54 protein-coding genes and 2 pseudogenes (1 of these 56 cut by a window edge) are annotated in these 57,325 nt (G+C 69.5%); 36 read left to right on the forward strand and 20 right to left on the reverse strand.

The features are described from left to right. The first annotated feature begins 34 nt into the window (after positions 1-34). Positions 35-1,063 (forward strand): zinc-binding dehydrogenase, encoded by a 1,029-nt coding sequence (locus ACNFOC_RS05745; protein WP_416957250.1) that lies wholly within the window; start codon positions 35-37, stop codon positions 1,061-1,063. A gap of 34 nt (positions 1,064-1,097) precedes the next feature. Then, a complete protein-coding gene (locus ACNFOC_RS05750) occupies positions 1,098-1,949 on the forward strand; it encodes an aldo/keto reductase (protein ID WP_416957253.1) in 852 nt (283 codons plus the stop codon). Positions 1,950-2,071: 122 nt separating this feature from the next. On the opposite strand, the gene ACNFOC_RS05755 is transcribed toward ACNFOC_RS05750, so the two are convergent. The 4 genes from ACNFOC_RS05755 to ACNFOC_RS05770 form a co-directional block, all read right to left on the reverse strand. Beyond that, positions 2,072-2,206 (reverse strand): hypothetical protein, encoded by a 135-nt coding sequence (locus ACNFOC_RS05755; protein WP_416957255.1) that lies wholly within the window; start codon positions 2,204-2,206, stop codon positions 2,072-2,074. 142 nt (positions 2,207-2,348) lie between these two features. Beyond that, positions 2,349-3,227, reverse strand: a complete 879-nt coding sequence (locus ACNFOC_RS05760; protein WP_416957257.1) for a menaquinone biosynthetic enzyme MqnA/MqnD family protein — start codon at positions 3,225-3,227, stop codon at positions 2,349-2,351. Between the two features lie 183 nt (positions 3,228-3,410). Next, positions 3,411-3,662, reverse strand: a complete 252-nt coding sequence (locus ACNFOC_RS05765; RefSeq protein ID WP_416957362.1) for a hypothetical protein — start codon at positions 3,660-3,662, stop codon at positions 3,411-3,413. Positions 3,663-3,777: 115 nt separating this feature from the next. After that, positions 3,778-4,578 carry a FadR/GntR family transcriptional regulator gene (locus ACNFOC_RS05770; RefSeq protein ID WP_416957259.1) on the reverse strand — a complete coding sequence of 267 codons (801 nt, stop codon included), beginning with the start codon at positions 4,576-4,578 and terminating at the stop codon, positions 3,778-3,780. Positions 4,579-5,032: 454 nt separating this feature from the next. Between ACNFOC_RS05770 and ACNFOC_RS05775 the strand changes: the two are divergent. From ACNFOC_RS05775 to ACNFOC_RS05840, 14 genes and pseudogenes are all read left to right on the forward strand, one after another. Then, a pseudogene (locus ACNFOC_RS05775) lies at positions 5,033-5,251 on the forward strand (efflux RND transporter permease subunit); the annotation flags it as partial. Positions 5,252-5,459: 208 nt separating this feature from the next. Beyond that, positions 5,460-6,416, forward strand: a complete 957-nt coding sequence (locus ACNFOC_RS05780) for an ABC transporter permease (protein ID WP_416957261.1) — start codon at positions 5,460-5,462, stop codon at positions 6,414-6,416. A gap of 362 nt (positions 6,417-6,778) precedes the next feature. Continuing rightward, a pseudogene (locus ACNFOC_RS56060) lies at positions 6,779-7,324 on the forward strand (ABC transporter permease); the annotation flags it as partial. A gap of 67 nt (positions 7,325-7,391) precedes the next feature. Beyond that, complete coding sequence (locus tag ACNFOC_RS05790) at positions 7,392-8,960, forward strand: ABC transporter substrate-binding protein (RefSeq protein WP_416957262.1); 1,569 nt, start codon at positions 7,392-7,394, stop codon at positions 8,958-8,960. Continuing rightward, positions 8,945-9,985 (forward strand): ABC transporter ATP-binding protein, encoded by a 1,041-nt coding sequence (locus tag ACNFOC_RS05795; protein ID WP_416957264.1) that lies wholly within the window; start codon positions 8,945-8,947, stop codon positions 9,983-9,985. Before ACNFOC_RS05790 ends, ACNFOC_RS05795 begins: the two co-directional genes overlap by 16 nt. Continuing rightward, complete coding sequence (locus ACNFOC_RS05800; protein WP_416957266.1) at positions 9,975-11,009, forward strand: ABC transporter ATP-binding protein; 1,035 nt, start codon at positions 9,975-9,977, stop codon at positions 11,007-11,009. The genes ACNFOC_RS05795 and ACNFOC_RS05800 overlap by 11 nt, the downstream gene beginning before the upstream one ends. Before the next feature lie 30 nt (positions 11,010-11,039). Then, positions 11,040-11,876: an SDR family oxidoreductase gene (locus ACNFOC_RS05805; protein ID WP_416957360.1), complete on the forward strand. Its 837-nt coding sequence runs from the start codon at positions 11,040-11,042 to the stop codon at positions 11,874-11,876. Positions 11,877-12,057: 181 nt separating this feature from the next. Further along, positions 12,058-13,065, forward strand: a complete 1,008-nt coding sequence (locus ACNFOC_RS05810) for a zinc-dependent alcohol dehydrogenase (RefSeq protein WP_416957268.1) — start codon at positions 12,058-12,060, stop codon at positions 13,063-13,065. A gap of 15 nt (positions 13,066-13,080) precedes the next feature. Further along, positions 13,081-13,830, forward strand: a complete 750-nt coding sequence (locus ACNFOC_RS05815) for an NADPH-dependent F420 reductase (protein ID WP_416957270.1) — start codon at positions 13,081-13,083, stop codon at positions 13,828-13,830. A gap of 46 nt (positions 13,831-13,876) precedes the next feature. Then, complete coding sequence (locus ACNFOC_RS05820; RefSeq protein ID WP_416957272.1) at positions 13,877-14,812, forward strand: MBL fold metallo-hydrolase; 936 nt, start codon at positions 13,877-13,879, stop codon at positions 14,810-14,812. Further along, positions 14,809-16,170: a sialidase family protein gene (locus ACNFOC_RS05825; RefSeq protein WP_416957275.1), complete on the forward strand. Its 1,362-nt coding sequence runs from the start codon at positions 14,809-14,811 to the stop codon at positions 16,168-16,170. Before ACNFOC_RS05820 ends, ACNFOC_RS05825 begins: the two co-directional genes overlap by 4 nt. An 85-nt stretch (positions 16,171-16,255) precedes the next feature. Further along, a complete protein-coding gene (locus ACNFOC_RS05830; RefSeq protein WP_416957277.1) occupies positions 16,256-16,450 on the forward strand; it encodes a ferredoxin in 195 nt (64 codons plus the stop codon). 5 nt (positions 16,451-16,455) lie between these two features. Further along, positions 16,456-18,090 (forward strand): AMP-binding protein, encoded by a 1,635-nt coding sequence (locus tag ACNFOC_RS05835; protein WP_416957279.1) that lies wholly within the window; start codon positions 16,456-16,458, stop codon positions 18,088-18,090. 108 nt (positions 18,091-18,198) lie between these two features. Continuing rightward, on the forward strand, positions 18,199-18,891 hold the full coding sequence (locus ACNFOC_RS05840; RefSeq protein ID WP_416957281.1) for a DUF6518 family protein: 693 nt from the start codon (positions 18,199-18,201) through the stop codon (positions 18,889-18,891). Here the strand turns inward: ACNFOC_RS05840 and ACNFOC_RS05845 are convergent. Genes ACNFOC_RS05845 through ACNFOC_RS05855 form a run of 3 tightly spaced genes read right to left on the reverse strand, consistent with a single transcriptional unit; the run spans position 18,883 to position 21,743 of the window. Next, a complete protein-coding gene (locus ACNFOC_RS05845; RefSeq protein WP_416957283.1) occupies positions 18,883-19,797 on the reverse strand; it encodes an HpcH/HpaI aldolase/citrate lyase family protein in 915 nt (304 codons plus the stop codon). The two genes, ACNFOC_RS05840 and ACNFOC_RS05845, sit on opposite strands and share 9 nt — an antisense overlap. Then, a complete protein-coding gene (locus ACNFOC_RS05850; protein WP_416957285.1) occupies positions 19,794-21,170 on the reverse strand; it encodes an LLM class flavin-dependent oxidoreductase in 1,377 nt (458 codons plus the stop codon). Before ACNFOC_RS05850 ends, ACNFOC_RS05845 begins: the two co-directional genes overlap by 4 nt. Before the next feature lie 60 nt (positions 21,171-21,230). Beyond that, positions 21,231-21,743, reverse strand: coding sequence for a nuclear transport factor 2 family protein (locus ACNFOC_RS05855; protein WP_416957287.1), 513 nt, complete (start codon positions 21,741-21,743; stop codon positions 21,231-21,233). A 380-nt stretch (positions 21,744-22,123) separates the two neighbouring features. On the opposite strand from ACNFOC_RS05855, the gene ACNFOC_RS05860 reads away from it, so the two are divergent. After that, positions 22,124-23,320 (forward strand): CaiB/BaiF CoA transferase family protein, encoded by a 1,197-nt coding sequence (locus tag ACNFOC_RS05860; RefSeq protein ID WP_416957289.1) that lies wholly within the window; start codon positions 22,124-22,126, stop codon positions 23,318-23,320. Positions 23,321-23,377: 57 nt separating this feature from the next. Beyond that, complete coding sequence (locus ACNFOC_RS05865; protein WP_416957291.1) at positions 23,378-24,835, forward strand: aldehyde dehydrogenase family protein; 1,458 nt, start codon at positions 23,378-23,380, stop codon at positions 24,833-24,835. 96 nt (positions 24,836-24,931) lie between these two features. On the opposite strand, the gene ACNFOC_RS05870 is transcribed toward ACNFOC_RS05865, so the two are convergent. From ACNFOC_RS05870 to ACNFOC_RS05910, 9 genes are all read right to left on the reverse strand, one after another. Continuing rightward, positions 24,932-25,345 carry a nuclear transport factor 2 family protein gene (locus ACNFOC_RS05870; protein WP_416957293.1) on the reverse strand — a complete coding sequence of 138 codons (414 nt, stop codon included), beginning with the start codon at positions 25,343-25,345 and terminating at the stop codon, positions 24,932-24,934. Positions 25,346-25,353: 8 nt separating this feature from the next. Next, positions 25,354-26,289, reverse strand: coding sequence for a cyclase family protein (locus ACNFOC_RS05875; protein ID WP_416957295.1), 936 nt, complete (start codon positions 26,287-26,289; stop codon positions 25,354-25,356). After that, positions 26,286-27,233, reverse strand: a complete 948-nt coding sequence (locus ACNFOC_RS05880) for an SDR family NAD(P)-dependent oxidoreductase (RefSeq protein WP_416957297.1) — start codon at positions 27,231-27,233, stop codon at positions 26,286-26,288. Before ACNFOC_RS05880 ends, ACNFOC_RS05875 begins: the two co-directional genes overlap by 4 nt. A 37-nt stretch (positions 27,234-27,270) precedes the next feature. After that, complete coding sequence (locus ACNFOC_RS05885; protein ID WP_416957299.1) at positions 27,271-28,857, reverse strand: flavin-containing monooxygenase; 1,587 nt, start codon at positions 28,855-28,857, stop codon at positions 27,271-27,273. Positions 28,858-28,883: 26 nt separating this feature from the next. Then, entirely contained in the window at positions 28,884-29,828 is a 945-nt protein-coding gene (locus ACNFOC_RS05890) for a hypothetical protein (protein WP_416957301.1), read from the reverse strand. A 72-nt stretch (positions 29,829-29,900) separates the two neighbouring features. Next, positions 29,901-31,142: a cytochrome P450 gene (locus ACNFOC_RS05895; RefSeq protein ID WP_416957303.1), complete on the reverse strand. Its 1,242-nt coding sequence runs from the start codon at positions 31,140-31,142 to the stop codon at positions 29,901-29,903. Positions 31,143-31,189: 47 nt separating this feature from the next. After that, complete coding sequence (locus tag ACNFOC_RS05900) at positions 31,190-31,930, reverse strand: SDR family NAD(P)-dependent oxidoreductase (protein ID WP_416957305.1); 741 nt, start codon at positions 31,928-31,930, stop codon at positions 31,190-31,192. 43 nt (positions 31,931-31,973) lie between these two features. Beyond that, positions 31,974-32,429 carry a carboxymuconolactone decarboxylase family protein gene (locus tag ACNFOC_RS05905; protein WP_416957307.1) on the reverse strand — a complete coding sequence of 152 codons (456 nt, stop codon included), beginning with the start codon at positions 32,427-32,429 and terminating at the stop codon, positions 31,974-31,976. A gap of 71 nt (positions 32,430-32,500) precedes the next feature. Beyond that, the gene (locus ACNFOC_RS05910; RefSeq protein WP_416957309.1) at positions 32,501-33,430 is read right to left on the reverse strand and encodes a cyclase family protein; all 930 of its coding nucleotides are present in this window, start codon (positions 33,428-33,430) and stop codon (positions 32,501-32,503) included. Positions 33,431-33,597: 167 nt separating this feature from the next. Between ACNFOC_RS05910 and ACNFOC_RS05915 the strand changes: the two genes are divergently transcribed. From ACNFOC_RS05915 to trxA, 7 genes are all read left to right on the forward strand, one after another. After that, the gene (locus ACNFOC_RS05915; protein ID WP_416957311.1) at positions 33,598-34,392 is read left to right on the forward strand and encodes a FadR/GntR family transcriptional regulator; all 795 of its coding nucleotides are present in this window, start codon (positions 33,598-33,600) and stop codon (positions 34,390-34,392) included. 397 nt (positions 34,393-34,789) lie between these two features. Next, complete coding sequence (locus ACNFOC_RS05920) at positions 34,790-35,524, forward strand: hypothetical protein (protein WP_416957312.1); 735 nt, start codon at positions 34,790-34,792, stop codon at positions 35,522-35,524. A gap of 138 nt (positions 35,525-35,662) precedes the next feature. Beyond that, positions 35,663-37,600, forward strand: a complete 1,938-nt coding sequence (locus ACNFOC_RS05925) for a flavin-containing monooxygenase (protein ID WP_416957314.1) — start codon at positions 35,663-35,665, stop codon at positions 37,598-37,600. 13 nt (positions 37,601-37,613) lie between these two features. Next, entirely contained in the window at positions 37,614-38,549 is a 936-nt protein-coding gene (locus tag ACNFOC_RS05930) for a zinc-dependent alcohol dehydrogenase (RefSeq protein WP_416957317.1), read from the forward strand. 50 nt (positions 38,550-38,599) lie between these two features. After that, positions 38,600-39,943 carry an MFS transporter gene (locus tag ACNFOC_RS05935; protein ID WP_416957319.1) on the forward strand — a complete coding sequence of 448 codons (1,344 nt, stop codon included), beginning with the start codon at positions 38,600-38,602 and terminating at the stop codon, positions 39,941-39,943. Positions 39,944-39,986: 43 nt separating this feature from the next. Then, positions 39,987-41,690 (forward strand): UGSC family (seleno)protein, encoded by a 1,704-nt coding sequence (locus ACNFOC_RS05940; protein ID WP_416957321.1) that lies wholly within the window; start codon positions 39,987-39,989, stop codon positions 41,688-41,690. 33 nt (positions 41,691-41,723) lie between these two features. Then, the gene (gene trxA / locus ACNFOC_RS05945) at positions 41,724-42,047 is read left to right on the forward strand and encodes a thioredoxin (RefSeq protein ID WP_416957323.1); all 324 of its coding nucleotides are present in this window, start codon (positions 41,724-41,726) and stop codon (positions 42,045-42,047) included. 80 nt (positions 42,048-42,127) lie between these two features. Here the strand turns inward: trxA and ACNFOC_RS05950 are convergent, their stop codons facing one another. Beyond that, positions 42,128-42,910: an SDR family NAD(P)-dependent oxidoreductase gene (locus ACNFOC_RS05950; protein WP_416957325.1), complete on the reverse strand. Its 783-nt coding sequence runs from the start codon at positions 42,908-42,910 to the stop codon at positions 42,128-42,130. 241 nt (positions 42,911-43,151) lie between these two features. On the opposite strand from ACNFOC_RS05950, the gene ACNFOC_RS05955 reads away from it, so the two are divergent. The 5 genes from ACNFOC_RS05955 (at position 43,152) to ACNFOC_RS05975 (ending at position 47,875) form a co-directional block, all read left to right on the forward strand. Further along, positions 43,152-44,171: a GDSL-type esterase/lipase family protein gene (locus tag ACNFOC_RS05955; RefSeq protein ID WP_416957327.1), complete on the forward strand. Its 1,020-nt coding sequence runs from the start codon at positions 43,152-43,154 to the stop codon at positions 44,169-44,171. 74 nt (positions 44,172-44,245) lie between these two features. Further along, a complete protein-coding gene (locus tag ACNFOC_RS05960) occupies positions 44,246-45,037 on the forward strand; it encodes an SDR family NAD(P)-dependent oxidoreductase (RefSeq protein ID WP_416957329.1) in 792 nt (263 codons plus the stop codon). 120 nt (positions 45,038-45,157) lie between these two features. After that, positions 45,158-45,991: an IclR family transcriptional regulator gene (locus ACNFOC_RS05965; protein WP_416957331.1), complete on the forward strand. Its 834-nt coding sequence runs from the start codon at positions 45,158-45,160 to the stop codon at positions 45,989-45,991. 104 nt (positions 45,992-46,095) lie between these two features. Further along, complete coding sequence (locus ACNFOC_RS05970) at positions 46,096-47,277, forward strand: acyl-CoA dehydrogenase family protein (protein WP_416957333.1); 1,182 nt, start codon at positions 46,096-46,098, stop codon at positions 47,275-47,277. 34 nt (positions 47,278-47,311) lie between these two features. Next, entirely contained in the window at positions 47,312-47,875 is a 564-nt protein-coding gene (locus tag ACNFOC_RS05975) for a flavin reductase family protein (RefSeq protein WP_416957334.1), read from the forward strand. Between the two features lie 44 nt (positions 47,876-47,919). Here ACNFOC_RS05975 and ACNFOC_RS05980 read toward each other — a convergent pair whose 3' ends face one another. After that, on the reverse strand, positions 47,920-48,183 hold the full coding sequence (locus ACNFOC_RS05980) for a hypothetical protein (protein WP_416957336.1): 264 nt from the start codon (positions 48,181-48,183) through the stop codon (positions 47,920-47,922). Between the two features lie 204 nt (positions 48,184-48,387). Between ACNFOC_RS05980 and ACNFOC_RS05985 the strand changes: the two genes are divergently transcribed. The 6 genes from ACNFOC_RS05985 (at position 48,388) to ACNFOC_RS06010 (ending at position 56,260) form a co-directional block, all read left to right on the forward strand. Next, positions 48,388-50,238, forward strand: coding sequence for a flavin-containing monooxygenase (locus ACNFOC_RS05985; protein WP_416957337.1), 1,851 nt, complete (start codon positions 48,388-48,390; stop codon positions 50,236-50,238). Continuing rightward, complete coding sequence (locus ACNFOC_RS05990) at positions 50,235-51,080, forward strand: mycofactocin-coupled SDR family oxidoreductase (protein ID WP_416957339.1); 846 nt, start codon at positions 50,235-50,237, stop codon at positions 51,078-51,080. The genes ACNFOC_RS05985 and ACNFOC_RS05990 overlap by 4 nt, the downstream gene beginning before the upstream one ends. A gap of 80 nt (positions 51,081-51,160) precedes the next feature. Continuing rightward, the gene (locus tag ACNFOC_RS05995; protein ID WP_416957341.1) at positions 51,161-52,792 is read left to right on the forward strand and encodes an FAD-dependent oxidoreductase; all 1,632 of its coding nucleotides are present in this window, start codon (positions 51,161-51,163) and stop codon (positions 52,790-52,792) included. Between the two features lie 131 nt (positions 52,793-52,923). Continuing rightward, the gene (locus ACNFOC_RS06000; protein ID WP_416957342.1) at positions 52,924-53,931 is read left to right on the forward strand and encodes a zinc-dependent alcohol dehydrogenase; all 1,008 of its coding nucleotides are present in this window, start codon (positions 52,924-52,926) and stop codon (positions 53,929-53,931) included. Between the two features lie 87 nt (positions 53,932-54,018). Further along, a complete protein-coding gene (locus ACNFOC_RS06005) occupies positions 54,019-54,717 on the forward strand; it encodes a TetR/AcrR family transcriptional regulator (protein WP_416957343.1) in 699 nt (232 codons plus the stop codon). A gap of 367 nt (positions 54,718-55,084) precedes the next feature. Next, positions 55,085-56,260, forward strand: coding sequence for an NAD(P)-binding protein (locus ACNFOC_RS06010; RefSeq protein ID WP_416957345.1), 1,176 nt, complete (start codon positions 55,085-55,087; stop codon positions 56,258-56,260). Positions 56,261-56,432: 172 nt separating this feature from the next. Here ACNFOC_RS06010 and ACNFOC_RS06015 read toward each other — a convergent pair whose 3' ends face one another. Beyond that, the gene (locus tag ACNFOC_RS06015; RefSeq protein ID WP_416957347.1) at positions 56,433-57,263 is read right to left on the reverse strand and encodes an HpcH/HpaI aldolase/citrate lyase family protein; all 831 of its coding nucleotides are present in this window, start codon (positions 57,261-57,263) and stop codon (positions 56,433-56,435) included. Continuing rightward, a protein-coding gene (locus ACNFOC_RS06020; RefSeq protein ID WP_416957349.1) for an alpha/beta hydrolase crosses the window boundary here: on the reverse strand, positions 57,260-57,325 show its final stretch. It continues 897 nt past the right edge of the window; the window shows 66 of its 963 coding nt (coding positions 898-963); its start codon lies beyond the right edge, outside the window; its stop codon occupies positions 57,260-57,262. The genes ACNFOC_RS06015 and ACNFOC_RS06020 overlap by 4 nt, the downstream gene beginning before the upstream one ends.

A 57,325-nucleotide genomic window follows, 5' to 3' on the forward strand; every position in this document is an offset into this window, starting at 1 on the left:
TTAAGAGACAGCCCCTGTTTGGAGCAACCCCCTCATGCGTGCAGCAGTGATGTACGGAGCCGGAGACGTCCGCGTCGAGGACCGGCCCGACCCGAAGATCGTCCAGCCGGCCGACGCGGTGGTCCGCGTGGTCGCCTCCTGCGTGTGCGGGAGCGACCTGTGGCCCTACGCCTCCATGCCCGCCACCGACACCGGCCGCCCCATGGGACACGAGTTCCTCGGCATCGTGGAAGAGACCGGCACGGACGTGACCCGCCTCAGGACGGGGGACCTCGTCGTCGCGCCGTTCACCTACTGCGACAACACCTGCGACTACTGCGCCAAGGGCCTGCACATCTCGTGCCGCAACGGCGGCCGGTACGGATTCGACGGTGTCGACGGCGGGCAGGGCGAGGCCGTCCGCGTGCCGCAGGCCGACGGCACCCTGGTGAAATTGCCGGTGGCCGCCGATTCCGCGCTGCTGCCCTCCCTGCTGGCGCTGTCCGATGTGATGACCACCGGCCACCACGGCGCCGTCACCGCCGGTGTCACCCGCGGCGACGCGGTGCTCGTGGTGGGCGACGGAGCGGTCGGCCTGTGCGCGGTCATCGCCGCCAAGCGGCTCGGCGCCGAACGGATCGTGCTCGCCGGCCGCCACGAAGCCCGCACAACCCTGGGTCGCCACTTCGGCGCCACCGACGTGGTCGCGGAGCGCGGCGAGGAGGGCGTCGCCCGCATCCGTGAACTCACCGGCGGCGTGGACAAGGTCATCGAGGCCGTGGGCACCCGCCCGGCCCTCGACACCGCGCTCGGCGCGGTCCTGGACGGCGGCACCATCAGCCGCCTGGGCGTGCCGCAGTACGAGCAGGGACCGATCGGACCGGCCGGGTTCATGCGCAACATCACCCTGACCGGCGGCGCCAGCCCCGCCCGCGCCTACATCGAGCAACTGCTGCCCGACGTCCTGGACGGCACCATCGCCCCCGGCCGCGTCTTCGACCGGACCTTCACCCTCGACCACACGCCGGACGCCTACCGGGCCATGGCCGACCGTCAGGTCCTCAAGGCACTCGTCCGCCCCTGACCGCGTAATTCCCCCCCACAGCGAAGGAGTCCCCGTGCGAACCGTCACCCTCAACAACGGCGTCGAGATGCCTCTCCTCGGCTTCGGCGTCTACCAGATCCCCGCCGAGGACACCGAACGCGCCGTGTCCGACGCCCTTGCCGCCGGCTACCGGCTGCTGGACACCGCAGCGGCCTACGGCAACGAGGCAGCCGTAGGCCGCGCCATCAAGTCCAGTGGAATCCCCCGCGAGGACCTGTTCGTCACCACCAAGCTGTGGGTCCAGGACGCCCCGGCCCAGGACAACACCCGCCGCGCGTTCGAGACGTCCTTGAGCCATCTGGGCCTGGACCACCTCGACCTGTACCTGATGCACCAGCCCTTCGGCGACGTCTACGGCCAGTGGCGCGCCATGGAGGCGCTCAACCGCGAGGGCCTCGCCAGAGCGATCGGCGTCGCCAACTTCTACCCCGACCGGCTGGTCGACCTGATCGTCAACAACGAGATCACTCCCGCGGTCAACCAGATCGAGACCCACCCGTTCTTCCAGCGCGCCGACTACCAGGAGCTGATGTCCGAGCAGGGCGTCCGGATCCAGTCCTGGGGCGGCTTCGCCGAAGGCAGGAACGACCTGTTCACCAACCCGCTCCTGGCCGGGATCGGCAAGGAACATGACAAGTCGGTCGCCCAGGTCGTGCTGCGCTGGCTCACCCAGCGCGGTGTCATCGCCATCCCCAAGTCCGTGCGCGCCGAGCGCATGGCGGAGAACTTCGACGTCTTCGACTTCGAGCTCACCGAGCGGCAGATGGCCCAGATCGCCGCACTCGACACCGGTGCCTCGCTGTTCTTCGACCACCACGACCCCGAAATCGTCACCCGGCTCGCCAAGCACCGCCTGGACGCCTGACCCGCGTACCTCCGAGGGGCGGGCGACAGGCCGGACAGCCGGCCGTTGCCCGCCCCTTCTCCGATCCCGGAACCCTCGCGAAGGGCCCTGGACAGGACATCGCCGCGTATCGCCCATCACGGTCACCCCGCTGCCTTCACCAGCGGCGAACTGCCGCTGGCCATCGGCGAGTACGACGTCGGCGGGACGTGGACGCAGGTGTCGTCGACGTGATGTGTGTGGCCCGGGAAGGTCATCGGGCCGTCTGCCGCGCACATGGCTCCGCGGCGACGCCCCGGAAGACAGCGGGAGCTCGGCACCGAAAGCCACGACGGCAGCCCGGACGAGCGCGGCGGTCTCGGCCGTCGGCACAGAACGCACCGGCAACGCGGCCGATGGCGTACGAAGGCAGCCGCTCCGCTACGGCTGGAGGACCGAGATCTCCAGCTCAGGATCGAATCCGGAGTCCGCGGCAACCCTGCGGGCGAACTCGCGGACACCCGCCAACTGGCGTTCGCCGAAGGAGAAGTCCAGAGCTTCGGTGTAGTAGCGGCGCAACGCCTGCTCGTCGAACGCCTCCCACCGGGCGGCCTGCTCGCACACCTTGTCGACTTCGGCCATCGAGAGGTCCCGGGACTCCAGGAAGGCCCGGTGCACCTCGCGCACGATACGAGGGTTCTGCTCCAGGTAGTCCTTGCGGACGGCCCAGGCCGCGAAGACGAACGGCAGACCAGTCCACGCCTTCCACATCTCGCCCAGGTCGTACACCAGCAGTCCCAGATCCTCGGCCTGGTGGAGGTAGGCGCGCAGCGCGGCGTCACCGATGACGACCGCGGCGTCCGCGTCCTGCATCATCACCGGCAGGTCCGGCGGGCAGGTGAAGTACTCGGGGCGGACCCCTTCCCGTTCCTCCAGCAGCAATCGAGCCAGGCGTACCGACGAGCGCGAGGTGGAACCCAGGGCGACCCGGCGCCCGTCCAACTCGCGCAGTGGGACCTGGCTGACGATCAGGCAGGAGGTCACCGCGCCGTCGCTGCCCACCGCGATGTCCGGGAGCAGCACCAAGTCGTCGGCATGCTTGAGGTACTCCATGCAGGCGATCGGACCGATGTCTAAGGTTCCGTCGACCAGCAGACTGCTCAGCCGGTCCGGGGTGTCCTTGGTCAACTCCATGTCGAGCAAGGTGCCGGTGCGGGCCAGTCCCCAGTAGATCGGCAGGCAGTTGAGGAACTGGATGTGCCCGACCCGGGGACGCTTCCCCGGTTCATGCGGGACGCGAGCTACGTGTGAAATGTCCACGTCCACAGGTTAGTACTCCAGATCCTGAAGAGACTGGTGTTCCGCGGCAGGCCAAGTCAACGTACAACACCCTGCTCGGAGAGCCGTTCCGAGCCCATAGCCATGGCCATGGCTAAGGAGGCGCCCCTGCTCCCGCACCATCCCGGTGAACCATCCCCTCCCGACTCGCCGGATCCGGTCTACTCAAGCTGGGCGGGCTGTCTGTTGCTTGGCTGTTGAGTGTTCTCCGGCGAGGACATACGCGCCGACGACGGCCAGAGTGGTGCTGCCGCCGACGGTAGGCCCGGGGCAGTAGCCCGCGTCGCTGACGAGCGTCACTCTGTGCAGGCGGCCGGTCAGCTCGAAGAACTCCTTCGGGACGCAGCGGGTGAAGGAGTCCCGTTTCTCATGCACGTGCTGGTCGCAGTCGAAGATGCGCTCGCGCTGTTCGGCCACGGCCGTCGCCTCCGGACCCCAGATCTATTCAGTACGCCTCCTGTAATTATTTGACTATTTCGGAGGCGTAATGGGTGAGTGGGGAGAACGGCTCGGTGAACCCTCGGCCGACCGGTCAGTCGGTGAGTTCGAGCACCGTCTTGGGTCCGGCCCCGTTCACCATGTCGTCGGCGCCGGTGATGTGGCGCTGCCACAGCTTCTCGGCCTCGTCCGCCTTGCCGGACTCGATCAGGCCGACCAGGCGCACATGGGCCCGGTGTCCCTTCAGGGCCTGTGCCTTCTGGGTCGCGGCGTCGGTGGCGGTCGCGGTGTACGAGGCGTTGGCCCGGTCGATGATGTTGCGCAGCATGCCGCACAGGAGGATCAGCGTCTGGTTGCCGGTCAGCTCGACCAGCAGGGCGTGGAAGGTGTCCTGGGCGTCGACGAGGTCCAGCGGGTTGTCCAGGACGGTCTTCTCGGCCGCCACCGCGTCCCGCAGTCGCTTGATGTCGTCCGCCGTGTGCTTGGCGGCCAGTTGGCGCACGCACGGCGGCTCGATGACGGCCGCGGCGCGGTGGACGTCGCCCAGGGTGGCGCCGCGGTACTCGAGGATCAGGCCGGCGAAGCGGGCGGCGACATCGGAGTCCGGGGCGCTCACCCGGGCGCCGCCGTGCGCACCGCGGCGGACCGTGATCAGCGACTCCGACTCCAGGACGCGGAACGCCTCGCGCAGCGTCGGCCGCGAGATGCCGAACTGCTCCATCAGTCCCGACTCCGGTGGCAGGGCGTCGCCGGGCTTCAACTCGCCCCGTACGACCTGGCGGCGCAGATGTGCGGCGACCAGCTCGGCGGTCTTCGGGACACGCACCTGGCGTCCGACGCGGCCGCGCGAAGAGGTGGGCGCGATCGGCGTTCCTGCACGGACTGCCTCGGCCACGGCGGGCTCCTCCATATAGCAAAATGAATTATCTTAGTGCATCGAGGGTACCAGGTTGAGGCTTGGATGATCTTCTCTTGGCGGGACCTGATCCGGTGTTCGGGGTGGAGCCCGAGCGGCACAACGCCTGGACGCTGGAGATGGAGCTGCTCTACAACGAGCTAGTTGTTCGACCGCGCCCGGCCGACTCGCCGAACTCGCTCCACACGAGCGGGAGTTGGTCACCTTCGCGGCCAGGGGCCTGACCGACGACGGCATCGCGCAGTACCTCCAGCCGAGTCGGCACACCGTGAAGACACGCATCAACCGGGTCATGGCCGAAGCGGAGTCAGTGAGCGTGCCCAACTCGTGGTCAGCGCGTAGGCGGTAGAACATCGGCGGCAGCGCCCAGCAGACGCAACAGGCGGTGCCGAGGATTTCGGCCCGACTGCTGCCGCAGGGGGTGGACCCCGAGGTGAACCCGTACCGCGAGCAAGGCACGAATATCAGCCAGGCGGTGGTCGAGGGCGGTCCGCGTCGACCGCGGCCCATCGTCATGGCAGCCCTCGCCGCGATCCCCATGGCGCTCGGCGTCACCGAAGCCGGCGGATTCATCTCCGAGCCGCTCGCCGTCGTGGTCATCGGCGGCCTGATCAGCTCCACACCGCTCACTCCGGTGCTGATCCCCACCCTCTACACCATGGTGGAGCTCGCGGTCCCCGCGCGCTGCCCCCTCCGGCCGTGTGGGTGGAGCGGCCGTGCCGACATTCTGTTCCGTTCAGCGGACACCCGCCGCCAATCGGTTCCGGCCAGTCCCCATGCTGAGCGCCCCTCGAGCCAACTCCGGTCCCACCGCGGCGCAGCCGCACACCTCACCTACGTCTCCCAAGGAAGCGAGTCGCATGGTGCTCACCACCGCGAGACGGGTCCTTCGCAGCCTGGTCGTGATCATCCTCGTCACGATGGGCTCCGTGGCGCTCCTGAGTCTGGCGCCAGGATCGGCCGCTTCCGTCATCCTCGGCGAGAACGCCACACCGGACGCGGTCGCGAAACTCAACGCCGAGCTGGGCATGGACCAACCCCTCTGGCACCAGTACGCCGACTGGCTCGGCCACGCGGTCCGCGGCGACCTCGGCACCTCGCCGGTCACCAACGAATCGGTCCTGCACGCCGTCCTGACCCGACTGCCGGTGACGCTCGAACTCGCCGCCATGGCACTGACGTTGTCCCTCGTCGTCGCCGTCCTCCTCGCCATCGTCTCCGCCGCGCGGGAAGGGTCCTGGGTGGACCGCGGCACCACGGCCCTCTCGTCGGTGCTGCTGTCGGTGCCCGCCTTCATCGCGGGCCCCCTGCTCATCTACTTCTTCTCACTCAAACTGGGCTGGCTCCCCGTCAGCGGATGGGCCCGTATCAGCACCGACGGCCTCGGCGCGAACCTGCGCGGCGCCCTGCTCCCGGCCGTTTCGATCGCCCTGACCGAGATCGCGACCTTCCACCGCGCACTGCGCGCGGATCTCATCTCCACGCTCCGCGAGGACTACATCGCCGCCGCCCGCGCCAAGGGCATGAGCCCCGCCTACGTCATGCTCCGCCATGCGCTGCGGCCGTCGTCGTTCTCCCTGATCACCCTGGCCGGCATCAATCTCGGCCGGCTGATCGGCGGGACCGTCGTCGTCGAGATCCTGTTCTCGCTGCCCGGTCTCGGCCAGCTGGTCGTCTCCTCGATCGTCTCCCGCGACCTCGTCTCGGTGCAGGGAATCGTGGTCTTCGTCGTCGTGGTCTACGTCCTCGTCAACACCCTGGTCGACCTCAGCTACCACTGGCTGGATCCGAGGGTCAGGAAGGCGGCCACAGCATGACGAGCACCCAGCGCGCCATCACGAAGGGACCCGACACCGGGACCGGCGGCGGCGACGGCGACGCGACGGAGCCCTCCGTCCCGGCCGTGCGTCGCAGACGGTCGATCCTCGTCGGACTCGCCTACACCTGGCTCGCCGTGATCATCCTCGCGGCCGCGTTCGCCGACATCCTCCCCCTGGCGTCCTACGACCGCCCCATCGGCCTGCCCCGGCAGACCCCGAGCCTCGACTCGCTCGATCTCCTGCTCGGTACCGACCAGTTGGGCCGCTCGCTGCTGTCCCGCTGCGTCTACGGCGCACGCGTCTCGCTGCTGGTCGGTGCCGGTGCGGGCCTGATCGGCTCGGTCGTGGGCACCGGGCTCGGCATGGTCGCCGGATATCTCCGCGGCCGTACCGACTCGGTGATCAGACTGATCGCGGACGCGATGCTCGCGTTCCCGCCGCTGATCCTCCTCCTCGCGCTCGCCGCCGTCCTCACCCCCAGCGTGTCGACCATCCTCATCGGGCTGACCCTGCTGGTCGTACCGACCTTCATCCGGCTGGCCAGGGCGAACACCCTGTCCTGGGCCTCCCGCGAGTTCATCACCGCCGCCCGGAACATGGGCGCGAGCAGGCGGCGCATCCTGGCGCGGGAGATCCTGCCCAACCTGCTGCCCGCGCTGGGCGCCTATCTGCCGGTCGTGATGGCCGCGTTGATCGTGGCGGAGGGCTCACTGAGCTTCCTCGGCATGGGCATACCGCCGCCCTCGCCGAGCTGGGGCGGAATGATCTCCGACGGCAAGGACTCCATCGGCGACTACCCGCATCTCGTCTTCGTGCCCACCGCGTTCATCTTCCTGACCGTGTTCGCCCTCAATCAGGCGGGCGACCACTTGCGGCACCGGTTCGACCGGGGTCTGCACGACTGACACGGCCCGGCCCGTGCCCGGTTCGGGCCGGCCGGTCTCCCAGCCCGTCCACGACAAGGGGTCAACGATGATCCGTACAAGGGGCTTCACCACGATCGCGGTCGCCGCCGCGGCACTCCTGCTCGGTGCCTGCGGAGGCGGGGGAGGGAAGAGCGCGGGGGGATCAACCGGTGCGACGGGCAAGCCGGTTGCCGGCGGGTCCGCCCGCGTCCTCACCCTCAGCGAACTCCGTACCCTCGATCCCGCGCAGATGGGCAACAACTTCGTCAGCGGCGCGATCGTGGGCAACGCGCTCTACGGGACCCTGCTGACGGACGATCCCGAGTCAGGGAAGGCCCGAAGTTCCCTTGCCGAGTCCCTGAGTTCGTCGGACGGGGGGAAGACCTTCGAGCTGAAGCTGCGCGACGGGCTGAAGTTCTCCGACGGCACCCCCCTCGACGCCGAGGCCGTCAAGTACAACTGGGACCGCATGCGTGCCCCGGCCACCGCGTCGCCGTATCGGGCCGACGCCTCGCTGGTGACGTCGACGAAGGCCGTCGACGCGACCACGCTGAAGGTCACTCTGGCAGCGCCCATGGCGCAGTTCGCCCAGTCCGTCGTCACCACGTCCATGAACTGGATCGGCTCACCGGCCGCGCTCGCCAAGGGGGCGAAGAGCTACGACGCGCACCCCGTCGGAGCCGGGCCGTACACGCTGAAGGAGTGGCGTCGGCAGGACGCCATGGTGCTGGTGAAGAACCCCGAGTACTGGGACAAGCCGAAGCCGTACCTGGACCAACTCACCCTGACGGTCGCCCTCGACGCGACGCAGCGCGTCAACACCGTGATCAGCGGCGGCGCCGACCTCGCCATCGAGCAGAACTGGCAGAACCTGAAGAAGGCGTCCGACGCCGGGCTGCCGACCACGACGTCGCCGCTCAGCGGTGGCACCTACCTCGCCCTCAACACCCGGCGCGCTCCGTTCAACGACCTCCGGGCGCGTGAGGCGCTGTCCGCGGCCATCGACTTCAACGCCCTGAACGTCTCGGTGTTCGACGGGACGGCCGAGACCGTCGACACGATGTTCCGCAAGTCCTCGCCCTTCTACGCCGACATTCCGGTGGGCAAGCCCGACGCGGCCACCGCACAGCGGCTGTTCGACGAACTCGCGGCCGACGGCAAGCCGGTCTCGTTCACCTTCACCAGTACCGCGTCGACCGAGAACAAGGCCCAGGCGGAGTCGATGCAGTCCCAGCTCAGCAAGTTCAAGAACGTCACCATGAAGATCAAGCTGGTCGACTACGCGGAGTTCATTCCCCTCCAGACCTCGCACGACTTCGACGCGGTGGTGTCGTCCGCCGCCTTCAACGACCCGGAGCCCAGGCTCTGGACCGCCTTCCAGAGCGACTCACCGACCAACATGACGGGCATCAATGACGCCCAGCTCGACCAGGCCCTGCTGGAGGGCCGCACGGCGACCACCGCCGCGGACCGCAAGGCCGCCTACGAGACCGTGCAGCGGCGGCTCGTGGCACTGCGCCCCATGCTCTGGATCCTGCGCAGCGCCGGCAGCGCGATCTCCGGCAAGAACGTCGGCGGCCTCACCCAGTACGGCTTCGGCTCGCTGCTTCCGGAGGACCTGTGGATAAAGAAGTAGGCGATCCGGCCGACCCGGTCACCCCGATCCTCGAAGTCCGCGATCTGCGGGTCCACATCGGGACACCGCGCGGTGTCGTACGGGCGGTCGACGACGTCTCCCTGACGATCGGCCACGGGCAGGCGCTGGGCGTCGTGGGGGAGTCGGGCTCCGGCAAGTCGGTGACGGCGAAGGCGGTCATGGGCATGCTGCCGAGGGGCGCGGGGTGCAGCGGTCACATCCTCTTCCAGGGAAGGGACCTGCTCACACTCTCCCCGAGCGAGCTGAGGAAGATCTGGGGCACGCAGGTCGCCATGGTGCTCCAGGACCCCGGGCGATCGCTCAACCCGGTCGTACGGGTGGAGCGGCAGCTCACCGAGGGCATGCGCAGGCACCTCGGCGTCGGGCGCGCGGAGGCGCGGGGCAGGGCCGTCGACCTCCTCGTGGAGGTGGGCGTACCCGACCCGGAGCGCCGGCTGCGCGCCTACCCGCACGAACTGTCCGGGGGCATGCGCCAGCGCGTGATGATCGCCATCGCGCTGGCGTGTGAACCCGACCTGGTCATCGCGGACGAGCCGACGACGGCGTTGGACGTGACCGTCCAACGCCAGGTCCTCGACCTGCTGGGCCGCATTCGACGGGACCGGGGCACGGCCCTCATGCTGATCAGCCACGATCTCGCCGTGGTGGCCGGCCGCACCGACCGCACGGCCGTGATGTACGCGGGTCGCCTCGCCGAGGTCGGGGCGACGCGGACCCTGTTCTCGACGCCGCGCCACCGCTACACCCACGCCCTGCTGGAGGCGGTTCCCACGATCGACCACGAACGGCACACCCCGTTGCGTCTGATCCCCGGCACCCTGCCGGATCCCGTCGCACCGCCGCCGGGTTGCCGATTCGGACCTCGCTGTACGGCGATGCGGACCGAGTGCGGTGCCCCGGGGCCCGTCATGACCCCCGTGGGCGGCGACCACCGGGTCGCGTGCTGTGTCCCGGTCCCCCCGCCCGACGCACCGGCGCTGACGGGAGACCACGATGGCCGGTAGCGGGAGTGCCCATCTCCGGGGCGACAGCGCCCTGTTGACCGTACGGGACCTGGTCGTCGAGTACGCCACCGACGCCGGCGTCGTGCAGGCGGTGTCCGGGGTCAGCTTCGACGTCCTGCCCGGCGAGACCCTCGGCATCGTCGGCGAGTCGGGTTGCGGCAAGTCCACCATGGGCCGGGCCGTACTGCGCCTGGACCGCGGGACCCGCGGCACGATCGAGTTCGACGGCGAGCGCATCGACCAGGCCCGCCCCCAGCGGATGCGCGCACTCAGACGTGACATGCAGATGGTCTTCCAGGACCCGGTGGCCTCGCTGAACCCGCGCCGCAAGGTCAGGGACGTCGTAGCGGAAGGCCTGGTGATCGGGGGCGTTCCGGCCGCGGCGCGAACCGAGCGGGCTGCCACCGTGCTGGCCCAAGTGGGGCTCGACGAGGGGCGGTTCGCCGAACTGATGCCCCGTCAGCTGTCCGGAGGCCAGGCGCAACGGGTGGCGATGGCCCGCGCCCTCGCGCTCAGTCCGAAGCTGCTGATCTGCGACGAACCGGTGTCGGCCCTCGATGTCTCCGTGCAGGCCCAGACGCTCAACCTGATCGAGGACATCAAGACCGCCTACGCGCTGACCGTCGTGTTCATCGCCCATGACCTCAGCGTCGTCCGCGCGGTCAGCGACGACGTCATGGTCATGTACCTGGGCAAGGTCTGCGAGTTCGGTGACGCGGACCTGGTGTACGAGCGGCCCGCCCACCCGTACACCAGGTCCCTGCTCGATTCGGTTCCGCTGTTCGACGCCGAGCGAGGGTTCGCCGGACCGGCTCTCGACGGCGACGTCCCGTCACCCCTGTCGCCCCCGTCGGGCTGCCGGTTCCGCACCCGCTGCCCGAGAGCGGCGGAACTGTGCGCCGTGAGCGAGCCGCAGGTGCGCGAGGTACGCGCGGACCAGTACGTCGCCTGCCACTTCCCCCTCCAGGACACGGACTCGGGCGACCCCCCGAATCCCACCACTCAGCACGCGTCCGGCCGATGACGCCGGGCCTCGGAAAGGCGGACCGTGGACATGCACGAAATCGGCACGAGCAAGCGACCGGACTGGAGCCTCGCGGTGGTGATCGGGGCCGGTGGCCTCGGCACGGCGGTGGCACGACGGCTCGGCCAGCACCACCGGCTGCTCATCGCGGACATCGACAAGGACAAGGCGGACCAGGTTGCGCACACACTGCGCGACGAGGGAGCCGACGCCGAGCCGACGCAGTGCGACATCACGCGGCCGGAGTCGGTCCAGGAGCTCGCCGAAGAGGTGGGCCGGCGAGGAGGGTTCGCCGCGCTCGCACACGTCGCCGGACTCTCCCCGTCGGCGGCGGACTTCGAGAGCATCGTGCGGGTCAACCTCACCGGAGCCGCACTCGTCACGCGTGCGCTGCTCCCCTTCGCGGAGCCCGGCGCGGCGGCGATCCTCATCGCGTCCCTCGCCGCGCACACCGTGACGCCGAGCGCCGCCGTCGAAGCCGTACTGCGCGACCCGCACGACGCCGGGACGGCGGCCCGTCTCAAGGAGGCGCTCAGCGAGGAGGAACGCACCTCCGCGATGGCGTACCACCTCTCCAAATACGGTCTCCTGTCCCTGTGCCGGCGTGAGGCGGCGGCGTGGGGAGAGCGAGGCGCGCGGATCGTCAGTCTCTCCCCGGGACTCATCGCCACCCCCATGGGCGCCTTCGAGTTCGAGCACAGCCCGGTCAAACGCGAGCTCTATGCCAGGACCCCGCTCGCCCGTGAGGGCACGATGATCGAGATCGCCGGAGTCGTCGCCTTCCTCGCCTCCGACCAGGCGTCGTTCATCTCCGGCACCGACCTCCTGGTCGACGGAGGCCTGGCCGGGACACTGCGCGGCGACTGAGCCCTCCGGCGACCCGTCGTGGAGAAAGTGGTCCGCCCAGCGGGATACCGGCCTCGGCGCGGCAGACCGCCGCCATAGCTTTTCGCGAGCCGTGACTCCCCGGCGCGGTCGGCGCCCTCGTGGCGAACACCAAGGGGGAGATCAGGTGCCCACTCGCCCTCCCGGACCGGAAGGACCCACGATGAAGTCCGCCATCTACAACGGGCCGTTCGACATCACCGTCACCGAGCTGGAGACACCGACCTGCGGTCCGCGGGACGTGCTGCTGCGCAACCTGCACGCCGGCATCTGCGGCTCGGACGTGTCGGTCTACCGTCACGGTCCCGGGGCGCACCAGATCCTGAAAGGCGAGCAGTTCGGCCACGAGGTCGTCTCGGAGATCGCCGAGGTGGGCGGTGAGGTGACGGACCTGTCCGTCGGCGACCGTGTCTACCCCTACCCCCTGCTGGCCAAGGGTGACCCCCGTCGCGCCGGATGCCTGGGCGGGTTCTCCGAGTACATCCTCGTCCCCAACTGCCGTGTGGGTGAGCAGGTGTTCAAGGTCGGCGACCGGATCCCGACGCCTGTCGCCGGACTCATCGAGCCCTTCACGGTGGCCCACAACGCCGTGCGTCGCTGCCGTCCGCAACGCGGCGAGAAGGCGATCGTCTTCGGCGCGGGCACCATCGGGATCGCCGCGGCCGTGGCGCTGAAGAGCTTCGGCGCCTCGGAGGTCATGGTGGTGGACCTGTCCGACTTCCGGCTGGCGAAGGCCGCCGGACTCGGCTTCCTGACCTGCAACTCCTCGCGGGAGGACCTGCGTTCGCGTGCCGGCGAGGTGTTCGGCGAGGTGACGACCCTGATGGGGACCTTCCCCGACGTCGACATCTACATCGAGGCGGCGGGGCCCGACGAACTGCTGGCCACGATCCAGTCCATGGCGAAGTCCGGCGCGCGCATCGGCGCGGTCGCCGTCCACCCCAAGCCGGTCGCCATCGACCTGGTCCGGCTGGCCTACGGCCAGCAGACACTCGTCGGCCCCGGCGGTTACCGGCCCGAGGACGTGGTGGACGTCATGAAGATCATGGAGAGCGGACGGTTCGATCTCGCCTCGATCATCACCCACACCTTCGATCTCGACCGGATCACCGAGGCGATCGAGACGGCGGGCGACCGCGAGTCGGCCCTCCACGTCGCGATCGAATACTGAGGAGGGATCAGGAAAGTGACGAAGACGCTCGGGCTCATCGGAGCCGGACGGATCGGCGGGGCGCTGGCCCGGCTGGCGCTGGCCGCCGGACTGGACGTGGTCGTGAGCAACTCCCGCGGCCCGGAGACACTCGTCGACACGGTGGCCCGGTGGGGAGAGGGCGCCAGGGCGGCCACCGTGGTGGACACGGCCCGGGAGGCCGACATCGTGGTGGCCACCGTCCCCCTGGGCGCCCACCGGCGGCTTCCCGCCGACGCCCTCGCCGGGAAGACGGTGCTGGACACCATGAACTACTACCCCGAACGCGACGGCTCCGTACGGGAGTTGGACTCCCGCGAACTGACCTCCAGCGAGCTGGTGCAACGCCACCTCCAAGGCGCGCGGGTGGTCAAGGCGTGCAACAACATCGACTTCCTACGGCTGGAGACCCTGGCCCGGCCCACCGGCGCCGCCGACCGCAGCGCACTGCCGGTGGCCGGTGACAGCGTCGCCGCCAAGGAGCAGACGATCCGGCTGCTCGACGTCCTGGGCTACGACACCGTCGACTTCGGTCCCCTGTCGGAGAGTTGGCGCAGCGAGCCGAACACGGCGGTCTACGTCCGGCCGTACCTGCCCAGGCGCCCGGCCGGGTTGACCACGGACGAGGAAGTCATGAGGTGGTTCATGGACTGCCCCGGTGCCCCACTTCCCGCCGACCGGCTCGCCGGCCTCCTGCGAGCCGCCGTACGCCAGTCTCCCGCCGACGCGCGGGAACGCCTCGGCTGACGAGGCCGGCCACCGGCACGACCTCTCTCACCGAAGGCATGACGACATGCGGACACTCAGCCTGGGCCACGCGCTGACAGACCGGATCGAGGAGCACACCCTCCCGGTCTCCCTCACCCTCCTGACCAGCGACGAGGCTCTCATCGCGCGGCGCGTGGACCCGCTGCCCAGCGGGTTCCTGGACCGAGCGACGATGAACTTCCAGTTCTCCAACCACAGTTGGGTGCTGCGGGTGGATGGCCGCACGGTACTGGTCGACCCGTGCACCGGTAACGGCCGTACGGGGAGAGGGCCTTACTTCGACGGACTGGACGTGCCCTATCTGGACCGGCTCGCGGCCGTGGGCGTGACGCCCGAGGCCGTCGACGTCGTCTTCTGCACCCATCTCCACCACGACCACTGCGGCTGGAACACCCGGTGGAGCGAGGGGAGTTGGGTTCCCACCTTCCCCAACGCGGACTACGTGTTCGCGGAGGAGGAGTACCGGCGATGGGACACCGAGAGGCCGGCGCACTCCAACGGCTTCAACCCCAACGTGTTCGACGAGTGCGTGCGCCCGGTGGCCGAAGCGGGCCTGGCCAAGGTCGTCCCGCTGCCGTACGAGATCTCACCGAGCCTGACCGTCGAGCACGCACCGGGGCACACGCTCGGCCACGCGGTGCTGGGGCTCAACTCCGGTGGCGTACGGGCGTACTTCACCGGAGACGCCTTCCATCACCCGGTCCAGTTGACCCGTCCCGAACTGCATCTGCCGGGCTGCGACGACCTGGAGACGGCCGTCGCCACCCGGCGCGCACTCGTACAACGGGCGCTCGACGAGGACGCGTTCCTCTTTCCCGCTCACTTCCCCGCACCGCACTACGGCCGACTCGCCCTCGACGGCGACGAGGTCCGCTTCGTACCGGGCGGTGCGGCCCACGCGGTCGGCCCTCAACAGCCGTCCGTGACCGCAGAGTTGCAGCCTTCAAGGGAGCAGGCATGAGAGCACTGCACAGACCCGTCCACGGACGGGTGCGAAGAGCGGCGAGAGTCTTAGGTTCCGGCCTGGTCGCCGCCGTGGTCGCGCTTCCGTTCCTCGTGACCAGCGCGCACGCGAGTCCGGCGGGCGGTCGCGGCATCCTGGAGGTCGACGCGACCCCCGACACCCCGGACCGGGTGAACGGCCAGCCGGTGGTCGCGGTCAACCCCAGACACCCGAACAACCTGGTGTACGCGTCGACGGACCACATCGTCGACGGCGCCGGGCTCGTCCGGGTGGAGTGCTACGTCGCGTTCTCGACGAACGGCGGCCGGACCTGGACCCGCACGGCGTGGCCGGCAAGTGACAACCCGCAGTGCGGCGACCCGTATCTGGCCGTCGACTCGAAGGGGATCTTCTATCTCGCCTGGAACCAACTGGGCTGCCCCGGCGACCCGGACGGACCGATCACCGGTACCTGCGACGGGGTCCCGAACAAGCTCGGCGTCGCCAGCTCGACCGACGGCGGACGCACCTGGTCCCACGCCGTCGACACGCCGGCCGTCCGCGCCGCCACGCCCCGGCTGCGAGTGGACACCGCCACCGACTACGTCTACGCGGTCGGCGCCAGCCCGGTCGGACAGCCCGGACCCTCGGCCGTCACGGTCAGCAAGGACCACGGCCTGACCTGGACCCCGGTCGAGGAACTCCCGGACCAGCCGTTCGGCAACCAGATCGCGGTGCACGACGGCGTGCTGGCAAGCGCGACCTCCGAGGTGGTCGTGGGCGGGGTTTCGGTCGAGCCCGTGAACCCCGTGTTCGAGGTGAGCCGCGACTACGGCCGGACCTTCACCGCGTACCCCGTCACCGACAGCTACGGCGTCCAGGTCGCTCCGCCCTCGGGCGACCTCGTGCCGGACACCAGACTGCTGGCGTCGGACCCGATCCCCTGGGTCACCGCCGACCCCGCCAGGACCGATCGGTTCGCGCTGCTGCTACCCCGTGGTGACAACCTGGAGGTGTACGTCACGAACAACGCGGGCCGCACCTGGACCGGTCCGAGCGTGGTCGCGGCACCGGGTGCGTCGAAGCCATGGATCGAGTTCGGTCCCACGGGAACGCTGGGAATCATGTGGCGGCACGTGGCGGGCGGGCTCGTCGACACCTACTCCACCGTCTCCTTCGACGGCGGCAAGACCTTCCCCCGCACCGTGAAGGCCAACCGGACGAGCGAGCCGTACACCTTCCTCGGCAGCGGTGGCGACGAATGGTCGCGGATCCTCATCCACGGCAAGTACGCCTACGTCACCTGGGCGGACGCGCGGGAGGGCGGCGCCGTTGACGGCGTCGTCGCCCGCGTTCCGCTGTCCCGCTACCACTGAGTCAGCGCGATCCGGGTCGCGTCTCCCCGCCGGGGGGACGCGGCCCGGTGCAACACCCGTCCAACGAGCAATTCGGGAGGGATTCATGAAGGTCGTCGTAGACGAGGACAAGTGCGTCGCCGCCGGGCAGTGCGTCTCCGCGGCGGCGGACGTGTTCGACCAACGTGAGGAGGACGGCATCGTCGTCCTGCTGGAGGAGAGCCCGCCGGCGGACGTGGCCGATGACGTCCGCACCGCGGCGGCCATGTGTCCCGCACTGGCGATCCGGATCCAGGAGTGACCCCGGTGACCGTGACACGTGAGCAGCGGCAGCGCGACCTCGAACTGCTGCGGGACCGCTGGTACAAGGAAGGCCACTACTCCTCGCGCACCATGGCGGAGGCCCTGGAGGACGCGGGCTGGCGCTTCCCGCAGACACGGTTCGTGTTCGCCTCGGAGGCGACGCGCACCACGCTCACCCTGACCGAGATGCTGGCGCTCGGCCGGCGCGCGGCGGCCGGACTGCGCCGGATGGGAGTGGGCCCCGGTGACGTGGTCGCCGTGCAGATCCCCAACCGGCGGGAACTCGTGGTCTCGTACTTCGGCGCATGGCTGGTCGGTGCCGTCGTGCTGCCCATCACGCACATCTACGACTCGGCCGAGGTCGGCGTGATCCTGCGCGACGCCGGCGCCAAGGTGTTGATCCTGCCCGATGTCTGGCGCTCCATCGACTTCACCGCCCGCCTGGCCCGTCTCGATCCGGGGCCCGCTCTGAAGCACGTCGTGATGATCGGCGACCGGCCCGCGCCGGACACCGTCCCGTGGGCCCAACTCATCGCGGGGGAGGGGGAGATGGGGCCGCCCGAGGGCGTACGGGCCGACGACGTGTGCGCGGTGATCTACACCTCGGGGACGACCGGCGTGCCCAAGGGCGTGCAGCACACCCACAACTCGCTGCTGCGCGAACTGCGCAAGGGCGACCTGATGAACGAGACGGCACCGGGCGACACCCGGCTCATCCCCTGGCCCTCGGGCCATGTCGCGGGCCTGCTCGCCGCGTGCTGCGGGATCACCGGCGGCACGGACACCGTGCACATGGACCGCTGGCACGACGGCCACGCCGTGGAGCTCGTCGAGGAGTTCCGCTGCACCATCACCAGCGGCACCCCACTGCACGTCGAGGCGATCCTCACGGCGGCCGAGAAGCACGGCCGGGACATCTCCAGCCTGCGCTTCGTCCAGGTCGGCGGCGCCAACGTGCCTCCCGCGCTGGTCGCCAGGGCCGACGCCGCCGGCATCGTCGTGGCACGCGCCTACGGCAGCACCGAGCATCCGCGCTGCGCGACCTCCCCGCTGGACGCCCCCGCGTCGAAGCGGTCGGCGACGGACGGTGTCGTGCGGTTCGGCGACGAGGTGCGGATCGTGGACGAGGATCTGCGTGAGCTGCCGTCGGGGGAGGAGGGTGAGGTTCTGACCCGGGGCCCGAGCCAGTTCGTCGGCTACCGCGACGCCGCGCACGACGCGTCGGCGTTCGTGCCCGGCGGCTGGTTCCGCACCGGCGACGTCGGACGCCTCGACGCGGGCGGGTACTTGACCATCACCGACCGCATCAAGGACATCATCATCCGGGGCGGCGAGAACATCGCCTCCAAGGAGGTCGAGGACATCCTCGCCACCCATCCCCGGGTGCGCCACGCCGCGGTGGTCGCCGAGCCGGACCCGCGCTACGGCGAGCGCGTGGCCGCGTTCGTCGTCCTCGACGGCGGCACGCTGGAGATCGAGGAGGTCCGCGAACTGTTCGCCCGGCACCGGGTCGCCCCGCAGAAGACGCCCGAGCGCGTCGAGGTCGTGGCGGAACTGCCGCTCGCTCCGTCGGGAAAGGTCCGCAAGTACGAACTGCGGGAGCGGCTACGGGCCCAGGCCGCCGAGACCCGTCCCTGAACGTCCCTGGGCCTCCCCGGGGTTCGTTTCACCAGACAGCTATACACCGCACGTATACGTGGTGTGTATAGTCCGTCGCGGCGCACACGTGGTGCGACAGAAGCGAGCGTGACCGTGGAGGGTGGCATGGCGGCGACGGCGATCCCGGACGACCTGGCGGAAGAGGGCGGAAGCCTCGGTGCCGGTGCCGGTGCCGGTGCCGGTGCCGGTGCCGCCGTGACGGTGGCGGCAGCCGGTGGGCTGCTGCTCGGCGTGCTCACCAACCTCGCCCAAGGGTGGCTCCCGGGAGCCTGGAACCAGCTCGCCAACTCGGGTGCCGTCTGGTCGGCCGTCGCGTTCGCCGCCGGAGCACTGCTCGCCGGGCGGGGCGCGGTGCTCCGTGCCGCAACAGCCGCTCTGTGCGCGGAAGTCGGGCTCGTCGTCGGGTACTACGGCTGTGCCGAGTTCGGGCGCGACGGCATGGGCTCCCTGTACTTCCCGCTCGTCTGGCTCGGCATGGCCTGCGTGGCGGGACCGTTGTTCGGGGTCGCGGCACACGCGTGGCGACACGGCACGCACGCGTGGAGCCGTATCGCCGGCCTGGCCGCGTTCGCCGGACTCTTCGGTATGGAGGGGGTCGTGTATGCCCGGGTCCTCCACTACATGCCGCAGGCCTGGGCCTGCGGCACGGTGTTCGTCCTTGTCCCCCTGCTCCTGGCCCGCACACACCGGGAGCGCGCGCTCACCCTGGCGGCGGCGGTGCCGTGCGCGCTCCTGGCGTACGCGATCGTCGAACTGCCGCTCCGGGCCCTCTCAGCCTGAGCCGGTGACCGCCGCGTGCTGGGCGAGGACGCCTTCCGCGAGCTTCACATGCGCGGCGTCCACGAGTTGACCGTCGACACTGGTCGCGCCGAGGCCCTCGGCCTCGGCGGCGCGATACGCCTCCAGGACGCGCCGGGCACGCCGGATCTCGTCGTCGCTCGCGCGGAAGACCTGGTTCGCGATCTCGATCTGCGAGGGATGGATCGCCCACTTGCCGTTGAACCCGAGGGAGGCTGCCGCGCGCGCGTCCTCCTCGTAGCCGGCCGGGTCCCGGAAGTCGGGATAGGGGGCGTCGATGGCCGCGATGCCCGCGATGCGCGCCGCGGTCAGCACCTGCATCCGTGCGAAGTACCAGAAGTCGCCCGGATACGGCTCACGCGGACGGAAGTTGGTGTCCACCCGGGCGCCCTGCGACACCGACAGATCGCCCGCGCCGAAGATGACGGCGTCCAGCCGGGTGCTCGCCGTCGCGATCTCCTCGGCGTGCGCGACGCCCGCGACATCCTCGATGAGGACCTCCAGCCGGATCCGCTTGAGCAGACCCAGCCGCTCCTCCAACTGGTTCAGCAGCACGTCGACCCACCAGACGTCCCGCCCGGCCGTGACCTTCGGGACGATGATGGTGTCCAGGTTCTCCCGGGCTCCTTCGACCACCTCGATGATGTCGCCGTGGGCCCACTTCGTGTCGATCCCGTTGATCCGCACGGCACGGACGGTGGTGCCCCAGTCGTACTCGTTCAGCGCCTGCACGGCCTTTCCCCGGGCCTGTTCGCGCAGCGCGGGGGCCACCGCGTCCTCCAGGTCGAGGAAGACCAGGTCGGCGTCCGAGGCGGCCGCCTTGGCGAACATGTGGTCGTTGGAGGCGGGCGTGGCCAACTCCGAGCGGCGCAGGGGAGGTGTGTTCATCGGGTCGTGGCCCCTTCCTCGGTGAACAGGTTCGCCGGGCGGTCGAGGGAGAGGTTCTCCCGCAGGGTCCTGCCCGTGTACTCGCTTCGGACGAGCCCGAGGCGACGGAGTTCGGGCACCACCAGCCGCACGAAGTCCTCGAAGGCGCCGGGGAAGTGGGTGGCGGCGAGAACGAAGCCGTCGCAGGACCGGGACTCGAACCACTGCCGCATCTGCTCGGCGATCTGCGGGCCGGTACCCACGAAGCGCGGGCCCTGGAGCAGGGTGGCCCGGTGGTTCGCCAGCATGCGCAGGGTCAGTTCGCGGTCGCCCAGGTGCCGTCGTACCCCCTGGACCAGGCCGCGGATCCCGGACACCGAGTCGATGAGCTCGTCCGTGACGACGTCGTCGAGCGAGTGGCCCGCGAAGTCGTGGTTGGTGACCTCGGACAGCAGGGTCAACGACGCCATGGGATGCACGAGTTCGTCGAGGAAGAGCGCCTCCTTCTCCCTGGCGATCGCCTCCGTCTCGCCGGCGATCGTGTAGACCATGGGCAGCAGCCGTACGGCGTCCGCGTCCCGTCCGGCCTCGGTGATCAGGTCCTTCTGCTCCTGGTGGTGCTCGCGCGCGATCTCCTGGCTCGGATCGGAGGTGAAGATCAGGTCGGCCCACTTCGCCGCGAACAGCCGGCCCCGGCCCGACTGTCCCGCCTGGATGATGACCGGCCGCCCCTGGGGGGTGCGCGGCACGGTCAGCGGCCCGCGCACGCTGAAGTACTCACCCTGGTGGGCGAGTTCGTGCACCTTGTCGGGGTCGGCGAAGATCCCCGCCGTACGGTCGCCGACGATGGCGTCGTCCTCCCACGAGTCCCAGAGCTTCGAGACGACCTCGACGAACTCCTCGGCCCGGTCGTAGCGCTTGTCGTGTTCGAGGTGCTCGTCCAGGCCGAAGTTCTGGGCCTCGGCGTCGTTCACCGAGGTCACGACGTTCCAGGCGGCCCGTCCACCGCTGAGGTGGTCGAGCGTCGCGAACGTCCGCGCCACATGGAAGGGTTGGTAGTACGTCGTCGAGTAGGTCGCGCCCAGCCCGATGTGTTCGGTGACGCCCGCGACGGCTCCCAGCACCATGCTCAGGTCGAGCTTGACGGGGCGCGCACCGTAACGGACCGCGTCGGCGGGCGAGTTGCCGTAGATCGTCGGCATCGCCAGCCGGTCGTCGAAGAACATCAGGTCGAACATGCCCTCCTCCAGTACGCGCGCGATCCGCTGGTAGTAGCGCACGTCCAGGAAGTCCGCCGCGGCGCTGGGATAGCGCCAGGAGCCGGAGTACACGGACACGTTGGACGCCTGGAGGAACGCGACCAGGGTCATCTGGTCACCGCGTGACGTGGTCATCGGGGCCTTTCGTGAACAGGGGGCGAGGGACGGTGGTCCGAGGCGCGGTGCCGCGTCGTGTCAGCGGAACACCTCGTAGGAGGGGTCGGTGCCGTCCCGACGTCCCGAGGGGGCCTCGGCGGCTTCGGGGGAGTGCGTCACCTCGCGGTAGAGGTCACTGACGTAGGCCCGGTGGTCGATGGCCCAGACGCCCGCCCGGCGCGACCAGCGGTCGACGTACCGGCCCCGGTGGAACAGGTCCGTGACGAGGCCGTCGGCCGGGCGCGTGCGCAGCCACACCGACACGTAGGCCTCGCTCGCCGCGGTCTCCGCCGCCTCGTCGACCTCGACGAGCACGTTGGACACCAGGTGCGAATGGGCGGCGAGTTGGTCGTGATAGGGCCAGACGAAGTCGAGGAAGCCCGACGCGGACCCCCGGTAGGAAGGGCCGTAGTCGGCCGTGCCGTCGGGATGCCAGACGGTGTCGGCGAGCGCGCGGTCCATGCGGTCGAGGCCACGGCAGTACCGGTACAGCACCTCGGTGATCTCCTGCTTCGCCGCGAGCCGGGTGATCGGCGCCGAGTCGGTCAGCATGCTTCGCTCCTCGTCATATGGCGTACGCCCAGGGCGGGTTGACGGCACGGCTTCGACACGGCCGGGAATCCCTTGAGCGACGTAGGAAGTGCCGAGACGCTCCCGATCAACGTAAGCAGTGCCGCGACGCTCCCGATCAACATAGGAAGGGCCGCGGCGCGAGTCATGTCCCGTGCCCGCTGAGCGGGAACGCACCCGGAGCGAGTACCCGGGCCGCATTAGCGTGGCGGTCCGCCCCATGGGCGCGACGACGCGGCAACTCAGGTCCGCCGCCGGTGACTTCACCCCGGCCCGCACACGCCGCCCCCTGACGGTGCCGCACACGGAACTCGCCCGGAGCACCACTGGACGACGACCAACAGAAAGGCAGGGAACGCACCATGAGCGACGGACCACTGGCCGGACTCCGTGTCCTCGACGCCGCCACCCTCGCCGCCGGACCGCTGATCGCCACCTGGCTCGGCGAGCACGGCGCGGACGTCATCAAGGTCGAACAGCCCGACGGCGGTGACCCGTTGAGGCAGTGGGGCGCCCAGAAGGACGGCGTCGGCCTGATGTGGAAGAGCGTGGGCCGCAACAAGAAGAGCGTCACCCTGAACCTGCGCCACGAGACCGGACGGGACCTGCTGCGCCGGCTCGCCCGGCAGGCGGACGTCGTCGTACTGAACCTGCGCCCGTCGACCCTGCGGAAGTGGCGTCTGGACTACCCGAGTCTCGCCGCGGAGAACCCCCGCCTGGTGATGGTCCACGTCACCGGGTACGGAGCGGGCGGCCCGAAGTCCGACCGCCCCGGCTTCGGCACCCTCGGCGAGGCGATGAGCGGATTCGCCCACCTCACCGGCAGCCCGGACGGCCCGCCGACCCTCCCCTCCTTCATGCTCGCCGACGGCGTCGCGGGGCTGACCGCCACCTACGCCGTGATGATGGCCCTCTACCACCGCGACGTGCACGGAGCCGACGGCCAGCTCGTCGACGTCAACCTGATCGACCCGCTGGCCCGGCTGCTGGAACAGTCGGTGCTGACCTACGACCAGCTCGGCAGCGTCCCCAACCGCACCGGCAACCGCTGGGACATCAGCGCACCGCGCAACGTCTACCTCACCAAGGACGGGCACTGGCTCGCCATGTCGGGCAGCGCCCCCACGATCGCGAAGCGCGCCCTCCAGGCCGTGGGCCGCCCCGAACTGACCGAGGACCCCAGGTTCGCCGAGGCCCAGCAACGCCTGCGCCACGCCGCCGAGATAGACGCGATCATGGCCGACTGGATCGGCGCCCACACCCTGGACGACGCGATGGCCGTCTTCGAGGCGGCCGACGTCGCCGCGGCCCCCGTCTACGACGCCGCCCAACTCCTCGCCGACCCGCAGATGGTGGCCAGGGACGTCTACCGGTCGGTCCCGGACCCGCAGCTCGGCGCGATGCGCGTCCAGGCACCGGTTCCCCGCTTCTCGGCGACCCAGGGAGGCATCAGCCACCTCGGCCCGGCCCTCGGTGAACACAACGACGAGATCTACGGCGGGCTCCTCGGACTCGACGCCGACCGGCGCCGGGAACTGTCCGAGCAGGGCGTGATCTGAAGCCCGCTCGGCAATCGGAAACGTCAGCAACAGCACACGCGGCGGCGGGAGGCCCCAATGAGCCAACTCGATGCAGACACAAGGGACTTGAAGCAGGTCACCGAGTCCTTCATCGACGGAGTGTCGGTCGGGACACCCGAGGTCTACGAGAACATCGACCCCTCCACCGGACGCTCTCTCGGCGAGGTGTCCAGAGGAACCCCCGAACAGATCGACCGGGCGGTCACCTCGGCACGCGCGGCACAGCGGGCGTGGCGCACCACGACACCGGAGCAACGCGCCGACCTGCTCTGCCGGTTGGCCGACCTGATCGAGAGCCGGACGGAGGAACTCGCCCGCCTGGAGAGCGAGGACTCCGGCAAACCCCTCTCCCAGGCCCGCAACGACGCCCGGGTGTGCGCCCGTTACTTCCGTTTCTACGGCCGCGCCATCGACTCGTACTACGGCCTGAGCCTGCCACTGCGCCCCGACCTCCACGTGTACACGCGCCGCGAACCGCACGGCGTCACCGGCCACATCCTCGCCTGGAACTACCCCCTGCAACTCCTCGCCCGAGGGGTTGCACCCGCCCTCGCGACAGGCAACTGCGCCGTCGTGAAGCCCGCCGACGAGACACCGCGTACCGCCGTCGCCGTGGCCGGGCTCGCCATCCAGGCCGGGCTGCCCCCGGGGGTGTTCAACGTCGTGACCGGGCTCGGCGCCGAGGCCGGCGCCGCGCTGGCGGCCCATCCGGGCATCGACCATCTGGGCTTCGTCGGCTCCACCCGGGTCGGCGCCCTCGTCGCCACGGCCGCCGCCGAGCGGGTGTCACCGGTGACGCTCGAACTCGGCGGGAAATCAGCCCACTTGGTGTTCGCCGACGCCGACGTCGAGAAGGCCGCCCGGGTCGCGGCGGCCGCGATCCTCCAGAACGCCGGCCAGACCTGCTCGGCCGGGTCACGGGTGCTCGTCCACGAGAGCGTGCACGCCGAGCTGGTGGAGCGCGTCGCGGGACACTTCGCCGGGGTGACGATCGGCCGGGGCCTCGACGACCCCGACCTCGGCCCGCTCGTCTCCCGCAAGCAGCAGGACCGGGTACGCGGCTACGTACGGTCGGCCGGCACCGGCGAGATCGTCTTCGGCGGCTCGGTCGCCGAGCCCGAGGGCATGGCGGACGGCGCCTACTTCATGCCGACCCTGATCGACGGCGTCGACCCGGCGGCACCGATCGCACAGGAGGAGATCTTCGGACCCGTCCTCACCACGATGCGGTTCTCGACCGAGGACGAGGCCCTCGCCCTGGCGAACGGCACCGAGTACGCCCTGCTCGGGGCCGTCTGGACCAAGGACCTCAGCCGTGCACACCGGGTTGCCGCGGAAGTGGAGGCCGGCCAGGTCTATGTGAACACCTACGGCGCGGGCGGCGGCGTGGAGCTTCCGTTCGGCGGGTTCCGCAAGTCCGGCTACGGCCGGGAGAAGGGCGTGGAGGCCCTCGACAGCTGCACCGCGACGAAGACGATCGTCGTCCAGCTCTGAGGCACGCGAGACGAAGCCGGCGCGACCGCTGGGAACGCGGTCGCGCCGGCCTGCTGCCATTCCCTCAGGTCCTTCAGGTCCCTCAGGTCCCTCAGGTCAGGGTGGATCGCCGACGTACTCGTCCACCCGGCGCCGCAGCAGCCAGCGCCCCGCCGACTCCTCGAACGTGTCGTGATAGCGCGCCACGACGGCGACGGACCAGGCGGAACCGGCGTGGAGGAGCAGCACCACGTCGCTGGTCGCCTTCGCCGTGCGGTCGTCCCACTCCGTCAGGAGCGTGTTGCCGACCATGTGGCGTTGGGGCCTGCTCGGATCCGGCCGCCACCCCGGCTGGGAGAACGCCTCCCGGATGGCGTCGGCACCCTCCAGCGGCGGGAAACCGGGTATCTCGACCACGGCGTCCGGCACATACAGCGCGACCATGTCCGCGGTACGGCCCTGGTCCTGCGCCTGGGCGTGCGCGGCGATCGTCGCCCGCACGCCCGCGTTCACCTCGGCGAACTCCGGCACGGCCGGGCCTACTTGAGGGCGATCGGAGTGATGGGGGAGCCGACGGAACCCGTCACCTTCAGCCCCGGGGCGCAGAACAGGCTCTCCCACACGCCGTCCTCCTCGCAGTCCGCCGCCAGTTCCTCGAAGTTGAACATCTCGCCGAGGGTGAGGCCCATGTCCCGGATCACCACCTGGTGGAACGGGATCGTCGCGCCCTTGACCGGACTTGGCCACACCTCGCCGGAGTGGTTGTCCATCGCGAGCGCCGCGACCTCGCGCTCGTACAGCCAGTTGCAGGTGTCCAGGCAGGGCCCGGGGGCGTTGCCGAGGAAGTGCTCGCGGTCGCCCTCCAGGAACCACTGGTAGGAGCCGGTGCGCAGCATCACGATGTCACCGGACTCGACCCGCACGCCCTGGCGTTCCTCCGCGGCCACCAGGTCGGCCTCCGTTATCTCGTACGAGTCCTCCAGCCGGTCCACGCCCTTCAGCCGCGCGATGTCGAGCAGTACCCCGCGCGAGATCAGCCGGTCGACGGCCTTGTGGAACGAATTGCGGCTGGCACCCTGGAAGTTGTTGACCGCGGCGGCCGGCACGTTGTTGTAGAAGGCACCGCCGTAGCCCGCGTGCGCGAGACCGTCCCACTGGGTGGCGGCCTGTAGCCCGGTGACGATCATGTCGTCGGCGGAGATCAGACCGTCCTGCGCGAACGCCGTGTCGGACGGAAGCAGCGTCATGACATGGATCGGGTTGTTGCGGAACCCTCCCGATTTGAAAGGCCCTTCGCTGTCGAACGCCATGCCCAGGTCGAACGCCTTGCCGGTGCGGACGAGTTGTGCGGCCTCGACACGCTTCTGCGGGGTCACGAAGTTCAGGGTGCCGATCTCGTCGTCGTCCCCCCAACGACCCCAGTTGTTGAGCTTCTTGCCGAGTTCGTGATGAGGCCAGACCTTCTCTGCGCTCACGCTTGTCCCTCTTCTCCTTGCCGATGTGCCATGTAACGGCTGACGCATTCCATGAGATCGCCGGGCACGTGATATCCGGAGTGGTCCTTGATCCGGTCCAGATTCCCGGCGATGTCCTCGATCGTGACCTTGAGCGGATCGGCGGGCAGCCAGCCCTCGGTGACGCCGACGAAGAGATGCGCGAACCGTCCGCCTCCGGCGAGGAACACCTCCCCGCTCACGTCGCACACCTCGTGGGCGAGATACGCCACCATGGGCGCCACCAGCGCGGGATCCATCACGTTGCCGCCCGGGTGGCCCTGCTCCCGCAGCGCGTCCATGCCCTCGGAAGGACCGCCGCCCATCCTCGTCATCGCGTTGGGGGCGATCACGTTGACCTTGATGTCGTGGCCGCCGGCCGAGGCCGTCATGCTGCGGGCCATTCCGATCACGGCCGCCTTGGCGGTGGCGTAACCGAGGTTGTCCGGGAGGCCGAACATGCCGATCGAGCCGGTGAGGACGACCCGGCCGTAGTTCCGCTCCAGCATGTACGGCCAGGCGGCACGTGTGGTGTGGAAGGCGCCGAGGACGTGTACCGCGAGGTGGCTCTCGATGTTCGCCGCGTCGATGTCCGGCAGACCGGCGAACCGTACGTTGCCGGCGTTGTTGACGATGACGTCGATCCGCCCGAAGGCCTCGACGGCGGCTTCTACGGCCCGTCGACCACCCTCGGCCGTAGAGATGTCGCTCGTGTCGGCGATCGCCGTACCGCCCGCGTCGTTGATCTCCGCGGCGACGGCCTCGGCCGGACCGGTGTCGGAACCGAAGCCCTCCATCGAGCCGCCCAGGTCGTTCACGACGACCTTCGCGCCCAACTCGCCGAGCAGCAGGGCATAGGCCCGCCCGATTCCGCGTCCGGCGCCGGTGACCACCGCGACGCGGTCGTCGAATAGGTGTTGTGGCATAACCATGCCTTCCGGTTCAGGAAAGGAAGCGCGAGTATCAGGAAAGGAAGCGCGAGTACTTCGACTGGAGGACCTCGCCCATGAACTCGCGCAGCTTCGGGCGGCCGCCCGGATTCAGCAGGAACCTCCGGGGCTTCCCGGCGATGTTGGAACCGTAGAAATAGCTGTGCTCACCGAACGGTGAATGCACGGCGAGTTCCTCGACCATGGCGTTCCAGCCCGCTTCCGTGTCGGCGGGAACCTCGATCGCCCGGTGACCGTGCTCGCGCAGATACGTGACCGCGTCGGTGATGAAGTCGACCTGGTCCTCGGCGTACCGCGGGTTGTTGCCGGCCGCGCCGTGCGGGCCACCGGGAAAGAAGAAGTTCGGGAAGCCGTGGCTCATGAGCCCCATGAAGGTGCGCGGTCCGTCGGCCCAGTACTCCTCCAGGGCCAGCCCACCGCGACCGCGCACGCCCATCCGGTTCAGCGCGCCGGTGCCGAAGTCGAACCCCGACGCCCAGACGATGACGTCGAACTCCCGCGCCCCGTCGGTCGTTTCGATCCCGTTCGCCGTGACCCGGACGAAGGGGTTCTCCCGGAGGTCGACGAGGCTCACCTTCGGATCGTTGTAGGCCTCGAAGTAGCCGGTCACGAAAGGCGGGCGCTTCCCGGCCCAGCCGTGGTCGGTGGGGATGAGCCGCTCGGCCGTCGCCGGATCCTTGACGAGGTCGCGGATCTTCTCGGCCATGAAGAGGCACCAGTCGTCGTTGGCCGCCTTGTCCGTGAGCATGTCGGCGTAGTGACTGATCACCTTGGCGAACCCCGGGCTGTTCCACATCTGCTCGTGGACCGCCCAGCGTTCGTCCTTGGAGTCCTCGAAGGCCGTACGGTCGCGCGGCTCGTGCAGGAACCCGCTCGTCGAGGCGTGCAGGGTCTCGCGCAACTCCTCGAAACCGGCCGTGAGCCGGGCCTGCTGGTCGGGGGTGATCGGCGCGTTGTTGAGCGGGGTGCACCAGTTCGGCGAGCGCTGATACACCGTCAGGGACGCTATGTCCGCGACGATGGCGGGGATCACCTGGACGCCGCTCGAACCGGTGCCGACCACCGCGACCCGCTTGCCCGTGAAGTCGACCGGGGTGTCGGGCCACAGGCCCGTGTGATGGGCCACGCCCGCGAAGTCCTCGCGACCCGGCACGTCGGGGAAGACCGGCACCGACAGCACACCCGTGGCCGCGACCACGAACCGCGCCCGCACCTCGGTACCGTCGTCGGCCCGCACCAGCCAGGTGGCCGAAGTCTCGTCGTACGCCGCGGAGTTGACCCGGGCCCCGAACCGGATGTGGTCGCGCAGGCCCAACGTGTCGACGGCGTAGTCGAAGTAGCGCTCGTTCTCCGGCTGCCCGGCGAACCGTTCACGCCACTCCCAGCCCGCGAACAGTTCCTTCGAGAACAGATAGCCGTAGGTGTAGCTCTCCGAGTCGAGGCGCGCGCCCGGATACCGGTTCCAGTGCCACACCCCGCCGACCCCGGTACCGGCCTCCAGCAGCAGCGCGGACAGCCCGGTGTCGAGGGCCCGTTGGAGCTGATGGATACCGGTGACCCCGGCACCTATGACCACCAGGTCGACGTCGGTTTCGTCCATCTCCCTCGGCGGGAGCGCCACTTCACTCACCCCCTGCGCGGATCGCCGGCCGTCAGCCGGGTGGTGAAACCCCAGGGAATGCCGAGCGCGGTGGCCGCGTCGGTCACGAGCGTGTCGTCCGTGCGCGTGCGCACTCCCACGCCCTGCGCTTCGAGGTGACGTGCCACGCGGTCGAGGTCGGCGACCTTCCAAGTGATCGAGTGGTACGTGTCGTTGGGCGCCCCGGCGGCCCAGTCGGCGTGCGCCGCGGTGCCCTCGTCGGGCACCGCGTACTCGAAGACCGCGTCGGCCAGGTGGACATAGGTGCTCCGCGCGCCCAGCACCTCGTTGCGTCCCGTGTGGACGACCGTCCCGCCCAGGCCGTCGACCATCACTCGTAGGGCCCGGTCGACGCGGTCGGTCAGCACGGTGTGGTGCGAGCAGCGCTCGATGCCGAGCGGATCGTCCTCGGACACCGGCGGCAACTCCCAGTCCGGGGCCAGCCGGTGGTCCAGCGGGAAGGGGATCTGCGGCAGGAACTCGTAGCGCAGGCCCGCGTCCTCCGGAACCGTGAAGAAAATCGGCATCGGTGAGTTGGGCGCGGTCGGGGGCTCATCTCCCTCGGCGACCTGGTCGAGTTGACCGACCATGCCGATGCCAAGTGCCTTCAGCGCGCGATAGGCGTCGCCGATCCCGTCGACGTACCAGCCGAACCCCTTCAGGTGCGGCTGGTCGACCGAGGCGTAGCGCTGGACGCCGTCGAGGACGTAGCGCTTCGGGTCGATCGTGTCGAAGAGGACGTCGTTGATCGGTGTGAACGTCGAGTAGTCGGTCGGATAGCCCTCACTGACGGGGGCTCCCCGCATCATCTCGGCCATCGGCCGGCTCGGTCGCCCGAAGACGCGCTCGAACCACGCCTCCGCCTCCCGGAGATCGGTCACATGATGGCTGGGGTGGTACAGCCGGGTCATACGAAAGCCGCCGTCGGTCATGACGGTCCTGCCTTTCTCATGTCTGTCGCACGAGCTGCCATGTGTGTCGTACGAGCTCTGCCGGGCCGGCCGTCACCAGGCGACGGGCAACTCGTAGATGCCGTAGGCCTGCGAGTCCTCCTTGAACGTCAGCTCGTCCAGACCGGCCGCCAGCCGCAGGGTGGGAACGCGGCGGAACAACGTGCTGAAGACCACCTGGAGTTCGATCCGGGCCAACTGCTGTCCGACGCACTGGTGGGGGCCCCAGCCGAACGCGAGATGGTGGGACGCGGGGCGCTCCAGGGCGAGCACCTCGGGGTCGGGGAACGCCTCGGGGTCCCAGTTCGCCGCCGGCAGACTGGCGATGACGCCCTCGCCCGCGCGGATGGTCACCCCCTCGAACTCGAGGTCCTCGACGACCGCCCGGCGGGCCAGGAGGTGGGGGAGGGTCAGATAGCGCAGCAGTTCCTCGACGGCCTTCGCCACGTAGCCGGGGTCGCCGGAGTTCTCGCGCAGGGCCGCGAGCTGGTCGGGGTTCTGGAGCAGGAGCGCCGTCCCCAGCGTGATCATGTTGGCGCTCGTGTCGTGGCCCGCGACGAGCAGGATGTGGCCCAGCGGCGCGGCCTCCTCCATGGAGAGTTCACCGGCCCTGATCCGCGCCCCCAGGTCCGAGAGCACGTCCTCGCCCGGGTCGTCCATCTTGGCCTCGATGAGCCGGGCGATGTACGTGCGCAGGGCCGACGCCGTGGCCGCGTTCTCCTCGGGGGTTTTGTTGACCGCGTTGGTGACACCGGCGTGCTTCTGGAAGAACGCGTGATCCTCGTACGGCACTCCGAGCAGCTCGCAGATCATCAGCGAGGGCAGGGGCAGCGAGAGGGCCTCGTTCAGCTCGGTCGGGTTGGGGCCCTCGAGCATCCGGTCGATGAGGTCGTCGGTGATCTGCTGGATCGCCGGCTGGAGCCTGCGCATCCGGTGGCGGGTGAAGGAACTGGTCAGCATCCTTCGCCAGCGGGAGTGCTCGGCGCCGTCGGTGTTGTTGATCGACGGCTGCATCTCGGCCGCGTGGGCCTTCATGGCCTCGGTGGTGTGCGGGTATCCGGGTGCGCCGATGTTCGCGCTCATCCTCGGATCGGTGAGGATCGCGCGCTGGGCGGCGTGGGTGAGGACCAGCCATGGGGTGGTGCCGTCCCAACTCCGCACGCGCATCACGGACTTGGCACCGTCGTGGAGCTTGAGGAGATCGGGTGGGGGAGCGAAGGGGCAGGCGCCCGACCTCGGTGCCGGGAAGTCCGGCAGCTCCTCCGTCGGCCCGGTGTCCGGCACGGTCTCTGTCATGGTCGTCCCTTGTCTGTGGCGTGGTTCGTGGCCTTGCTCGTGGCCGCTCAGACGAAGTAGCGGCCGCCGTTGACGCTGAGGGTCTGGCCCGTGACGTAGGCGGCCTCGTCCGATGCCAGATAGGCGACCGCGTAGGCGATCTCGTCGGGGCGCCCGGCTCGCTTCATGGGCATGGTCGCGCCCAGCACGTCGGGGTCGAAGCCCTCGCGGAGCAGAGGGGTGTCGATGAGGCTCGGTGCCACGTTGTTGACGGTGATGCCGGTGTCGGCGAACTCGGTGGCGAGCGCTTTGGTCAGGCCGATCACCCCGCCCTTGGACGCCGCGTAGTGGGACACCGCGGGACCGCCGGTCTGGGCGGACGACGACGAGATGTTGACGATGCGTCCGTGCCCCGCCGTCAGCATGTCGGGCACGAAGGCCCGGGTGACCAGGAAGGGGCCCTTGAGGTTGATCCGGATCATGCGGTCCCAGGTCTCCTCGGTGAGATCCGGGAACGGTACGTAGTTGGTGATCCCCGCGTTGTTGACCAGGACCGTGACCGGGCCGAGTTCCGCGTGCGTGCGGTCCGCGCCGGCCCTGACGGCCGTGGCGTCGGCCGCGTCACCGACGACCGCGATCGCCTTGCCGCCCGCCTCGCCGATCGCGTCGGCCGTCCCGTGGGCGTCCGTGCCGTTCAGGTCCCACACGGCGACCGTCGCACCCTGGGCGGCGAGCACGAGGGCGATCGCCCGCCCGATGCCTCGGCCGCCACCGGTGACGACCGCGTTTCTCCCGTTCAGTGACATCATTCAGGACTCCATGTGAGGCGGTTGCTGCGGTTCTGTCGGGGCGTCACCCGTCGCCGCGTCCAGGGTCCGGGGCCAGCGCCTTCCTGGCGGCCTTCCGCGCGGCCATGGCGCGGGGGAAGCCCGCGTATCCGGCGGCGTGGTACAGGACTTCGGCGATCTCGTCCTCCGTCAGCCCGTTGTTCAGCCCTATCCGGACATGGCTGCCGATTTCGTCCTCGGCGCCCAGCGCGATCAGGATGCCCAGCGTGACCAGACTGCGGTCCCTTCGTGCCAGGCCCTCGCGCGCCCAGAGCTCGGCCCAGACGCTGACCAGGCCGATCTCGACGAGTTCCGCACCCAAACCTTCGTCACGCAGGTCGGCGTCCTCGGGCAGCGAGGTGTTGACGACCGAGGACATCGTGCGGAGTCCGAGCCTGCGCAACTCTGACGATGTCGTGAGATCGCCGGGAGACGCGCCGTGCTTCCCGCTCACCGGAACGGACTTCTCTGTTTCCTGCACTTGTCACACCCTTCTCTCGGCACGGCTACATATACGGATCAGTGAATTCAACTACCTGATTCGGCGACAGCTCAGCGGACGGCGACGGGATGCACCAGACCGCCGGTGCTCCGGAGGAAACGTTCGGGGGTCGCGTTGAGCAGGAAGGTGTAGCGGCGATCTTGGGCGCACGCCGCCGCGAGGTCTTCGAGTACCCAGTTCTGCCCCTGGATCATCCCCATCATCACCAGACAGAGGACGTGCACGGGCAGCATCAGATCCTCGACGTTCGACGGCAGCAGCTCCATGGGCATGTTGTCGATCGCGGCCGCCGCCGCGCGGCGCTCGTGGAAGAACAGCGGGGCGTCGTGGTCGAGGGCGGGCACGAGCCGGCGATAGCCCGGCACGTCGCCCGCCAGGAAGTACGACACCTGTCCGGTCCGGACGAGCACGATGTCCCCCTCCTCGACGCGCACCCCCTGGGCCTCCTCGACGGCCTCCAGGACGGCGCGCGTCACCGCGAACCTGTTGGGCAGGCGGTCGACGCCCTGGTGCCGGGCCACGTCGAGCAGGACACCGCGCGACACGACGATGCCGGCTGTCTCGATGCCGAGCCTGGTCGCCCCGGAGGAGTCGATCGCGTCCGCCGGAATCCCGTTGTACATGACGCCGCGGTGGCTACAGTGCGACAGCGCGTCCCAGTGCGTCGCCGCCTGCGTGGGCGTCACCACGATGTCGTCGCTGTACGCGCACGCGTCCGGGGAGTCGGACATCGGTGTGTTGACCGCGAGCATGGTCCGTACCGGGTTGATACGTCCGGGGACGCCCGTGCCGTTCTGAGGGCCGTTCAGCGACAGTGGCATGGCCAGCGAGAAGCTCTCGCCGGTGACCACCGCGGCCGTTCCTCTCCTGACCACGTCCGGCGTGATGAAGTTGAGTGTTCCCAACTGGTCGTCAGCGCCCCAGCGCTTCCAGTTGCTGACCTGCTCCGCGAGGACATCGAACTCCGCGACGCTCAGCACGGTTCCCGCCTTTCGTGCGAAGGGGGCCGGCCCATCGAGCCGGACCTTATCGGCGATCGAGTAAATCAGTATACTGAATAATGAGAGTGGCTGATATGGAGTTCCATGATCGGAAGCGTTGTGTGGACCGGAGATTCGCGTCCGCGTCATCAAGTACACTCATTGCCATGAGTGCTGCTCAGGGGTCGCAAGTCGGTCAGGTCGTCCGCCCGCCCAAGGCGGCGGAGTTGATCGCCGCGCAGTTGCGCCGCCGGATCGTCCTGGGCGAGTTGACGCCCGGTGAGACCCTGCCGCCGGAGAACCAGCTTCTGGAGCAGTTCGGTGTCTCGCGGCCCACGCTGCGTGAGGCCTTTCGCGTTCTCGAGACCGAGATGCTCATCAACGTCCGGCACGGCAGCCGGGACGGCGCTCAGGTCCTGTCCCCGGACTTCTCGGTGGCGGCGCGTCATGTGGGCCTGCTCCTCCAGATGCGGGGGGCGACCGTCGACGACGTCTACGAGGCCCGGACGGTGGCGGAGTCGGCGTGTGCCCGCCTGCTCGCCAAGCGCCGTACGAAGCAGGACATCACCGACCTGAACGAGGTCGTGGCGGAACTGCGGTCCGCGGTGGAGTCGAAGGGCGACGCGGAACTCGACGCCGTCCTCTGGACGCGGCTCACCTACAGGTTCCACGAACTCGTCATGGAGCGTTCCGGCAACAAGACGCTGGCGGTTCAGGGAGCCGTACTCCAGGAGATCGTGGCGACCCACTTCGAGATGAGGGTCGCGCGCAACTTCGACAGCACGGAGTCGCCCGAGCGCTTCCGGCGCGCCATCAAGGCCTACGGGCGGCTCGTGGCGCTGGTCGAGGCCCGGGACGCCGACGGTGCCGAGCGGCACTGGCGCAACCACATGAAGGTGGCGGGTACCTACCTGCTCAGGGACGGTCTCGGCGACAAGACCGTGGTGGATCTGTTCTCCTGAGCGCGTCCCTCCGCCCGCGCTCGCGGAGCATCGCGCCGCCGGCGGGACATCGTGTGCCGGGCCCTCGCAGGATGTGTTCCGGTCAGCGGAATCGGCGGTCGATCCCCGGTACCCCCGCCCTAGCCTCCTCGTACCGCGTCCAGCCGAGGGGACACGGTCAGCGCGCTGACAGCGCGTCGGAGACCACGGCACATCGTGTGAGGGAGACCTGGCCCGCCCTGTGAGGTGGACCTGGCCTGTCCTGTGAGGTGTTCGTCTCTCCCCGCTTCCTCACGATGCGCGGTTCGCCGCCGCCCATTCGCCCCTGACCGCTCACCAGGTCGGCATCGTCATGGACCGCCGGCGTCTGCCGGACGAGAAGGCTTCCCGGCGTGTTCACGGATCAAGGGAGATCCTCATGGACGAAAAGATGAAGTTCAGGCTCTATCGCATGTCGGTCTGGTGCGGCGTGCTGGTGCTGGTGGCCAACACGTTCGCCTTCACGGTCGTCGGCAAACTGACACCGCCCATCTCGCCGACGGCCAGTCCCCAGCAGGTCGCCGACTTCCTGACCGATCACCGGACCGGCATCCTGTGGGCCGCGGTCATCATGGGCGTGTTCGCCCCGTTCTTCTACGCGTTCGCGGTTGTCACGAGCTTGCAGATCCGTCGCATCGAAGGCGGCTGGGGTCTGCTGTCGATGATCCAGATGACGACCGCCGTCGTCGCGCCGACGGGCTGGGTCTACCCGCTGGCGGTGCTGGCCACCGCCGCGTACCGACCTCATCGCGACCCGGCGCTGATGCAGCTTCTGAGCGACCAGTTCTGGCTGACGTATGTGGGTGTCGCCGTCATCTTCGTGCTGAACGTCGCGGTGATCGGTCTGTCGGCGTTCCTGGACCGCCGGCCCGAACCGGTGTTCCCGCGATGGTTCGGCTGGTTGAACTTCGTGCTGGCGATCGCCTTCTTCCCCGGTGTCTTCGTCTATGTGGCGACCGACGGACCGTTCGCCTGGGACGGCGTGTTCACCGTCCTGATCCCGTCCATCGCGTTCGTCGTCTGGAAGATCGCGATGATCATCGTGCTGCTGCGTGCGGTCAGGTCCGAGGAACGCGAGGTTCTGGGCGAGCGGCCGGTACCCGTGCCCGGATGACACCGCCGACGGTGGTGACTCCGCGGCGGACCGTATGTATCGTGAACCAGCAGTCTGAGTGAAATGAGTAAACTCAATGACCTTGGTGCCCTGGTCTCCGCCCCGCACTACGGACGGGCGGCAGCAGGAAGGAGCCGCATGACCGAGAACGGCAGGCTCGCGGCGGGAGCGCCCCAGCCCGTGGACAAGGCGTTCATCGACCGAGCACTGGACGACGCCGACCTGAACGCGCTGAGGCTCGCGCTCCATCAGGCCACCGGAGACGACTCCCTGCTCGAACTACCGCTGAAAACCGTCCCGATGTACGGCGGCGCGCTCATGCAGACCGTCGTGGCCGACGAAGCCGTGGCGACCCTCCGGGCCCGGGCGACGGAGTTCCTCACCACGAAGCCCGCCGACTTCACCGAGGTCAAGCCGACCGACCCCGAACTGCGCCGCATGTACGAGGCGTTCCGCAACGAGGAACTCTCCGACCGGAGTTGGTCCTACCGACGCGACCTCGCTGCCTTCGACGACCACCCTCGTCTGGCGCAGTGGACGGGCGCCGAACCGTCCATCCCCGAGGGCTTCCACGTGGCGGTCATCGGCGCCGGCTTCGGAGGTATCGCCGCCGCGGTCCAACTGGAGCACCTCGGCATCCCGTACACGGTCTACGAGCGACGCCCGGAGCTGGGCGGCACCTGGAGCATCAACGCCTACCCGGACGTACGGGTGGACACCACCAACTTCCTCTACCAGTTCTTCTTCGAGAAGAACTACCCGTGGACCGAGTACTTCGCGCGCGCCGGCGAGGTGCGTGAATACCTCCAGCACGTGGCCAAGAAGTACGGCGTCCTCGAGCACATCAGTTTCGACAGCGACGTCAAGGAAGCCGCCTTCGACGCGGAGTCCGGCCGGTGGACGATCGACGCCGTGATCGACGGCCGGCCCCACACCCTCACCGCCAACGCAGTGGTGAGCGCCAGCGGTCTGTTCGCCACCCCGAAGCACCTCGAAGTACCGGGAATCGACGACTTCGGCGGCGAGATCGTGCACACCGCCGAATGCACCGGCCAGGAACAGCTCGAAGGCCGGAACGTCGCGATCATCGGCAACGGCTCGACCGGCGTGCAGATGCTGTCCCAGGTGCGCAGCCGCGCCCGGAGCGTGGGCGTCTTCCAGCGCACCCCGCAGTGGATCAGCCCCCGCGAACGCTACGGCGAGGCCATCGCCCCGGAGACCCGCTGGCTCCTGGACACGATGCCGTACTACTGGAACTGGTACTGCTACTCCATCGCCACCCTCCGCCTGGGCGGCCAGGTGCTCCAGGAACCCGACCCGGAGTGGCAGGCCGCGGGCGGTCTCGTCAACCGGGCCAACGACGCCTACCGCGAGGGCCTGACCGCGTACGTGAAGGCGAAACTGGGCGACCGGCCCGACCTGTGGAAGAAGCTCATCCCCACGCACGCCCCCATGGCCCGCCGGCTCATCGTCGACAACAACTGGTACGCCTCCCTGCTGGAGGACAACGTCGAGCTGGTCACGGAGACCATCGAGCGGTTCACGCCGACGGGCATCCGCACGGCCGACGGCAAGGAGCGCTCCTACGACCTGGTCTTCACGGCCACCGGGTTCGCCACCCAGAAGTACCTGTGGCCGACCGCCTACCGCGGCCTGAACGGCGAGACCCTCGAAGACCGCTGGCGCGACCCCGAGGGCGGCGGCCCCCGCGCCTACCTCAGCCTCACGGTCCCCGACTTCCCGAACCTCTTCATCATGTACGGTCCCAACTCGCAGAACAGGTCGGGCTCGTTGATCGTGTGGATGGAGACATGGGCGCGCTACGTGGCCCAGGGCCTGGTGGCGCTCATTGAGGGCGGTCACCGCTATCTGACGGTCCGTCGGGACGTCTTCGAGGACTACAACCAGCGCCTCGACGAGGCGATGCTCTCCCTCATCTGGTACGACCCCGGCTCCAGCGACCGCAACTACTACGTCAACGAGTTCGGCCGCCAGCAGGTCAACGTGCCCTGGCGGCTGGAGGAGTACCACCGGCTTCTGGAGAGGTTCGATCCGGACGACTACCACTTCGCCTGAGGGGCCGGCGCCGATGAGAGCGGTACGCGGCGCGCCACCCGGTGTCGAGGTCGTCGAGACCGAAGTCCCGGGTGGGGCAGGCGAGTTGGTGCGGGTGGCGGCGGTGGGCGTCTGCGGCTCGGACCTGCGGTACCTGCGGCGGGGGAGCACCCAGGTGATCGGGCACGAGATCGCCGGGACGGCCACGGACGGCACACCCGTCGCCGTGGAGGGCGTGGCGCGATGCGGCGCCTGCGAGTGGTGTGCCGACGGCCGCCACAACCTGTGCCGGCTGGCGGGCACCGACATCCTCGGCATGACCGTACCGGGCGGCATGGCCGAGTACTTCAGGGCACCCGCCACGGCACTCGTACCGCTCCCGCCCGAACTCCCGCTCCACGACGCCGCGTTGGTCGAGCCCGCCGCCGTCTCCTGGCACGCCTGCCGCAAGGGCGAGATCGGCCCGCACACCCGGGTCGCGGTGGTGGGCGCCGGAACCATCGGGATGCTGGCCGTGGCGGCGGCTCTACGACGGGGCGCCCCCGAAGTCGCCCTGGTTGCCCGGCATCCGTACCAGGCCGAGGCGGGGGAGCGCCTCGGCGCGAGCGGCCCGTCTGGGTCGTACGACGTGGTCGTCGAGGCGACCGGCAGCGAGAGCGGGCTGTCCCGTGCCGTCGAACTGGTGCGACCACTCGGCACGGTCGTCACCGTCGGAGTGTTCCCGCCCGACCTGCGCTGGCCGAGCATGGCCGCCTTCCTCAAGGAGGCGAGCATCGTGCCGTCGATGTCGTACGGCCGCGACGACACGGGCACGCCCGAACTCGCCCACGCGGCACGGCTGTTGGCCGACCGGCCGGAGATCGCCCGGACGCTGATCACCCACCGGTTCGCCATCGACGACGCCGAGCACGCCTTCGAAGTCGCCGCGGCACGGAGACCGGGCACCTTCAAAGTCGTCGTCCACCCCTGAGACCGCGCGGCCACCCCTCCCCACTCCGACACCGTCAGACGGAGGCACCGATGTCGAACACGATCCCCGGCTCGCCCGTACTGCGCGGTGCCGAGAACTCCCGCTCGCGTGCCGGGCGAGTGGGGGCCGCGAGCATGCTCGGGACCTTCATCGAGTTCTACGACTTCACCTGTTACGGCTTCCTGGTCGTGTACCTGGCCCCGCTGTTCTTCCCGGCGCACGGCCCGGCCACCGGGGTCCTCGCCACGCTGGGCGTGTACGGGGTGGGCTATCTCGCCCGCCCGCTGGGCGCGTTGTTCTTCGGCAGGCTGGGCGACCGCCGGGGACGCCGGACCGCGCTGCTCGTCACCGTCGTCGGCATGGGGACCGCCACGACCGTCATGGGGGTGCTGCCGACGTACGCCACGGTCGGGGCCGCGGCGCCGGTCATGCTCGTTCTCGTCCGCATGGTGCAGGGGTTCTGCGCGGGAGGAGAGATCGGGGGCGCCGCGACCTTGGTGTCGGAGTCCGACGGCGGCCGCAGGCGCGGGAGGTTCCAGGCGCTGATACCGCTGGGTTCCGGCCTCGGAGTCGCCGTGGCGCCGGCGGTGGTCGGCCTGGTCGTGACGGTCCTCGGCAAGCGGGAGATGGCCGCCTGGGGCTGGCGTCTTCCGCTGCTGCTCGCCGCGGCGATGACGATCGCCGTGCTGGTCTACCGCGTCCGCCTCGACGATTCCCCCGAGTTCCGCTCGCTGGCCGAGTCCGAGGCGGTCGAACCGTCCCCCGTGCGGACCGCCCTGCGCCGTCACTGGCGCATGATCGCGGTCGCGGCGGTCCTCAACCTCGTCGTCACCATGGTCCTCGGCGTCCTGGTCAACTACATGAGCGTCTACCTGCTCGCCGTCCTGGAAGTGCCGCCGGTGAAGGTGTACTGGCTCTCGGCGGTGTGTCTGCTGCTGGGCGCCGCCGGCTTCCCGGCCGGCGGCTGGTGGACCGACCGCTTCGGCCGTAGGTCCGCGATGCTGTTCGGATTCGGCGGCGCCGCCACGCTGGTCTTCCCCCTGCTGTACGGCATGAGAGCTCTGCGTACCGGCGGCACCTGGGCCCTGATCGGGGTCGGCGCCCTGTACGTGCTCTCGCTCGCCCTGAGCTACGCGGCCACGCCCGCCATGTACGTGACGCTCACCCAGGCGTTCCCGACCGAGGTCCGGTACACGTCGGCGGCGTTCGCCTACAACGCCGGTGCCGTGGCGGGCGGCGGTCTCACGCCTTACCTGGCCGCGCAGTTGACGCAGTCGGCGGGCCCGCGGGCGGCCGGCTGGCTGGTGGTCGCCGCCGCGGTCACCGGAGTGACGGTGATGTCGGTCCTGACGTCCCGGAGCCGGTCGGAGCATGGACCGGCCCTACCGGGCTAATCATGTAACTGATAGAGATAACTGAACCATGTGAGGAGAGGCCGTGACGATCGAAGCCGTCGCCGACCGGACCACCGTCGAGGTGGTCAACCCGACCGCGGACAAGCTGGAGAACGCGGGTGCACCGCTGGCTCCGCGACCGGACACACTGAACGGCAAGGTGCTGGGTCTGCTGTCCAACAGCAAGCCCAACGCCGAGGTCGCGCTGCGGGCGGTCGCGGAGAAGATCAAGGAGACCTACCCCGACCTGAAGATACGGCTGTACCCGGGCTCCATCCGCTTCGAGCCCGAACTGCTGCGGCGGGCCATCGAGGAGAGCGACGCCCTCATCGGCGCCACGGCCGACTGCGGCGCCTGCACCTCGTGGCTGATCCACGACGGCGCGCAGGCCGAGAAGGCCGGAGTCCCCCAAGTCACCATCGTCGCCCGCGGATTCGAGCGTGACACGGACACCAGCGCCAAGGTCTTCGGTGTGCCGGACCTGCGGTACGTCGTGGTGCCCCGCGTCTTCACCGCGCTCACGGCGGAACAGGCGGCCGACCAGACGCTGCCGTTGACGGAGGAGATCGTCGCCGCCCTCACCTCGTCCCCCGCGCCGGAGGCGACCGACGCCGAGGAGCCGCCGGCCGAGGAGGAACGGCAGGAGACGTACACCTTCGGCGGAGCCACGGCGGTCGAGGCGATCGACGCCTTCAACGAGTACTACCTCGACCACGACTACGGCGACGGCCTGCCGCTGCACGCGCCCACCCGGGAGAAGGTCGAGGCGATCATCGCGGCGCAGGGGCGTCCCCGGGACGAGGTGATCCTCACCATCCCGCCGCTGCACGGCCACGGCACCCTGGAACGCATCGCGGTCAACGCGGCCATGGCCGGCTGCCGGCCGGCGGAACTGCCCGTCGTGATCGCCGCGTTGAAGGCGATCCACGCGTGCCCGCCCCCGATGAACCTCTCGGTCCTGATGTCGACCGGGGCCTTCGCGCCGGTGATCCTGGTCAACGGGCCCCTCGTGAAGAAGCTCGGCATCAACAGCGGACGCAGCCCGCTCGGGCCGGGCAGCAACAACCGGGTGAACATCCGCATCGGGCGGGCGGTCGCGCTCACGCTGCGCAACCTCGGCGCGTGGATCCCCGGACGTATGGACCTCGACACGATCGGCACCGTCCGCAAGAACATCCAGGTGCTGGGCGAGAACGAGGACGAGAGCCCGTGGGAGCCGTACCAGGTCGGCCAGGGTTACCGTCCCGACGACAGCACCGTGACGGTGCTGCATTCGGTGGGGGAGTGGGACCTCGGCTCCAACCACGGGCCGGTCGACCGCAGGCTGCACTCCATCGCGGCCCGTACGCCCACGCTCACCCAGGTCGGGTTCATGACCAGCACCCTGGCCGGACTCCTGGGCAACGAGGACGGCCTGTTCTATCTGCTGCCGCCGGAGACGGCGAAGAAGCTCTCGGAGGCGGGCCTGAGCAAGGACGCCGTCCGGCGCTACTTCCTGCACAACGTCAGGCCCCGCATCGCCGACGTCATCGCGCCGTTCATCGACTTCCGGGAGCGGGGTCTGGTCCGGCCGGAGTGGGAGTGGATGTTCCAGCTCAGCCCGGAGGAGCAACGGACCCAGTCGATCCAGGCGTTCAACGACCCGGCCGCGATCAACATCGCCGTCGCCGGGCACGGAACGCCCAAGGAGTTCGTCTTCGGCACCATGACCACGCCGATCACCGAGAAGATCGCCGGCATCGGATAACCGCCCTTCGGGCGGCGGAAGGAGGGACTGGTCGTGTCAGCTGTTCGCGCGATCACCGACGACGACTTCGAGGAGGCCGTCCGGAGTACCGACAGACCGGTGCTCGTGGACTTCTGGGCGCCGTGGTGCGGTCCCTGCCGGGCGATGGGCCCCATCCTGGACGCGATGGCACAGGCGCACGAGGGCAGGATCGACATCGTCAAGGTCAACCTGGACGAGAGCCCGCATGCCGCACAGCGGTACGGAGTCTCGTCGATTCCCGCGCTCCTGCTCTTCTCCGGGGGCGAAGTGGTGACGACACTCGTCGGCGCCAAACCGCGCACCATGATCGAGAGCGCCATCGCCGACTATCTGTGAACGGCATGGGCAAGAGGCGGTGCGGATCCGGGAGTCGGGCCGGATCCGCACTGCTCTGTCGGTGTGAGGTGTGAGAACGGTCAGAGCTTCTGATAGGCGAACTTCCGGCCCGTACCGCCGTCGACCACGAGGGTCTGCCCGGTGATCCACCGGGAGAGGTCCGTGAGGAAGAAGAGGATCGCCGACGCGATGTCGCTCGTCGTGCCCACCCGGCCGAGCGGCACCTGCTCGCCCGCCCTGTCGTAGTAGTCGGCCTCGGGGTGCCGCTCGGCGACACGCGGGGTCGCGGTCTGTCCGGGGGCGACGACGTTCACCCGTATGTCGGGGCCGAGTTCGAGCGCGGCCGTGGCGACCAGGTTGCCGAGGCCCGCCTTGGCGGCGCCGTAGACGGCGTGGTTGGGGGAGGACCGCAGGCCCGAGACGGAACCCACGAAGACCATCGACCCGCCCTCGGTCATGGCCCTCCCGCCGATCTGTAGCGCCAGGAAGGCGTGACGCAGGTTCAGGTCGAGGCCCCGGTGCCAGAGTTCGTCCGTGATCTCGCTGATCGGGCCCCAGTCCGAGATGCCGATGATGTCCGCGAGCCCGTGCACCGGGCCGAAGCGCTCGACGGCCTCCGCGACCACGCGCTCCACGTCCGCGCGGTTCGTCGCGTCGCCGGTGACGGCCAGGCCGTCGACCTCCTCGGCCACCGCCTTGGCGCGGACGGGGTCCGTGTCCACCACGGACACCCGCGCGCCGACAGCTGCGGCGGCCAGGCACGTCTGCCGTCCGATGCCCTGTCCGCCGCCGAGGACGAGGACGTGCCGGCCCGCCAGATCGAGCAACCCCCGGTAGTCGGGGGTGAGTTCGGTGATGCCCATCGTCGTTTCTCCCTCACGGTCGAGGAGCCGTCCGGACGACGCGTCCGGAAAGGTCGCGACGCTTTCTTGACGCCAGACGGAACAGGCTCGTTAACATAGTCAAATCAGTTAGGTAATTTAGATGAGTCCAGGCGGCGCGTCCATGGGCCCCGGTGCGAGCCGGGGCGCGGAGACGGCGGCCCGACGCCATCGCGCCGATGCGCGGTTCGGCCCCGCTGTCGATTGAAGAGGTGATCCCCGAATGATCCGGGTGCAGCCCGAGCGCTTCCTCCGAGGAACCCTGCCGGACCTGTCGTGGTCGGACGGCGGCTCGCGTCTTCCGCTGTCCGCCTGCCAGAAGCTGACGGCGGACACCGTGCGGGCCGCCCGCGTGCCGGCCGGACTGCATCTCGCCTTCACCGGTGCCGCGTCGACGATCACGCTCACGGTACGGACGGGGGCGCGGACGACCGTGCCCGCTCCCACCCTCGCCGAGGCATTCGTCGTCCGCGTACCGGGAAGGCCCACCGTCACGGCCCCCCTGCCGTCGGGAGGCGGCACCGTCCGCGTCGAGCTGCCCGACCGGAACCCGGCACGGATCGTGCGTGTGTTCCTTCCCGAGGCGGTCGAGACCACGATCGACGGCCTCGCCGCGGACGCCCCGCTGAACCCCGCCCCACGTGGCCCGCTGTGGGTGGTGTACGGCGACTCCATCACCCAGGGCTGGTCGGTCGCGCAGCCGGGACTCGCCTGGCCCTCCCTCGTCGCCGACGAGCTCGGCCTCGACCTGGTCAACCTCGGTTTCGCCGGAGCGGCGCGCGGTGAAGTGCTCGCCGCCGACGTCCTGGCCGCCTCGGGCGCGGCCGCCGTGGCCGTGGCCTGGGGCACCAACGCCTGGTCGTCGCTGCCGACCAGCGCCCCGCAGATCGCCGAGACGACGAGGCTCTTCCTGACCGCCGTACGCCAAGGACTCCCCGAGGCTCCCGTGACGGTCGTGAGCCCCATCGTGCGCCCCGACGCGGAGGACACACCCAACCGCTTCGGGGCGCGCCTCACCGATCTGCGCGAAGCGCTGGAGAACGCGGTACGGGCCTTCACCGCGGACACCCGTGACGACCGGATCACCCTGGTCCCGGGCCTCGGCCTGGTGCCGGCCGGACAACTCGTCGACGGCATCCACCCGGGCGACGAGGGCCACCGCGCGCTCGCCGACGGGGTGACAGCTCACGTCGCCGCCGGCCTGGGGCCGAGTACGCGCCGTACGGAGGCCGGAGTCCGATGACCCCGGCGGCAGAGCCCGGCACACCAGTGAACGCACCTGTACAGCACCGCCGTTCGCGGCGGGAGAGGAGCGAGATGAATCCGGCGAACGTGTTTCGACTGGACGGCAGGGTCGCGATCGTCACCGGCGGCGGGAGCGGCATCGGGCGGGCGAGCGCCACCGTACTCGCCGCCGCAGGCGCCCGGGTCGTCGTCGCCGACCTCGACGAAGAGGCCGCCGAGGCGACCGTGACGGAAATCAAGGAGCAGGGTGGCGAGGGAGTGCCCCACGGGGTCGATGTCGCCGATCCGGCCGCCGTGAACGTACTGGTCGACGGGACGGTGTCCGGCCTCGGCCGCCTCGACATCCTCGTCAACAACGCCGGCATCATGATCCGCCGCCCCCTCGCGGAGATCCCGCCCGAGGAATTCGACCGCGTCCTGTCGGTCAACCTCAAGAGCGTCCTCTACGGCAGCCAGGCCGCGGCCCGCGTGATGGAGCCCGGGTCGAGCATCGTCAACACCCTCTCCACCATCATCGACTTCGCCACCGTGGGCACCGGCTCCTACGCCGCCGCCAAGAAGGGAGGCGAGGCGCTGACCCGGACGTTCGCCGTCGAACTGGGACCACGGGGCATCCGGGTCAACGGCGTCGCACCGGGCTGGACGGACTCGGGCATCACCCGGCAGCGGCATGTGGACGAGTCGGGCGAGTTCCAGCAGGACGGCTTCGACGAACTCGCCCGCAAGATGGCCTCCGCCTCCCCGCTGGGCGCGGTCGCCGAGCCGATCGACTCCGCCTACGCCGTCCTCTACCTCGCCTCGGAGGCGAGCCGCTTCGTCACCGGACACGTGATCCGGGTCAACGGCGGCGCCTCCATGGTCTGACGAACCGTCACGACGGTACCCACTTCGTGATGCAGAGCCGATGAAGTCCTCTCCGATGAGGGACCCGTTGGACGACCGGCAGGAGACGGCCGGCCGCCCAGGGATGCTCAGGAGGTCACAGTGTCCGAATCTCCGTCCAGCATGGTCGACAGGGTCGTCGTGATCCTCGGTGTGTTCGAGCGGTCCGCCGGACCCCTCAACCTGGGGCAGATCAGCGCGTGCAGCGGTCTGCCGCGTTCCTCCGTCCACCGGATACTCCAGCAACTGGTCAACGCCCGCCTGCTCAGCAGGTACGACAACGAGTACCGGCTCGGACTGCGCATGTTCGAGATCGGCAGCCTGGTCACGCACCGGACCCGGATGGGCGAGGTCGCCAGGCCCCTGCTCCAGGAACTGCACGCCGCCACGGGGCACGTGGTCCACATGGCCGTACTGGACCAGCAGGACATCGTCTACCTGGAGCGGGTCGGCGGGTCGTTCGCTAGCACCCTTCCGTCCAGGATCGGAGGCCGCCTCCCGGCCCACTGCACCGCGCTGGGCAAGGCACTTCTCGCGTACTCCGCCAAGGAGGTCGTGGACGAGTACCTCTGGAGCGGACTGTGCCGTCGTACGTCCGTGAGCATCAACACCCCGCAAGCCCTGGAAACGGCCCTCTCCAGGATCCGCGGCATCGGATACGCGACCGAGACGGGTGAGGCCGCGGCCTCGGTCGCCTGCGTCGCCGCCCCGGTCCTCGTCCTGGACCAGCCGGTCGCCGCCATCTCGGTCTGCGGCCCGCAGGACCGCATCCGGGTCGACGAGCTGAGGTTCCAGGTCCAGTGGATCGCCGCCGAGGCCGCCCGCAGGCTGATGGTCTCCTCCCGCCGTCAGCGGCCCCGCCCACGGCGGTTGATCACCGCTGTTCCGCTCAGCGGACACGCCGCGTCCGCCGAGCTGTCCGAGACAGGACGATGAACGCATGACGGACGAAGCGGAGAGGACCGCGGCACGGCGACGTCCGACGCTCTCCTCGCGGCCCGCCGACGAGGCGACTCACCAGGAAGCGGAAGGTACGCGGCATGGCGCATGAGGTTGTCCGACGAGTCGAGCAGTACGGGCCGAAACTGGCCGAACTGGCCGCAGGGAACGAGGAGTTGGGCAGGCTGAGCGACGAGACCGTCGGTCTGCTGCGCTCGGCCGGCGTGCTGCGCCTGCTCCAGGACACGAAGTTCGGCGGCTACGCGGCCCACCCCCGGGACTTCGCGGAGGCGGTCATGGCCGTCTCCCGTCACGACGGTGCCGCGGGCTGGGTCTGCGGTGTCGTCGGGGTCCACCCCTGGGAGGTGGCGCAGATGGATCCGCGCCTCTCCCAGGAGATCTGGGGCGCCGACCCCGAGACCTGGATCGCCTCGCCCTACATGCCGAACGGGATCGCCGAACCGGTGGACGACGGCTATGTCCTGTCCGGACGCTGGCCGTTCTCGTCGGGCACGGACCACTGCGACTGGGTCTTCCTGGGCGCGCTGGTGGGCGACGGCAAGGGGAGACCGGCTTCCCCGCCGACCGTGCTCCACGTGGTCCTGCCCCGGTCGTCGTACGAGATCATCGACGACTCCTGGGACGTGATCGGGCTGTCCGGCACGGGCAGCAAGGACGTCGTCGTCGACGGCGCGTTCGTCCCGCGCTACCGGACCGTCAACCAGGACGAGGTGTCGGCGGGTGAGGCCGCGGAACGCAACGGCGTCACCGAGGCCCTCTACCGTCTGCCGTTCACCTCCATGTTCCCGCTCGGGATCACCTCGGCGGTCATCGGCATCTGCGAGGGCGCGCTCGACGTCCACCTGGCACTCCAGCGGGACCGGGTCGCCGTGACCGGAGTCCAGATCCGCGACGACCCGTACGTGCTCTACGCGGCGGGCGAGGCCGCGGCGGAGATCGCCGCCTCCCGGGTGCAGCTGCTCGACGGCATCAGCCGGATCTACGACCAGGTCGTGGCCGGCGAGCCGGTGACCATCGAGGACCGCTCCAACGTCCGGCGCAACCAGGTGCGTTGCGCCTGGCGGGCCGTCTCGGCCCTCGACGAGATCTTCACCAGGTCCGGAGGGAACGTGATCCGGCGCGACAACCCGCTCCAGCGGTACTGGCGGGACGCGCACGTGGGCCTCGCGCACATGATCCACGTCCCGGGTGCGGCCTATCACGCCAACTCCGTGGCGCGGATGGGTCTTGAACTGCCGCCACCGCTGCGCGTGATGATCTGACACCCCCGCCCCTGCGGCCGAGGAGGAACCACCCATGCACTCCGCCGACGGTACGAAGCCTCCGTCTCCCCGTGACCCGAACCCCTCGGACGACCGGCGCCGCTTCCGGGAGGTGCTGGGAAACTTCCCCACGAGTGTCGTCGCCATCACCGCGGGAGGGCCCGGGGAGCGGCCCGAGGGGATGATCGTCGGATCGTTCACCTCGGTCTCGCTCGACCCGCCGCTGGTGGCATTCCTCGCGGACCGCTCGTCCAGCACCTTCCCGAGGATCCGCGCCGCCGGCCGCTACTGCGTCAACGCGCTGGCGGCCGATCAGGAGGCGGTGTGCCGATCGATGGCGGCCAGGGGCGCCGACCGGTTCGCCGGCCTCGACTGGCAGCCGTCCCCGCTGGGCAACCCCGTCCTCGACGGCGTCGTCGCCTGGGTCGACTGCGTGATCGAGGACGTCCTGGAGATCGGCGACCACTACCTGGCCGTGGGCAGGGTCCACGACCTGCGCGTGCAGTCGGCCAAGACTCCACTGCTGTTCTTCCGCGGTGGCTACGGCGACTACTTCTCGCCGACGGCGATGGTGCTGGACCGGCTCGTCGGATGGTAGCGCCCGCGCCGGAGCACAGGGGCCGCCGTCCGACGAGCCGGTGCTCAGCCGACCGAGTCCGGCTCCCGCACGGTCACTTCGGCGAGTTCGATGCCCCGGGTCTGGAGCCCCTCCTCGATGAACGCCTTGAGGGAGTCCCCGTCGAGCACACAGGTGGCGCATACGTCGTTCGAGCCCCGGGAGTAGTCGACGGTGAGTCGGGACTGCTCGGGCGAGAACTCGGCGAGACGGATGGAACCGCCGTCCGGAGCGACCATCGGCTCCAGCAGGGTGAGCACTTCCTGGACGACGTCCTGGGCTTGCGGCATGGCCGGTCTCCTCTGTCCGTACTCCGCGTCGAGAGTGCCTGGCACCGCTCAACTGAGGCTGTAAATCGTAGCATTGAGTTAGCTGGTTGAGTGTCCCGACATCTTCAAATCAGTTAACTGTTTTAGTAGAGTCGGCCCGCTAGGCGATGCTCATGGAGCCGCCGCAACCGTGCCGCGGCAGCTCTCCCAGGACGGAGAAAAGGCATGACGCAGACCTCGGCCGAGCCCGCTGATCTCGACAGGGCGCGGGCCAAGTACCGAGCCGAGCGGGACAAGCGCCTCGATCCCGCGCGCCGCGAGATCCTGGACCTCACGGGACGCGAGGAGTTGGTCGAGGACCCCTTCACGGACGTGGTGCCACGCGGGCCGCTGCACGACACCGTCGACGCGGTCGTCGTGGGAGGGGGCTTCGGCGGCCTCCTCGCCGCCGCGCATCTGCGCAAGGCCGGAGTCGACCGCATCCGCGTCGTCGAGAAGGCCGGAGACGTGGGCGGGGTCTGGTACTGGAACCGCTACCCCGGCGCGATGTGCGACGTCGAGTCCTATGTGTATCTCCCGATGCTGGAGGAACTGGGCTACATCCCCCGGCACCGCTACGCCTACGGCCCCGAAATCCTCGCCTACGCAAGGAAGTTGGCGGCACACTTCGAGCTCTACGAGCACGCGCTGTTCCACACTTCCGTGACCGGCCTGCGCTGGGACACGGCAGGCGCGAGGTGGAGCGTCCGGACCGACCGCGACGACGAGTTCGAGGCCCGCTACGTGGTGGTGGCCCACGGTTCCTTCACCTCCCTGAAGCTGCCGGCCATCGACGGCATCGACACCTTCGAGGGCCGGCTGTTCCACACCTCGCGGTGGGACTACGACTACACCGGCGGAGGTCCCGCTGCCCCTCTCGCCAAGCTCGGCGACAAGAGTGTCGGTGTCATAGGCACCGGTGCCACCGCGGTACAGATCGTCGCGCCGCTGGCCGAGTCGGCGAAGAAGCTCAGCGTGTTCCAGCGCACCCCGTCCACCGTCGGCGTCCGCGACAACCGCGAGACGGACCAGGAGTGGGCGAAGACCCTGGAACCCGGCTGGCAGAAGCGGCGGCGCGACAACTTCACCCTCGTCACCAACGGCGAGAAGATCACCGAGGATCTGGTGCAGGACGGCTGGACCGTCTTCTACCACGCGATGCTGAGCAGCGAGGGCTACGGCGACCTGAGCGCCGAAGAGCTGGCCGAGCGGCGGGAGTTGACGGACCTTCAGCACATGGAGAACATCCGGGCCCGGATCGACGCGGTCGTACGGGACCCCGGCACGGCCGAGGCGTTGAAGCCGTACTACCGCTACCAGTGCAAGCGCCCCTGCTTCCACGACGAGTACCTGCCCGCCTTCAACCGGCCCAACGTCCACCTCGTCGACACCCAGGGGCAGGGCGTCCAGCGGATCACCGCGAAGGGAGTCGTGGTCGACGGCGTCGAGTACCCCCTCGACTGCCTGGTCCTGGCCACCGGCTTCGACCAGGACTCGTCGTACGTCGACCGGATCGGCTTCGACGTCACCGGGCTCGACGGCATCACCCTCTCCCGGAAGTGGCAGCACGGACCCGAGACCTTCCAGGGCGTGATGACCAGCGGATTCCCCAACTTCTTCTTCCTGCCGCCCAATTACACCCAGGGCACCGCCGCCGTGAACTTCGTCCACACCCTGGAGGAGACGGTCCGTCATGTCGCCTTCCTCGTCGGCGAGTTCGAGCGACAGGGCGTCGTCGCGGATGTCACCCGGCGGGCCGAGGACGCGTACGTCCAGCGTGTCGTGGCCGGCTCCGGCCTCGCGCTGCTGGGCGGCGGTTCCTTCCTGAAGGACTGCACACCCGGACGCTGGAACAACGAGGGAGACCCCGAGGGGCGGCCCCGGAAGAACGTCAACTACCCGGGTACGTCGACCGCCTACTTCAGCATGCTGGAGGAGTGGCGCAGGCGCGGCGACCTCACCGACCTGAGCCTCACGCCCCGGCCCGAACCGGCCGCCGTGCCCGGACCGTCCGACGACGCGAGGAATACCCGATGACCGGCACCGCCCCCGAAGCACCCGTACCGGGCACGCCGACCGCCCGGCGCTTCCAGGACAAGGTCGTCTTCATCACCGGAGCGGCCCGCGGACAGGGCCGCGCCGAGGCGGTGCGCTTCGCCGCTGAGGGCGCCGACATCATCGCGCTCGACATCTGCGAGGACCTGCCCACCACCAACTACCCCGGTGCGACCCCCGAGGACCTCGCAGAGACGGCACGCCTCGTCGAGAAACTCGGGCGGCGTGTGCGGACCCACAAGGCCGACGTACGCGACTTCCCGTCCCTGCGGGCGGCGTTGGAGGAGAGCGTCGCCGAACTGGGGCGCCTGGACGTGGTGGTGGCGAACGCCGGCATGACGACCGCCGGCCGCGCCTGGGAGATCGACCTGGAGCACTGGCAGGCGACCATCGACATCAATCTGACCGGTGCCTTCCACACGGTGAAGGCGGCCGTCCCGCTCATGATCGAGCAGGCCACCGGGGGCGCGATCGTCTTCACCAGCTCGGTGGCCGGTCTCCGGGGACTGCCCCTGCTGGCCGACTACGTGGCGGCCAAACACGGTGTCACCGGACTGGCCAAGACGCTGGCCAACGAACTGGGACCGCACCGGATCAGGGTCAACTCCGTGCACCCGCACGGCGTGGCCACCCAACTCGTCCCAGGAATCCGCGCGTTGATCGAGAACGACCCGGAGCTGGGGGCCTTCTACCAGGGCGTCCTGCCCGACGGCGTCAGCGAGCCCGAGGACATCGCGGCGGCGGTCGCCTGGATCGCCTCGGACGAGGCACGGCACATCACCGGAATCCAGCTACCGGTGGACCTCGGCCGTACCAATCGCTGACCCGACGCGACGGCGCAACGCCGGTGCCGGCCAAGGGAGTTCGGCCGACCGGAATCCCGAGAAGCAACGAGGAGCCAGTGATGGCCACAGAGGAGGCAGTGATGGCCACAGGGGAGTCCTACGACGTCATCGTCGTCGGGTCCGGAGGGGGCGGGCTCGTCGGGGCCTACGTCGCCGCGTCGCGTGGTCTGCGCACGCTCGTCATCGAGAAGACGGACCGGGTCGGCGGCACCACCGCCTATTCCGGTGCGGGACTCTGGTATCCGGGCTCCGCGCCCATGAAGCGGGCAGGTGTGGAGGACGACGCCGAGAACGCCCGGACGTATCTGCGCAGCGTGGTGGACGACGACACCAGGGAGCACCTCCAGGACGCCTATCTCGACGCCGGCCCGAAGCTGATCGACGAGCTCGAACAGAACCCCTGGTTCCAGTCGTTCGTCCACGGGCCTGTGCCCGACTACTTCGCGTCGAACCCCGGCTCCTCTCCCGGCGGACGGACGATCTTCCCTCCGGAGGTCGCCGTCGCCGACCTCGGTGAACACGCCGCGCTGGTACGGGACTCGATCCCCACCGAACGGTGGGGCGTGGCCCCGGGCCCGGTGCTCGACGGCGGCCGTGCCCTCATCGGCAGGGCCCTGATGGCCTTCCTGGAGACGGGCAAGGGCTCGCTCCGGGTCAATACCCGGCTGGAGAGCCTGGTCCTGGAGGCCGGCAGGGTGGTCGGCGTCACGGCATCGGCCGAGGGCGGCGAGCAGCTCACCTTCCGGGCCGAGCGCGGGGTCCTGCTCGCCGCCGGCGGCTTCGAACGCGACGCGGAACTGCGCCAGAAGCACCACCCGGTGCCGCTCGACGGCAGTTGGTCGAACGGCACCCCCGGCAACACCGGCGACGCCCTCCGCGCCGGAGTCGCCGTGGGCGCGGACACCGACCTCCTGGACGAGGCGTGGTACGTACCGGGTCTCGTCCATCCGGACGGCCTGCCGGTGTTCCACACCGGGACCCGCGGCGGCATCTGGGTCAACGGCGCGGGCGAACGCTTCGTGAACGAGACCCGCCCCTACGACCAGGCAGGCCACGAACTCGTCCGACTCCACGTGACCACAGGCGTGTCGCACATCCCCTGCCACTGGGTGTTCGACCAGCGGCACCTCGACCGCGACAGTTTCGGGGGATCACCCGACGAACCGGTCCGCCCGGAATGGCTGCGGTCGGGCGCCCTGAAGAAGGCCGACAGCCTGGCGGCACTCGCCGGACTGATCGGGGTGCCGTACGAGCAACTGACCAAGACCGTCGAGGAGTTCAACGGATACGCACACACCGGTGTGGACGAGCGATTCCACCGGGGTGAGACCCCGTGGGACCAGATGTACCAGCACATCGTGGGCTTCCCCGCCGGACCCGTGATGAACTACCCGGCCCCCGCCTCGCCGGACTGGCCCAACCCGCTGCTCCTGCCGCTCGACACCCCGCCGTACTACGCCGCGACCATCGTCCTGTCGGACATCGGCACCAAGGGCGGCCTGCGGACCGACGAGCACGCACGCGTGCTGCGCCCGGACGGCGGACCGATAGCGGGGCTCTACGCGGCGGGGAACACGGCGGCGGCCATGTCGGGGCGGACATACCCGGGTGCCGGAACCCCCATCGGCAGCAGCCTGGCCTTCTCGTACCGTGCGGTGCTCGACCTCGTGGGGACCGGGTCCGTGGTGTAGCCAGGTACACCGCGGTCCCGGGAGCGGCCTCCCTCGTGGCGAGGCGTGTCCTGCGGAATCGTTGAGTTCAGGCGGACGGCATGTGCTTCCGATCTGCCTGTCCACAACTTCTTGACCGAAAAGGAATGACCATGAGGGCAGCTGTCTACAACGGGATGCTGGACGTCGAGGTCGTCGAACTGGAGACGCCGACCTGCGGACCCGGCGACGTACTGCTGAGGAATCTCTACAGCAGTGTGTGCGGCTCCGACGTCTCCGCGTACTTTCACGGTCCCCGTGCCCATCGGGTCAACCCCGGCAGCGAGTTCGGCCACGAGATGGTGTCCGAGGTGGTGGCCAAGGGCGCCGAGGTGACGGGACTGGAGGTGGGGGACCGGGTCTACCCGTACCCGGTACTCGCCGCCGGGGACTCCTCCCGCGCCGGCACCCTGGGCGGGTTCTCGGAGTACCTTCTGGTCCCGGACTGCGAGGTGGGCAAGCAGGTCTACCTGGTCGACGAGCGGATCACCTCGAAGGAGGCCGCGCTGATCGAGCCGTTCACCGTCGCCACGCACGCCGCCCGCCGGGCGGGCCCGCAGAAGGGCGAGACCGCGATCGTCCTGGGCGCGGGCACGATCGGCATCGGCGCCGCCATAGCGCTCACCCACTTCGGCTGCGCGAAGGTGATGGTCGTCGACCTGTCCGGCTTCCGGCTGGAGAAGGCGGCCGAGCTCGGCTTCGAGACGTGCAACCCGTCCGAGGAGGATCTGGCGGCCAAGGCTGTCGAGGTGTTCGGTGAGGCGCGGGCGCTGAAGGGCACCACCGCCGATGTGGACATCTTCATCGAGGCGACCGGCGTGGACGCCTTGATCGGCACCTACCAGGACATGGGCAAGATCTTCAGCAGGATGGTCGTGGTCGGCGTCCACCACGAGTCGGTCCCCGTGAATCTGTCGACCCTCGCCTACGCCCATCAGAGCCTGATCGGATCCGGCGGATATTTTCCCGAGGACGTCGACACCGTGATGGAGGTGATGGCGGGCAAGGAGTTCGACATCGAGTCGATCGTCACGCACGAGTTTCCGCAGAGCGAGATCGTCCAGGCCATCAGGACCGCCGCCGATGTCGGTGAAGCGCTGAACGTGATGATCAAGTACTGAACCCCGTGCGCGAGTCGCACGGGCACCGGACGACACCAAGATCTCCACCGCCCGCGTTGATCTCCGAAGGGCCTAAAATATTCAACTATGCCAAGATCACCAGGGCACGGGCCGGGCTTCGAGATCAGACGTCAGGAGATCATCGACAAGGCGGCCGCGTTGTTCGCGGACAAGGGCTACGCCGCCACCGGTATCGCCGAGGTCGGGGACGTCGCCGGTCTGGGCAGGGGAGCGCTGTACTACTACATGGGTTCCAAGGAGAATCTCCTCGTCGAGATCCAGGACCGGGTGATGCGCCCCATGCTGGCTTCCGCCCACCGGATCGCCGCCCTGGAGGACGTGGATCCGGTGCTACGGCTGCGCATGCTGTCGCAGACACTGCTGGAGAACATCCTGGCCCGACTCGATCACGTCCGGGTCTACGAGCACGACTACCGGAACCTGCGGGGGGCCAACCGCACGCGGCTGTTGAACCAGCGCCGTGAGTTCGAGGAGATCGTCCAGGAGTTGCTGGTCGCCGCGATGGAAGACGGTTCGTTCCGCAGACTCGACCCGAGACTGGCCACTCTGCAGTTCCTCAACATGCACAATCACACCTACCAGTGGGTGAAGGTCGACGGCGCGTGGAACGCGCAGTACCTGTCGAGCGAGTACTGCACCACCTTCTTCCGAGGCCTGGGCAGTCCAGGAAGCCGGTTCGACGACATCGAGGACCGCGTGGTGGAGTACCTCGCCAAGCGGGAGTCCGCCGTCCCGGAACCGCTGCCACACGCCGGCATCGACTGACCCGAACCGTCCGGGACCGTCGTGGCCGACGAACAGGAGCCCGCCGGTGCCGCAGCCGGCGAGGATCACGCGGACGGGAGCTGCGAACAGGCCGGCGTGGGTACCGAGAGGCGACTTTTGCCGCGAGTACCGGCAGGCGACGTGTCGTGTCTTCCGCGCGCGACCCGGCCGGACGAGCGGCTGGGGCGCGCGCGGTCGCAGTATGTGAGCCGGCTGCGTCCGTTCCGTCGACTCTGTGTTGCGTTCTGAGCATTGCCCCGCCGTATCCGCGTCCGTTACCGTAACGGCGATTGATTCGCTGACCGATCGGTACAACCTCCGAAGTCCCGTGGCGGAGCGGGAGATTGCTCGACATCTGGAGGGGCTCTTGACTGAATCGACGAACGCCTCGGGTGAGGAACAGCCAGGCGCCGTACGTGATCGAGCGGGGGTCGCGTCCGCTCCGATCGAGGTCGACGTGCTGGTGATCGGAGCCGGCGCCACGGGTATCTACCAGCTCTGCCGCGCTCGCGAAGAGGGCTTCTCCTCGCTATTGCTGGAGGCCGGCCACGGGGTCGGTGGCATCTGGTACTGGAAACGCTCGTTCCAAGCGGCCTCCGATGGAGCACGAGTTGACGCCGGTCGCTCTTTCCCGGGGAAATGGTGGGAAGAGCAGGCGCGCTCCGACGAGTTGCCCGGACCGCCGGAGATCGGGCGCTGTCTGGACCATCTGAACCACGTTGTCGACCGCTCCGGCGTACGTCGTGGAATGCGGTTCGGCGCCACCGTGAGGTCGGCGGTCTACGACGATCCTTCCGGGACATGGGGGGTGACGACCACCGACTCCGTCGAGTACCGCGCTCGCTTCCTCGTGGCCACCACGGGTGTCCTCTCGGCGCCGACGAAGAGAACGCGCGACTTCATCTGCATGCGAGTCGCGCTGATTGAAGCCGGTTTGGGTGGAACGCGGTATGTCACGACGGGGAATGAATTCCCTCAGGGCGGACGCGAACGCAATGCGGTGGTCGACATGAAGAAGGGGCGACAGGCGCCGCGCCCGAATGCCCGCAGCCTGGTCAAGGCTCCTGAGGCGGTCGAAGGGCCCGACGACGTCGGTTTCGACACCGCTCGGGCGGCCGAGTCCGACGTCGACGACGGCGTGTTGAAGAGGCTGGGGGTCCGGGGTCGGGAAGGGCTCAAGCTGAAGGGTTACTGGTCGGGCGGTCCCCGCACCTACCTCGGTGTGATGACCGCGGGATTCCCGAATTTCTTCTTTCCCGGCGGTCGTTACGGCACCCTCCGCGACAACCCCCAGTGCGCTGGAGATCAGGTGGATATCGTCACCGGTGCTCTCGTGTACGCGCGTGATCACGGACATGACGTCGTCGAGGTGGAACTCGCGGCGGAGGAGGAATGGACGAACCTGATGGAGAGCGGTGAGTCCCGCCTGACGTACTCCTCCCCGAATGGGGCCGGTTGGTCTCGCCTGCGCGATATGGCCGTGGCCATTGAGGACTACGAGTACGCGGGGTTCATCTTTTCCAAGGCGGACAGCGCCGCCTGACCTCGCCTCGATATACCGGGCGCGGTGCTGGACGGTGGGAATCGGTGATGGCCGGAGAATTCGGACGCGCGATCAGCCTGATGCCGACAGCCTTGGGTGCCTCATCGCCGTATACGATCTCCGCGTTCGAGGGTGGCCATGGCCCGCTCGCCGAGGCGGCAGCAGGGCAGGGCTACGGCCGGCTCAGCAGGCGACGGGCCCGTTCGAGGACCGGTCGGTCGACCATGCGGCCGTTCACCACGGTGACCGCTCCGTCGGCCGCCTGGTCGGCTGCCGCCCGGACGATCTCGCGGGCCTGTTCGCGTTCCGCGTCCGACGGGGTGAACACCCCGTTCACCGCCGGTACTTGACGGGGGTGGACGCACAGTTTGCCGGTGTAGCCGAGCCTCGCGGCCCGTTCGGCGTCGGTCACCAGCGCACGCTCGTCGTGCAGCGCGGTCGTGACTCCGTCGAGCGGGGGTGCCACACCGGCCGCGGCCGACGCGAGCACCAGATGGGAGCGGGTGTACGCCAGCGCCGTCGAGTCGTCGGGGTCCACGCCGAGCTCGGCCGCCAGGTCGACGCTGCCGAAGCCGGCCCGGATCACGCCGGGCACCGCAAGGACGGCACGGGTATCCAGCACTCCGGCCGCCGTCTCCAGCAGCGGGACGACGGCCGAGCCCGGGTGCAGCCGGGCCACCAAGTCGGCGATCTGGTCCGGCCGTTCGGCCTTGGGCAGCATCACCGTGCGCGGGCGGTCCGCGAGGGCGGCCACGTCCCGGTCGTACCACGGGGTGGCGGGGGCGTTGATCCGTACGATGCCCGTGCCCCCGTCGGACAGCCAGGCGAGGACGTGCTCGCGGGCCTCGTCCTTGGCGTGGGGGGCCACGGCGTCCTCCAGGTCGAGGACGATGCCGTCGGCGCCCGCGGCGGCGGCTTTGGCGAACCGGTCCGGGCGGTGTCCCGGAACGAACAGCAGGGTCCGCGCGGAGGCGACCCGCCGCCGGTGGTCGGGCTCGTTCACCGGACGCCCCGCTTGTCCAGCCAGCCGAGGATCACCTGGAGGGCCTCGCGGTTGTTCCTCTC

It is taken from the genome of Streptomyces colwelliae (assembly GCF_048158785.1).
Lineage (GTDB): Bacteria > Actinomycetota > Actinomycetes > Streptomycetales > Streptomycetaceae > Streptomyces.

Bases quoted from the DNA above. Each gene is read 5' to 3' on its own strand.
- ACNFOC_RS05745 (WP_416957250.1), top strand. From the start codon at position 35: ATGCGTGCAGCAGTGATGTACGGAGCCGGAGACGTCCGCGTCGAGGAC.
- ACNFOC_RS05755 (WP_416957255.1), bottom strand. From the start codon at position 2,206: ATGTGCGCGGCAGACGGCCCGATGACCTTCCCGGGCCACACACATCAC.
- ACNFOC_RS05780 (WP_416957261.1), top strand. From the start codon at position 5,460: ATGGTGCTCACCACCGCGAGACGGGTCCTTCGCAGCCTGGTCGTGATC.
- ACNFOC_RS05790 (WP_416957262.1), top strand. From the start codon at position 7,392: ATGATCCGTACAAGGGGCTTCACCACGATCGCGGTCGCCGCCGCGGCA.
- ACNFOC_RS05800 (WP_416957266.1), top strand. From the start codon at position 9,975: ATGGCCGGTAGCGGGAGTGCCCATCTCCGGGGCGACAGCGCCCTGTTG.
- ACNFOC_RS05805 (WP_416957360.1), top strand. From the start codon at position 11,040: ATGCACGAAATCGGCACGAGCAAGCGACCGGACTGGAGCCTCGCGGTG.
- ACNFOC_RS05810 (WP_416957268.1), top strand. From the start codon at position 12,058: ATGAAGTCCGCCATCTACAACGGGCCGTTCGACATCACCGTCACCGAG.
- ACNFOC_RS05820 (WP_416957272.1), top strand. From the start codon at position 13,877: ATGCGGACACTCAGCCTGGGCCACGCGCTGACAGACCGGATCGAGGAG.
- ACNFOC_RS05825 (WP_416957275.1), top strand. From the start codon at position 14,809: ATGAGAGCACTGCACAGACCCGTCCACGGACGGGTGCGAAGAGCGGCG.
- ACNFOC_RS05830 (WP_416957277.1), top strand. From the start codon at position 16,256: ATGAAGGTCGTCGTAGACGAGGACAAGTGCGTCGCCGCCGGGCAGTGC.
- ACNFOC_RS05845 (WP_416957283.1), bottom strand. From the start codon at position 19,797: ATGAACACACCTCCCCTGCGCCGCTCGGAGTTGGCCACGCCCGCCTCC.
- ACNFOC_RS05850 (WP_416957285.1), bottom strand. From the start codon at position 21,170: ATGACCACGTCACGCGGTGACCAGATGACCCTGGTCGCGTTCCTCCAG.
- ACNFOC_RS05855 (WP_416957287.1), bottom strand. From the start codon at position 21,743: ATGCTGACCGACTCGGCGCCGATCACCCGGCTCGCGGCGAAGCAGGAG.
- ACNFOC_RS05860 (WP_416957289.1), top strand. From the start codon at position 22,124: ATGAGCGACGGACCACTGGCCGGACTCCGTGTCCTCGACGCCGCCACC.
- ACNFOC_RS05865 (WP_416957291.1), top strand. From the start codon at position 23,378: ATGAGCCAACTCGATGCAGACACAAGGGACTTGAAGCAGGTCACCGAG.
- ACNFOC_RS05880 (WP_416957297.1), bottom strand. From the start codon at position 27,233: ATGCCACAACACCTATTCGACGACCGCGTCGCGGTGGTCACCGGCGCC.
- ACNFOC_RS05885 (WP_416957299.1), bottom strand. From the start codon at position 28,857: ATGGACGAAACCGACGTCGACCTGGTGGTCATAGGTGCCGGGGTCACC.
- ACNFOC_RS05890 (WP_416957301.1), bottom strand. From the start codon at position 29,828: ATGACCGACGGCGGCTTTCGTATGACCCGGCTGTACCACCCCAGCCAT.
- ACNFOC_RS05895 (WP_416957303.1), bottom strand. From the start codon at position 31,142: ATGACAGAGACCGTGCCGGACACCGGGCCGACGGAGGAGCTGCCGGAC.
- ACNFOC_RS05900 (WP_416957305.1), bottom strand. From the start codon at position 31,930: ATGATGTCACTGAACGGGAGAAACGCGGTCGTCACCGGTGGCGGCCGA.
- ACNFOC_RS05915 (WP_416957311.1), top strand. From the start codon at position 33,598: ATGAGTGCTGCTCAGGGGTCGCAAGTCGGTCAGGTCGTCCGCCCGCCC.
- ACNFOC_RS05920 (WP_416957312.1), top strand. From the start codon at position 34,790: ATGGACGAAAAGATGAAGTTCAGGCTCTATCGCATGTCGGTCTGGTGC.
- ACNFOC_RS05925 (WP_416957314.1), top strand. From the start codon at position 35,663: ATGACCGAGAACGGCAGGCTCGCGGCGGGAGCGCCCCAGCCCGTGGAC.
- ACNFOC_RS05930 (WP_416957317.1), top strand. From the start codon at position 37,614: ATGAGAGCGGTACGCGGCGCGCCACCCGGTGTCGAGGTCGTCGAGACC.
- ACNFOC_RS05935 (WP_416957319.1), top strand. From the start codon at position 38,600: ATGTCGAACACGATCCCCGGCTCGCCCGTACTGCGCGGTGCCGAGAAC.
- ACNFOC_RS05950 (WP_416957325.1), bottom strand. From the start codon at position 42,910: ATGGGCATCACCGAACTCACCCCCGACTACCGGGGGTTGCTCGATCTG.
- ACNFOC_RS05955 (WP_416957327.1), top strand. From the start codon at position 43,152: ATGATCCGGGTGCAGCCCGAGCGCTTCCTCCGAGGAACCCTGCCGGAC.
- ACNFOC_RS05960 (WP_416957329.1), top strand. From the start codon at position 44,246: ATGAATCCGGCGAACGTGTTTCGACTGGACGGCAGGGTCGCGATCGTC.
- ACNFOC_RS05970 (WP_416957333.1), top strand. From the start codon at position 46,096: ATGGCGCATGAGGTTGTCCGACGAGTCGAGCAGTACGGGCCGAAACTG.
- ACNFOC_RS05975 (WP_416957334.1), top strand. From the start codon at position 47,312: ATGCACTCCGCCGACGGTACGAAGCCTCCGTCTCCCCGTGACCCGAAC.
- ACNFOC_RS05980 (WP_416957336.1), bottom strand. From the start codon at position 48,183: ATGCCGCAAGCCCAGGACGTCGTCCAGGAAGTGCTCACCCTGCTGGAG.
- ACNFOC_RS05985 (WP_416957337.1), top strand. From the start codon at position 48,388: ATGACGCAGACCTCGGCCGAGCCCGCTGATCTCGACAGGGCGCGGGCC.
- ACNFOC_RS05990 (WP_416957339.1), top strand. From the start codon at position 50,235: ATGACCGGCACCGCCCCCGAAGCACCCGTACCGGGCACGCCGACCGCC.
- ACNFOC_RS05995 (WP_416957341.1), top strand. From the start codon at position 51,161: ATGGCCACAGAGGAGGCAGTGATGGCCACAGGGGAGTCCTACGACGTC.
- ACNFOC_RS06000 (WP_416957342.1), top strand. From the start codon at position 52,924: ATGAGGGCAGCTGTCTACAACGGGATGCTGGACGTCGAGGTCGTCGAA.
- ACNFOC_RS06005 (WP_416957343.1), top strand. From the start codon at position 54,019: ATGCCAAGATCACCAGGGCACGGGCCGGGCTTCGAGATCAGACGTCAG.